The sequence below is a fragment of the Pantoea sp. USHLN298 genome (assembly GCF_037149395.1).
In the GTDB taxonomy this organism is placed as follows: Bacteria; Pseudomonadota; Gammaproteobacteria; order Enterobacterales; family Enterobacteriaceae; genus Pantoea; species Pantoea astica.
Window position 1 is genome coordinate 172,234 of the sequence record NZ_JBBCRO010000008.1, and the last position, 57,671, is coordinate 229,904.

Consider the following 57,671-nt stretch of genomic DNA (forward strand, 5'->3'; position numbering starts at 1 on the left):
CTAAGGAACGGTCCGTTAGTGGTCTGCAGCCAGCCGATAACCCAGCATCTTTTCCAGCGCCAGCCGCGACCGGATTAGCACTTCAAGGCTGATGGCCGGATCAACCGGCTGGTCAGCCCGCTGCGGCCAGCTGTCGGGCTGGCGGTACATTCGCAGAGGGATCTCCAGGCTGGCCGGGATAGCATTTTCCGCCAGCGCCTGAAGCAGCGGCGCATAATTGAGTTCACCTTCTCCCATCGGCGGGAAATGATATTCTCCATTCTGCCGCATCACATCTTTAAGGTGGCAATGCCGGGCGCCAGGCAGCATCGTCAGCGCCTCGGCGATCGGATCCTGCTGCGGACAGAGCGACACCATGTTGCCGGGATCGAGATTAAATGCCACCGCCGGATGGCTGACGGACTCCAGCAGCGCGAAGCCATCCTCCGCCAGCGCAAAGGCGTCATAGTCAGGATCGCCCCCATTCTCGATACACAAAATGCAGCCCGCCTCTTCGGCAATCGGTGCCATGCGTCGCAGGTTATCTATTAATGCCGCACGATCATCGCGTCGCGCGGTGCAGGCGTTAAGATAGCGGGCACCAATCTGCTGAGCAAAAGCCACCCGCAGACGGAATTGCTCCACCGCATCCGGGGCTGCCAGATTAATGGTGCAGCCAAGTGCATGCATCTTCAGACCATATTGCTGTTTAAGATCGTTGATGCGTGCGACATTCTCCCGGCCAAACAGGGCCGGATCGAGTTGCCCGACATAGCCCTGATTGTAAGCCAGCTCAATGTAAGCAAAACCCGCGTCGCGTACGGTACGAAAGGCAACTTCCGGCGGATGCCCATCGAACATGGCGCTGTTCACGCCCAGCTTCATTTTTTCCATCATCCTCTCCTCAGGCGCGGCCATTGACGGCAGCGCTGGTGATCCTCTGCTTAACAAAAGCTCATCTTGATTACTTATGTTCAACTTTATAGAAACAAACAGCGCGGAATGAAGTGATGACGGTCACAAAAGTCTGCATCAAGCCCACGAGGTAGCAGCGTTGCGGTCGGGATCACAGCCAAAAATATGAATTTTTTCAGCGGGATTGTCACAGATGGGTCAGCGCAGCGGCCGCATGAACAGATGAACCACTTACTTTCTTGTGATCGTAATGTTGGGGTTTTACGCGATATGCAGGTGGTGCTCAGCCGCTAGATTTCGGGATGCAGACTGCGTTCGGTAGGCAGGCTAGTCAGCCGCAGAGCGCGGGGACCAATATTGGGTTTACTCATTTCCACTTCGCGTAAAACGATCCACTGGTGGTCATTATCCATCTCCCACAGATGCAGGCGCTGGGTCGCCGGTGAAAGCGCACAGGACCAGACCAGCGTCGGCTCAGCATCGCATACCACCTGAATATCCGGAAAGAGTGATGAGCGCAGGCGGCCTGCGCCTGGCAGCAGACGCAGTGAATCCAGCCCCTGCTGGCGCTCACCTGTCAGCTTGAGAATGCTCTGGCGCAGCGTCCAGATTTGCGTCACGGCTTCGACAAAATCCTGCTGGGCATTAATCCAGGCGATCTCGCCGGAGGTTAATCCCTGCATCAGCTGCTCCTGAGTCTGGCGGCTGCGCGCCCGTACAATTTCCATATCCAGCCCGGCTCGTCCGCCCTCTTCAGCCAGCAGCACGCCGACCATATTACCGGCATAGGCAATGCTGAAATCAGGCAGATCGCTGTCAGCAAAAGCGGGTCGCCCGTTGCTGTCGGTAATCAGGCGCGGCAGCTGATTAATGCCATAAACCCGCAGCATCAGTTGCGCCAGCAGCGTCCGCGCGGCAAGAAAACGTCCACGGCGCTTATCAGCAAACTGCTGTGCCGTGTCAACGATATCCTGGGGAATGCGCATATCTTCTGCAGAAAAGTCGGGATTGCCCGTCCAGCGTACAAAATGACCAGCCATCTGTCGCTCCGTGAAAATGGTCAGATAATCATCAGCTGCATTGTAAGAATTTTCTTAGCTTAATGCACCCGGCATCACACAGATTGGGGTAAATTCGGAATAGGACGAGCCATCAGAGAGAATTTGCGGCGCTGAGTTTTCAATCGCGCCACAAGAAGCGTCGCGACGGGCATCGCGACGCTGAGCGCATCAGGCGAAACGGCACGCCTGCTCAAAACTGAGGCGCGGCAGACGCGGGTGCAGTTTTGATGCTTCACCATAGCCGAGGTTAATCAGCAGGTTAACCTGATACTGACCGTCGGGGAAAAAGGCGTCATTGACTTTGGCCGGATCAAAACCGGACATCGGGCCGGCATCCAGCCCCAGCGAGCGGGCCGCCAGAATCAGATAACCCGCCTGCAGGCTGCTGTTACGGAAAGCGGTCTCTTTCGCTGCTTCCGGGCTGCCGGTAAACCAGCTGCGGGCGTCAGCATGCGGGAACAGCGCGGGCAATTGTTCATAAAATTCGCGGTCCCAGGCGACAATCACCGTGACCGGCGCGCTCATGGTTTTTTCGAGGTTGCCGGAAGAGAGCGCCGGTTTCAGCTTCTCTTTGCCTTCCGCCGAGGTCACGAAAACAAATCGCGCGGGCGAGCAGTTTGCCGAAGTCGGGCCCAGCGCCGTTAAGGCATAGAGCTGCTCCAGCAGGGCGTTATCGACTGGCTTAGCCTGCCAGTAACTGTGGGTGCGGGCGTCGGTAAACAGCGTGTCCAGTGCGGCAGTGTCGAGCGGTGTACTCATGCAACTCTCCTGTTTCAGGCGAAAAATTTCGCCCAAGGGTATCCACGTATAGGGTTTGCGTCCGGTCCGGCGGAATGAGGCGGGGATTGTTCACCGCAATCCGTAGCCGCACGTCAGATCGGCGCTTCAACCGTTATACGGCAATGCCGGGCCGCCGCAAAATAACATATCAGCAAGAATCACCGCAGGCAGGATGCAAAAGGATGGCGGTGGCGTGATTAGCGAGAGGAAGGATCAGGCCCGACGGCGGGAGGCCGTCGGGCCGGCAAATCAGCGGTTATTTACCGATACAGAAGCTGGAGAAGATGCGGCCCAGCAGATCGTCAGAGGTGAACTCGCCGGTAATCTCGCTTAGCGCCTGCTGTGCAAGGCGAAGCTCTTCTGCCAGTAACTCACCGGCCCAGGCACCCAGCAGCTGCGCTTTGCCCTGAAGTAAGTGAGTCGCCGCTAACTCCAGCGCCTGCAGATGACGACGACGCGCCAGGAAGCCGCCTTCCATATTGCCGGCGAACCCCATGCTCTGCTTGAGATGGTCACGCAGTTGATCAACGCCCGCGCTGGTCCGGGCCGACAGCCGAATCAGTGAGTGACCATTTACTTCAGTCAGCCCGAGAGGTTCGCCAGTGACATCCGCTTTATTCCGCACCACGGTAATCGGCAGTTCAGGCGGCAGACGTGAGACAAAATCAGGCCAGATGGCGGCGGCTTCGGTGGCGTCGGTGGTGGTGCCATCGACCATAAACAGCACGCGATCGGCCTGCTCGATCTCCTGCCAGGCGCGCTCAATCCCGATACGTTCCACTTCGTCGCTGGCCTCACGCAGACCGGCGGTGTCGATGATATGCAGCGGCATGCCATCAATATGAATATGCTCGCGCAGCACGTCACGGGTGGTACCTGCGATATCCGTGACGATGGCGGCATCCCGGCCCGCCAGCGCATTCAGCAGGCTCGATTTGCCCGCGTTAGGCCGTCCCGCAATCACCACTTTCATGCCTTCGCGCAGCAGGCTGCCCTGACGCGCCTCAGCCCGCACGCCATCCAGATCGGCCATCACCGCATTCAGCTGCGCTTCGATTTTGCCGTCAGAGAGGAAATCGATCTCCTCGTCCGGGAAGTCGATGGCGGCTTCAACGTAGATGCGCAGATGAGTCAGCGCTTCCACCAGTTGATTGACGCGGGTAGAGAAGACGCCCTGCAGCGAATTGACCGCCGAACGGGCCGCCTGCTCTGAGCTGGCATCAATCAGATCGGCTATCGCCTCGGCCTGCGCCAGATCGAGCTTATCGTTGAGAAAGGCGCGCTCAGAAAACTCACCAGGCTGGGCGATGCGTACGCCGGGCAGCGCCACGATGCGCTTCAGCAACAGATCGAGGATCACCGGGCCGCCGTGGCCCTGCAGCTCCAGCACATCTTCACCGGTAAACGAGTTTGGCCCCGGAAACCACAGCGCAATGCCCTGATCCAGCACGCTGCCGTCGGCATCGGTGAACGGCAGATAGTCGGCATAGCGTGGCTTAGGCAGTTTACCCAGCAGCTGCTGCGCCACCTCGGCGGCTCGTGCGCCAGAGACGCGCAAAATGCCGACGCCGCCGCGTCCGGGCGGCGTGGCCTGGGCAACAATAGTATCGCTGTGGCTCATAAATTCTCTCTCGCTACAAAAAACAAAGGCGGTCGCTTTGACCGCCTGAGGATAGACCGTTTAGGGCGGGATCGCTCCCGCTTTACATCGCTTAGGCTTTCTTCTTGTCGCGGCTATGCAGACCGCGTTTTTCCAGGCCGCGATAAATCAGCTGCTGCTGGAGAATGGTCACCAGGTTGCTGACGATGTAGTACAGCACCAGACCTGACGGGAACCACAGGAAGAACACGGTGAAAATCACCGGCATGTAAGTCATGATCTTCTGCTGCATCGGATCGGTCACGGTGGTCGGTGACATCTTCTGAATGAAGAACATGGTGATGCCCATCAGAATCGGCAGGATGTAGTACGGGTCCTGCGCAGAGAGGTCATGGATCCACAGCACAAACGGCGCGTGACGCAGTTCTACCGAACCTGACAGCATGTAATAGAGCGCCAGGAAGATAGGCATCTGAATCACCAGCGGCAGACAGCCACCCAGCGGATTGACCTTCTCTGCTTTATACAGCGCCATCATTTCCTGGCTCTGCTTCTGCTTGTCATCACCCAGACGTTCACGCATCGCCTGAATCTTCGGCTGCAGCATACGCATCTTGGCCATCGAGGTGTACTGCGCTTTGGTCAGCGGGTACATGATGCCGCGCACGATGAAGGTGATCACGATAATGGAGAAGCCCCAGTTACCGATAAAGCTGTGGATAAATTTCAGCAGTTTGAACAGCGGCTGAGAGATAAACCACAACCAGCCGTAATCCACGGTCAGATCAAGGTGCGGCGCAATCGCTGCCATCTTGTCCTGAATTTCCGGGCCGACCCACAGAGTCGCACCGAGGTTCTGCTGTGCGCCCGCGGCAATCGTCACCGGCGCAGATTTGTAGCCAATCGCCGCCACGCCATTACCCAGGTTACTGGTATAAAGGGTGTTAGTGCCTTCGGTACGCGGAACCCATGCGGTTGCGAAGTACTGCTGCAGCATCGCCACCCAGCCGTTGCTGGTGGTGGTGCTCAGGTTCTCGTTATCGGCGATGGTGTCGAATTTGTACTTCTCATATTTCGACTCGCTGGTGGAGTACGCCGCACCACGGAAGGTATGCAGTGCAAAGTTGTTGCTGCCGGTATCACGGTGCTTAGGCAGATCAATGGTCTGCTTCAGCTGGCCAAACAGCGACACTTCCAGCGGCTGCTGGGTGGTGTTGTTGACGTGATAGTCGACGTTAACCGCATATTCGCCACGCTTGAACACGAAGGTTTTGGTGTAAACCACGCCGTTCTCAGCGGTATAAGTCATCGGCACACGCAGCTCGGACTGGCCTTCAGCCATCTCGAAGTGATCCTGCGTGGTGGTGAACAGTGGACGTGCGCCATTGTTCGGGTTGTCCGGGCCATTACGGCCGGTCAGACCACTCTGTGCCTGATAAAGGAACGATGGCGTCGTTTCAAGCAGCTGGAACGGCTGGTCGGAACCCAGTTTGTCCGGGAAAGTCAGCAGCTGTGCTTGTTCAACATCACCGCCGCGGGTGTTGATATTTAATGACAGGACATCAGTCTTAACGGTGATCGTCTGGCCCTGACCGCTGGCCGGTACACCCTGACTGGCGGCATCACCCGCTACGCTGTTTGTGTTTTGTGTGGTCTGCGTCTGCTGTGGCTGCGGAGCGTGGTCCGTCTGCCAGGCTTGCCAGATCATAAAAGACACGAACAGAAAAGCGATGAGAAAGAGATTGCGTTGCGAATCCATCGTTAATGTTCTCTGGTATCAAAGGTTTTTGGCGGCACAGGATCGTCACCACCCGGGTTCAAAGGGTGGCATTTTAATACGCGTTTTAACGTCAACCAACTGCCTTTTATCACGCCGAACCTGCGTAATGCCTCAATTCCGTATTGAGAGCAGGTCGGATGAAACCGACAGTGTGGTCCCAGTAATGGACTGATGCCGCGTTGATAGACGCGTATCAGGACGATCAGGAGCCGCGCGCCAGGCGACAGTGACGACGCCATAATTTCTCCAACGCTTCCGCCAGCATACGGTTATCCAGATCGGCAACCCCCTTCTTCGCGACCACCACGAAGTCCATCGACGGCAGTTCATGTTGACGCAGACGAAAGCTTTCGCGGGTCAATCGCTTGATCCGGTTGCGTTCGTGGGCGCGTTTCACATGTTTTTTAGCGACGGTGAGACCGATGCGGGGATGCCCCAGCGCGTTAAGGCGGCCGAGAATAGTAATTTGCGGCGTGCCAGCCCGTTGTGGCTGCTGGAAGACGAAAGTGAAATGAGTGGGAGTTAACAAGCGTAACTCCCTGGGAAATGCGAGCTTACCCATCAGGGTTAGCTTTATTACTTAGAAACGGTCAGACGAGAACGGCCTTTAGCACGACGACGTGCCAGAACCTGACGACCATTTTTTGTAGCCATACGAGCACGGAAACCGTGTGAACGGTTGCGCTTCAGTACGGACGGTTGAAAAGTGCGTTTCATGGCGGTTTCTACCTAAACTTGAAAATTTTCACTGGGTGACGCGTTTCGGGCCAATAAATCGACCGACGCCTCAATGTGTCTTTAATAAAGAGGCGGGATTGTAATAATTGTACAGTCCCGAGTCAATTTACTTCGCGTGCAGCAGTACCTGAAAACACGGATACAGCCCGCTGAGTCCGGGCATTGGGCTTAACGCGACAACGCCGGGTGACGAATTATACGGGCTCCCGGTCAAAGCGCAAGGATCGCACCGGATCTTATTGCGATCAAATTGGCGGATCGTGGGGATAAAACGAGAAGTCGCCCGAAAATCTGACGCATTCAGCCAGATTCCTGCTGGTTTTTCCTGCAACTGGCGTAAACTTCTCTGCGCGCCTTTCGCCTGTGGATAAAAAGGATCAAAACTGTGTAGAAAGGGAAGATCTCTGTCTCGCTTTGCGCTATGATCCGCCCTTCCGCTGACGATCCTCCGGTGATTGCAGGATGGAAAACCGCTGATAGCGGTCGCAGGCGCTTTCTTACGTCTGTGTCAAAAATGAACGTTTCTTAGAGTAACGCCTACTATTCTTATCGAATTTGTACGAGTGGAGTCCGCCGTGTCACTTACGCTTTGGCAACAGTGTCTTGCCCGTTTGCAGGATGAGCTTCCTGCCACCGAATTCAGCATGTGGATTCGTCCACTACAGGCTGAGTTAAACGACAATACGCTTGCCTTGTATGCTCCAAATCGCTTCGTACTCGACTGGGTTCGGGACAAATACCTCAACAGCATTAACGCATTACTGAATGAATTTTGCGGGCCAAACGTACCGTTATTGCGTTTTGAAGTGGGGACACGCCCGGTTCAGCAAACGGCCGCTGTCAGCCAGCCGGTGATGGCCAGCGTGAGCGCGCCTGCTATTCCGGTACAGAGCCACATCCGTCCGGCCCCGACGCAGATTATGCGTCCAAGCTGGGATAACGTGCCGGCGCCCGCTGATGTGACCTATCGCTCGAATGTGAATAACCGCCATAACTTCGATAACTTCGTTGAAGGTAAATCTAACCAGCTGGCGCGCGCGGCGGCACGTCAGGTGGCCGATAATCCAGGCGGCGCGTATAACCCGTTGTTCCTTTATGGCGGCACCGGTCTGGGGAAAACTCACCTGCTGCACGCGGTGGGTAACGGCATTATTGCGCGTAAACCCAATGCCAAAGTGGTTTACATGCACTCCGAGCGCTTCGTCCAGGACATGGTCAAGGCGCTGCAGAACAACGCGATCGAAGAGTTTAAGCGCTACTACCGTTCGGTCGATGCGCTGCTGATCGATGATATTCAGTTCTTCGCCAATAAAGAGCGCTCGCAGGAAGAGTTCTTCCACACCTTTAATGCCTTATTAGAAGGCAATCAGCAGATCATCCTGACCTCGGATCGTTATCCAAAAGAGATCAACGGGGTGGAAGATCGTCTGAAGTCACGTTTTGGCTGGGGGTTAACGGTGGCGATCGAGCCGCCTGAACTGGAAACGCGCGTGGCGATCCTGATGAAGAAAGCGGATGAGAATGACATTCGTCTGCCTGGCGAAGTGGCCTTCTTTATTGCTAAGCGGTTACGCTCCAACGTGCGTGAACTGGAAGGCGCACTGAATCGCGTGATCGCCAACGCCAATTTTACCGGTCGGGCGATCACCATCGACTTCGTGCGCGAAGCGCTGCGCGATCTGCTGGCGCTGCAGGAAAAGCTGGTCACCATTGATAATATTCAGAAGACCGTGGCTGAGTACTACAAAATTAAGGTCGCGGATCTGCTGTCCAAGCGCCGCTCGCGTTCCGTGGCGCGTCCGCGCCAGATGGCGATGGCGATGGCTAAGGAACTGACCAACCACAGCTTGCCAGAAATTGGCGATGCCTTTGGCGGTCGCGACCACACGACGGTGCTTCATGCCTGCCGCAAGATAGAGCAGCTGCGTGAAGAGAGCCACGATATTAAAGAAGATTTCTCTAATCTCATCAGAACATTATCTTCCTGACGCTATGAAATTTATTGTTGAACGTGAGCAGTTACTGAAGCCGCTGCAACAGGTAAGCGGCCCGCTAGGCGGTCGCCCGACGCTGCCGATCCTTGGAAACCTGCTGTTGCAGGTGACGGAAGGAACGCTGTTGCTGACCGGTACCGATTTAGAAATGGAGATGGTGGCGCGGGTTGCCCTGACGCAGGCGCATGAGCCTGGCGCAACCACCGTGCCGGCACGGAAATTCCTCGATATCTGTCGCGGATTGCCGGAAGGCGCGGAGATCACCCTGGCGCTGGAAGGCGATCGCATGTTAGTGCGTTCCGGCCGCAGCCGTTTCTCGCTGTCGACCCTGCCCGCCAGCGATTTCCCGAATCTCGACGACTGGCAGAGTGAAGTTGAATTTACCCTGCCGCAGGCGACGCTGAAACGGCTGATCGAAGCGACCCAGTTTTCCATGGCGCATCAGGATGTTCGCTACTACCTCAACGGGATGATGTTTGAAACCGAAGGGGAAGAGCTGCGCACCGTAGCCACCGACGGTCACCGTCTGGCGGTCTGCTCAATGCCGATCGGCCAGGCGCTGCCGAGTCATTCGGTGATTGTGCCGCGTAAAGGGGTGATTGAGCTGCTGCGTCTGCTGGATGGCGGCGATAATCCGCTGCAGGTCCAGATTGGCGGCAGCAATATCCGGGCGCACGTCGGTGACTTTATCTTCACATCGAAGCTGGTTGATGGTCGTTTCCCCGATTATCGCCGCGTATTGCCGAAGAATCCCGATAAAGCGCTGGAAGCGGGCTGCGATCTGTTGAAGCAGGCCTTTGCCCGCGCGGCGATCCTGTCGAATGAAAAATTCCGCGGCGTTCGCCTCTATATCACCGAAAATCAGCTGAAAATCACCGCCAATAACCCTGAACAGGAAGAAGCGGAAGAGATGCTGGACGTCAGCTACAACGGCACCGAACTGGAGATTGGCTTCAACGTCAGTTACGTGCTGGATGTACTGAACGCACTGAAGTGCGAAAACGTTCGTCTGCTGCTGACCGACTCGGTATCGAGCGTGCAGATTGAGGATGTGGCGAGTCCGGCGGCGGCCTATGTCGTGATGCCCATGCGCTTGTAGAATATATCGGCCTGGCTTACTTGCCATTCTGATTCCGGGCAGTGCTCGTCCCTGGTCACATACTTCAGTATGCTCCCAGGGCCTGCGCGCTGGCCGGAACCAGACTGGCTGCGACGCCGACGGCCTGGTGACTGGGATACCGGGCAAACTGGCTTCGACGTTAACGCCCTGGATCGGCAGGTCAAATCCCAGGCCCAAAACTTTATTGCCCTTCACGCTGGACTGATTCATGGCTTTAACCCGCCTCCTAATCAAAGATTTTCGTAATATCGAACAGGCTGACCTGGCATTAGCGCCCGGCTTCAATTTTCTGGTCGGCGCCAATGGCAGCGGTAAAACCAGCGTATTAGAGGCGATTTACACCCTGGGCCACGGCCGGGCGTTTCGCAGCCTGCAGGCGGGCCGCGTGATCCGTCATGATGAGGCAGCGTTTGTGCTGCATGGCCGGCTGGAAGGTAAAGAGCGGGAAATCGCTGTCGGACTGACCAAAAACCGCGCCGGTGACAGCAAAGTACGTATCGACGGCAGCGATGGCCACAAAGTAGCCGAACTGGCGCAGCTGTTGCCGATGCAGTTAATCACTCCCGAAGGGTTTACTTTGCTCAACGGTGGCCCCAAATACCGTAGAGCCTATGTCGACTGGGGCTGTTTCCATAATACGCCCGGTTTTTTCAACGCCTGGAGCAACCTGCGCCGCCTGTTAAAACAGCGTAACGCCGCGCTGCGCCAGGTGTCACGCTACAGTCAGATCCGTCCCTGGGATCAGGAGCTGGTGCCGCTGGCAGAACAGATCAGCCTGTGGCGCGCCGAATACAGTGCGGCGATTTCGGCGGAGATTACCGCCACCTGCAGCCAGTTCCTGCCTGAATTTGATCTGCGCTTTTCGTTTCAGCGCGGCTGGGATAAAGAGAGCGATTACGGCGAGTTGCTGGAACGTAACTTTGAGCGCGATCGCGCCCTGACCTATACCGCCAGCGGTCCTCATAAAGCCGATTTTCGTATTCGGGCTGAAGGGACGCCGGTGGAAGATTTACTCTCACGCGGGCAGTTAAAACTGCTGATGTGTGCATTGCGTCTGGCACAGGGCGAGTTCCTGACAAGCCAGAGCGGACGCCGCTGTGTTTACCTGATTGATGACTTTGCCTCGGAACTGGATGACAGCCGTCGACGCCTGCTGGCGGAGCGGTTAAAAGCGACCCAGGCACAGGTGTTTGTCAGCGCAATTTCTGCCGAGCATGTAATCGACATGACCGATGAAAAGGGCAAGATGTTCCGCGTGGAACAGGGTAAAATAGCGGTTCAACCTGAAGATTAAAATGAGCGAGAAACGTTGATGTCGAATTCTTATGACTCCTCAAGTATCAAAGTCCTGAAGGGGCTTGATGCGGTACGCAAACGCCCGGGCATGTATATCGGCGATACCGATGACGGTACCGGTCTGCATCACATGGTATTCGAGGTCGTGGATAACGCAATCGACGAAGCGCTCGCTGGTCACTGTAGTGACATCGTGGTTACCATTCATGCGGATAACTCCGTTTCGGTGCAGGATGATGGACGCGGCATTCCAACCGGTATTCACGAAGAAGAGGGCATTTCCGCCGCTGAAGTGATCATGACCGTGCTGCATGCCGGCGGTAAGTTCGACGATAACTCCTATAAAGTCTCCGGCGGTCTGCATGGCGTCGGTGTCTCGGTGGTGAACGCCCTGTCACAGAAGCTGGAGCTGACCATTCGTCGCGAAGGCAAAGTACACCAGCAGGTCTACGTCCATGGCGTGCCGCAGGCACCGCTGTCGGTGACCGGCGAGACCGATTTGACCGGTACCCGTGTGCGCTTCTGGCCAAGCCACGAAACCTTTACCAACGTGCGCGATTTTGAGTATGACATTCTGGCGAAACGCCTGCGTGAACTCTCATTCCTCAACTCAGGCGTGTCGATTCGTCTGGAAGATAAGCGTGATGGCAAGTCTGACCATTTCCATTATGAAGGCGGCATCCGGGCGTTTGTTGAGTACCTCAACAAAAACAAAACCCCGATTCACCCAACCGTGTTCTATTTCTCTACCGAGAAAGATGGCATCGGTGTGGAGGTGGCGCTGCAGTGGAACGACGGCTTCCAGGAAAACATCTACTGCTTTACCAACAACATTCCACAGCGCGACGGCGGTACCCACCTTGCCGGTTTCCGTGCTGCGATGACCCGTACCCTGAATGCCTACATGGATAAAGAGGGTTACAGCAAGAAAGCCAAAGTCAGCGCCACCGGTGATGATGCGCGTGAAGGCCTGATCGCCGTGGTTTCGGTAAAAGTACCGGACCCCAAATTCTCTTCACAGACCAAAGATAAACTGGTCTCGTCTGAGGTGAAATCGGCGGTTGAGCAGCAGATGAACGAACTGCTGGCGGAGTATCTGCTGGAAAACCCGTCAGACGCCAAAATCGTGGTCGGCAAAATCATCGACGCTGCCCGTGCGCGTGAAGCCGCGCGTCGTGCGCGTGAAATGACCCGTCGTAAAGGCGCGCTGGACCTGGCGGGTCTGCCAGGCAAACTGGCGGATTGCCAGGAGCGCGACCCGGCGCTGTCAGAAATTTACCTGGTGGAGGGTGACTCCGCTGGCGGCTCGGCTAAACAGGGCCGTAATCGTAAGAACCAGGCGATTCTGCCGCTGAAAGGTAAGATCCTCAACGTTGAGAAAGCGCGCTTCGACAAAATGCTCGCCTCGCAGGAAGTGGCTACGCTGATCACCGCGCTCGGTTGCGGCATTGGTCGCGACGAGTACAACCCGGACAAGCTGCGCTATCACAGCATCATCATCATGACCGATGCCGATGTCGATGGTTCGCACATCCGTACGCTGCTGCTGACCTTCTTCTATCGTCAGATGCCGGAAATTATTGAGCGCGGCCACGTTTATATCGCGCAGCCGCCGCTGTATAAAGTGAAGAAAGGCAAGCAGGAGCAGTACATCAAAGATGATGACGCGATGGATCAATACCAGATCGCTATCGCGCTTGATGGTGCCACGCTGCACACCAATGCCAGCGCCCCGGCGCTGGCCGGTGAGCCGCTGGAGACGCTGGTCTCTGACTTCAACAGCACCCAGAAGATGATCAAGCGTATGGAACGCCGTTATCCGCTGGCCCTGCTGCGCGCGCTGATTTATCACGATACGCTGAGCGATCTGAGCAATGAAGCGGAAGTAACCGGCTGGCTGAACAGTCTGGTGAGCTACCTCACCGAGCGCGAAGCGCACGGCAGCACCTACCTGGCGCAGGTGCGTGAAAACCGCGAGCTGAACCTGTTCGAACCGGTGCTGCGCGTCCGTACCCACGGTGTGGATACCGACTATCCGCTGGAAGCCGATTTCATTCAGGGTCCTGAGTACCGCAAAATCTGCGGCCTCGGCGGCAAGCTGCGTGGACTGCTGGAAGAGGATGCTTACATTGAACGTGGTGAGCGTCGTCAACCGGTGGCCAGCTTCGAGCAGGCGATTGAGTGGCTGGTTAAAGAGTCACGTCGTGGCCTCTCAGTACAGCGCTACAAAGGTCTGGGCGAGATGAACCCGGAGCAGCTGTGGGAAACCACCATGGACCCGGATAGCCGTCGTATGCTGCGAGTGACCATTAAAGATGCGATTGGCGCTGACCAGCTGTTTACTACCCTGATGGGCGATGCGGTTGAACCGCGCCGCGCCTTCATCGAAGAGAATGCGCTGAAAGCCGCCAACATCGATATCTAATCGGCTGCTGACGTAACAGGCCATCACGCGAGTGATGGCCTTTTTTTTTGCGCAGCCGTCTGAAAACCACGGCGATTGCCCCATGTTGCCTGCAGGCTGCGATCGCGATCACTTTTTAGCCTGCGTCCCTCTCTTACTCTTGTCTCTCTTTGCGCCTCTGTGGCGCACTATTCTGTTCTGACAGGGAGTTAAACCATGATTATTTGCGATCGTCGCGATTGGGCCAGAGAACGTCACGCCTTTCATCCGGTGGTTGACCAGGCGATAAGCTGGATTGCTGAGACCGATTTCAGCCAGCTCGAAACCGGCAAATATGCCATTCTGCCGGACGATAAAATGTTCTGTCTGGTGCAGGAGATGATGACCGAGCCGGCCAGTGCGCGTAAGGCTGAGTCCCATTTTAGCTACATCGATATCCAGTATCTGCTTGAAGGCACTGAAAATATCGGCGTGGCCCGGGCGCATCCGGATCAGCAGGTGACCGAAGATTTTGCCCAGCAGCGCGACGTGGTTTTTTATCAGCAGACGCTGAACGAATCGATGATCACCCTGACGCCCGGTATGTTTGCGCTGTTTTTCCCGCACGACGTGCATCGGCCCTGCTGCGCGCCCGCCGAACCAGCCCGCATCCGAAAAGCCGTGATTAAAATCCACCGCGATCTCTTTACCGGCTAAGCTCCGGGTGTCAGTCATTTGTCATCGCTTGCCACTAAACTGGTCAATGTGAGCTGAATCGCGCTAGCATTGAGTAAAACCCAGACGCAACGAGGACCCTATGGCTATTAAATTGATCGCTATCGACATGGATGGCACCCTGCTTAATCCGCAACACGAAATCACGCCGGGCGTGAAATCCGCCCTGGATCGCGCCCGCCAGCAAGGGGTTTCGATTGTACTGACCACCGGCCGGCCGTTTGTCGGTATCCAGCGCTATCTGATGGAGCTGGATATGCAGACGCCGGGGCAGTATGCGATCAGTAACAACGGTGCGCTGGTCCATCAGGCCGAAGACGGTGAATGCGTGGCGGAAGTGACGCTGACCTTTGACGACTATCTCTACATTGAGCAGCTGGCGCGTGAGCTGGGCGTGCATTTCCAGGCCTTCGACAAATCTCACCTCTATACGCCGAACAAAGACATCAGTGAATACACCATCCACGAAGCGAGCCTGACCGGGATTCCGGTGCGCTACCGCGCCGTTGACGAGATGGATCGCGCCACCCGTTTTCCCAAACTGATGATGATCGATCGCCCTGCTCTGCTGGACGCGGCGATTGCCCGTCTGCCTGAACAGGCGCGCCAGACCTACACCATCCTGAAGAGTGCGCCTTACTACCTCGAAATTCTTGATCGCCGGGTTAACAAGGGCCAGGGCGTAAAAATGCTGGCGGAGAAACTTGGGCTGAAGCAGGAAGAAGTGATGGCGATTGGCGATCAGGAAAACGATCTGGCGATGATTGAGTATGCCGGCACCGGAGTAGCGATGGGTAATGCCATTGATTCGGTTAAGAAAATCGCCCAGTTCGTGACCAAAACCAATATGGAAGATGGCGTCGCACACGCGATTGAAGAGCTGGTACTGTAAATCGTCCGTTTTGTTGCTGACAGGCTACAGCGCAACAGATTGTCTGTTTTGTGATCAGGATTGTAGTACAACCTTGATAGGTGGTACTACAATTTTTGCTCAGGCATGGGCCGGGCAAAGGAACACAGACAGTGGAAAAGCAGGATGTCAGCAAAACCGATCGGATTCTTTTAACGCTGGGCGAAGAGATTGTCTCCGGCCAGTTTGCGGCAGGCCAGCCTTTGCCCGCCGAGGCGGACCTGTGCGAACGGTTCGCTACCTCCCGTAATATCATCCGCGAAGTCTATCGCTCCCTGACCGCGAAACGCCTGATTGAAATTAAGCGTTACCGCGGCGCCTTTGTCACTCCGCATCAGCAGTGGAACTTCCTCGACAGCGACGTGCTGCAATGGTCGTTAAAGCACAATCACGACCCGAAGCTCATCGCCGCGATGAACGATGTGCGGGTGCTGGTCGAGCCACAGCTGGCGCGCTGGTCAGCCGAACGCGCGACCTCACAGGATTTAGCCGGTATCGAGCAGGCGCTCAACGATATGATCGCCTGGCACGACGATCGTGATGCCTTTAACGAGGCCGATATGCGCTACCACGAGGCGCTGCTGGCCTCTGTGCACAATCCCATTCTGCAACAGCTCAGCATCGCGCTGGTTCAGCTACAGAAAGCAGTGTTTGCCCGCACCTACCGCGCCGATCGCGACAACATGCCGCAAACCCTGCGTGAACATCAGAACCTGTTCGATGCCATTCGTCATCAGGATGCTGACGCCGCAGAAGCGGCGGCACGCGCCATGATCGCCAGTTCAACCCAACGCCTGAAGGAGATCGTGTGAGTCACTATATCGCGCTCGACTGGGGCTCGACCAACCTGCGCGCCTGGTATTACCGCGACGGTGAGTGCCTGGAGAGCCGACAATCTGAATCAGGCGTGACGCGCTTAAACGGCCGCAGCCACCAGCAGGTATTTGACGAAATCACTCAGCACTGGCCGGTGGATGCGGTGCCGGTAGTGATGGCGGGCATGGTGGGCAGCAACGCCGGCTGGCTGCCCGCGCCTTATCTTTCCTGCCCACAGGCGCTGGACACCCTCGCGGCGCAGCTGACCGTGGCCGGTGAAAAGCGCTGGATCGTGCCGGGATTAAGCGTCAGCCGCCGCGATAATCACAACGTGATGCGCGGTGAAGAGACCCAGCTGCTGGGGGCGCAAACGCTGGCACCGGCGGAACTGATCGTGATGCCCGGCACCCATTCCAAATGGGTGCAATGTGAAGGACGTTACGTCACCGATTTCCGCACTCTGATGACCGGCGAACTGCATCATCTGCTGCTGAACCACGCCCTGATCGGCGCCGGTTTACCGCCACAGCAGCCGGATGCGGCGGCCTTTCAGCGCGGGCTGGAAACCGGCATCAACGATCTGTCCCTGCTGGCGCGACTGTTTGAAGTGCGGGCGCAGCATCTGCTGGGCGCGCTGGCCCCCGAGTCGGTCAGCGATTTTCTCTCCGGTTTACTGATCGGCCATGAAGTCGCCAGCCAGCAGGTGTCCCCGACGCTGAGCGGTCCGGTGACGCTGATTGCCAGCGAGTCGCTGGCCCGGCGTTATCAGGCGGCGTTTGCCCTGCTGGATATCCCGCTGCAATGGCTGGAGGGCGATCGCGCCTTCCAGCATGGAATAAGGAGAATTATCGATGACCTTACCCTTTAACCTGCCGCTGATTGCCATTCTGCGCGGCATCAGGCCGGACGAAGCCGAAGCACACATCAGCGCCCTGATTGAGGCGGGTTTTGACGCGATTGAAGTGCCGCTCAACTCACCCGACTGGCAACAGACCCTGCCGCAGATGGTGCGTCAATTTGGCGATCGGGCGCTGATCGGTGCCGGAACGGTGCTGAATGTCGCTCAGGTCAATGCCGTCGCGGCGGCGGGCGGCCGCCTGATTGTGACGCCGAATACCGATGCAGAGGTGATCGCCGGGGCGGTCAGACAGCAGATCTGGACGGCGATCGGCTGTGCCACCGCCAGTGAGGCATTCACCGCGCTGAACGCCGGTGCGCAGGCACTGAAAATTTTCCCGGCCTCGGCCTTTGGTCCGGCCTATATCAGGGCGATCAAAGCCGTGTTGCCGCCGGAAGTCCCGCTGTTCGCCGTCGGCGGAGTAACGCCTGAAAACCTGGCGGACTATCTGGCGGTCGGCTGCGTCGGTGCCGGACTGGGCAGCGATTTGTACCGCGCCGGTCAGCCGCTGTCGCGCACTGTAGAAAAAGCCCAGGCTTTTGTTGCTGCTTATAAGGACGCCGTACGATGAAAATTACTAAACTCACCACTTATCGCCTGCCGCCGCGCTGGATGTTCCTGAAGATTGAAACCGATGAGGGCGTATGCGGCTGGGGCGAGCCGGTGATTGAAGGCCGGGCGCGCAGCGTCGAAGCGGCGGTACAGGAACTGGGTGATTATCTGATCGGCCAGGACCCGGCGCGCATTAACGACTTGTGGCAGGTGATGTACCGGGGCGGTTTCTATCGCGGCGGCCCGATCCTGATGAGCGCCATCGCCGGTATCGATCAGGCGTTATGGGATATCAAAGGCAAAACGCTGGGCGTGCCGGTCTGGCAGCTGCTCGGCGGGCAGGTACGTGACCGGATGAAGGCCTACAGCTGGGTGGGCGGCGATCGTCCCGCTGAGGTGATTGCCGGTATTGAAACGCTGCGCGCCATCGGCATCGACACCTTCAAGCTCAACGGCTGCGCCGAGATGAGCCTGATCGATAACAGCCGTGCGGTGGATGAGGCGGTTAATACCGTGGCGCAAATCCGCGAAGTGTTCGGTAACCAGATTGAGTTTGGTCTCGATTTTCATGGCCGGGTCAGTGCGCCGATGGCGAAAATATTGATCAAAGAGCTGGAGCCTTATCGTCCGCTGTTTATTGAAGAGCCGGTGCTGGCCGAACAGGCAGAATACTATCCCCGTCTTGCCGCGCAAACCCACCTTCCGATTGCCGCTGGCGAACGCATGTACTCCCGCTTCGAGTTTAAGCGGGTGCTGGCAGCGGGCGGACTGGCCATCGTGCAGCCCGATCTTTCCCATGCTGGCGGCATCACGGAATGCGTAAAAATTGCGGCGATGGCGGAAGCGTATGACGTCGGGCTGGCGCCTCACTGCCCGCTCGGTCCGCTGGCGCTGGCCGCCTGTCTGCAGGTTGATTTCGTATCGCATAACGCCGTATTCCAGGAACAGAGCATGGGCATTCACTATAATCAGGGCGCAGAACTGCTTGATTACGTAGTGAATAAAGCGGATTTCGCCATGCACACGGGCAGCTTTGCCCCACTGATGAAGCCGGGTCTCGGAGTCGAGATCGATGAAGCGCTGGTGATCGAACGCAGCCGCGACGCACCTGACTGGCGCAACCCGGTGTGGCGGCACGCCGATGGCGCCGTTGCCGAATGGTAACCTTCGCCGCTTTACCGTAGTCGCCACCCGCTTCACCCCATAATAAGAAACACTCGCCAGGTCCCGCGTGATGCGGGATCCGGGTCCGCTATACCCTACGTGAGGATCTCCCGATGAGTGAACATCTGCATCTGAGTACCGTGAAAAAAATGAACCGGCGCATCATGCCGTTTATCATGCTGCTCTATCTGATTGCCTATATCGACCGTGCCAATATTTCCGTCGCCGCGCTCCAGATGAATGCCGATCTGGCGATGACCGCCGAGATGTACGGCATCGCCGCCGGTATTTTTTACGTCACCTACATCATCTTCGAAGTGCCGAGTAACGTGCTGCTGACGCGGGTGGGCGCACGGCGCTGGATCGCCCGCATCATGGTGAGCTGGGGCATCATCGCCGCCGGCATGAGCCTGGTCCAGACGCCCACCCAGCTTTATGTGATGCGCTTTCTGCTCGGAGCGGCAGAAGCGGGCTTTACGCCCGGCATTATCTTCTATCTCTCCTGCTGGTATCCGCGCAGCGATCGCGCACGCGCCATGTCGATGTTCTATATCGGTGCGGCGCTGGCGTCGGTGATTGGCCTGCCGCTCTCCGGCAGCCTGCTGAACATGCACGGGATGTTAGGCGTGGAGGGCTGGCGCTGGCTGTTCCTGCTGGAAGGCATTCCCGCTTTCTTCCTTGGGATTGTGACCTGGTTTTATCTCGACGATTCACCGGCCAAAGCACGCTGGCTCTCCGGCGAGCAGCGTAGCTGGCTGCAACAGACCATTGAACGTGACGAGAAACATTCTGCGATTCACCACCATAACTGGCGGGTGGCGCTGAAAAGTGGCCGCGTCTGGGCGCTCAGCCTGCTGTGGCTGTTGCAGGCGTTTGGCACCATCGGCGTCACGCTGTTCCTGCCGCTGATCGTCAAGGGCGTGGCGGAGGAGCGCAGTAACCTGATGGTCAGCCTGCTGTCGGCGGTACCGTTCCTGTTTGCCTGTCTGTTTATGTATTTTAACGGCCGGCATTCCGACAAAACCGGCGAACGCGCGCGCCATCTGGGATTGCCGCTGATTGCCGCGGGCCTGCTTTTGCTGGGCGCGATGGCGGTCTCGCAGCAGTGGCTGGCCTATGGCCTGCTGGTACTGATGGTGGGCCTTAACTGGGCAATCACGCCGGTCTTCTGGGCGGTCACCACCGAAACCATCTCCGGCGTCGCCGGGGCCGCCTCTATCGCCCTGATCAATGCCGTGGCGAACATCGCCGGCCTCGGTTTTCCGCCGATCATGGGCCGCATTAAAGATGCCACCCACAGTTACCATGATGGTTTGCTGATTGTGGCGGGCGCGCTGGTACTGGGTGGCCTGCTGGGTCTGCTGCTGGGACGAAAAAAAACCGTCGAGGGTGAGGAACGGGTAATCAGTGAGGTGAAATCGAAGCTGCATCTTTAGCCCGTTTGGCGTAGCGTGTGGGGCAACATTTTTATCAGGTTGCCCCCATGCGCGAAAAACAGATCACCTTTGCTGCCCGCCAGCATCAGCTTACCAATATCAATGTCTGGACCGCCGACAGCCAGTGGCTGGCGTTTGATCTCCGTCCGTCCGGCGCGTCGTTTACCAGCCAGACCATTGAGCGGGTCAATGTCATGACCGGTGAGGTGGAGGTGCTCTATCAGGCGCAGCACGGTGCGCATGTCGGTGTGGTCACCGTCAGCCCCGATCTGCCGCCGCGCTATGTCTGCATTCACGGGCCGGAACATCCCGACGCCACCTGGCACTATGACTTTCACCATCGGCGTGGGGTGATCGTTCAGAACGGCGAGGCGGTCAACCTGGATGCCTGCGATATCACGCCCCCTTTCACGCCCGGCGCACTGCGCGGCGGATCGCACGTCCATGTCTTCAGTCCGGATGGATCGCGCCTCAGCTTTACCTACAACGATCATGTGATGCATGAATGGGATAGCCATCAGGATTTGCGTAACGTCGGCATTGCTGTGCCGCTGGGCGCGGTCAGGCCGGTGAAGCAGCATCCGCGCGAATATGACGGCAGCTATTTTTGCCTGCTGGTCAGCTCGACCCATCCGCAGCCTCTTCCCGGCAGCGACCAGATTAATCGCGCTTATGAAGAGTGCTGGGTTGGCGATCGCGGTTATCAGAAACCCGACGGCAGCTGGCAGCGCTGGGCCATTGCCTTTATTGGTGACACGCTGAACGCGCAGGGAGAAAAGCGGCCGGAGGTGTTTATTGTCGATCTGCCGGCGGCGCTGGAGGATTACGCCCGGGCGGGCGACGCGCCGCTGGAGGGCAGTGAGCGGCAGCTTCCTGCACCGCCGGCTGGCGTGCAGCAGCGTCGTCTGACGGTCAGCAACGGGTTGGCGCTGCAACCGCGCCACTGGCTGCGCGCCGCGCCGGACGGCAGCCAGATCGCTTTTCTGATGGCGGACCGGCAGCAGGTGATCCAGCTGTGGAGCGTGTCGCCCAACGGCGGCGAACCGCGCCAGATCACCCGGCTGAGCCACAGCATTCAGTCGGCGTTTAGCTGGCACCCCAGCGGTGAGGCGATCGCTTTTGTCTGCGATAACAGCGTGATGCGATGTAAGATCGCCGATGGACAGTGCCAGCGGCTGACCGACAGAACGGAAGCGGCTCCGTCGGGCGACGCAGTGGTCTGGTCACCCGATGGACGTCAGATTGCTTATATGCGAGAGGTAAACGGCTGGCGGCAGCTGTTTACGGTTGCGGCGACGGTGGCTGCATAGTCGGCAGCGGCTGGGCCTGTGCCAGATGTTCCTGGGTATGCGCCAGCTTCTCGCTTTTCAATACCCGTTCACGCGGAGAATCGATCGATCTGTCACTGTCGTTGCGATAGTAGTCCCACGGCAGCAGCAAGGTATCCAGCACAGCGGAGAAAGGCAGATCGATCAGCGCCAGCGGTTTCAGTGCCCAGCTGGTGTCGTCATCCACCAGCAGGTCGGCGCTGGCGCGCGTGCCAGGATAGTAGCCCTGACTGGCACCGGTATGTGACATGACGCTGGAGCAGCCGCTTGCCGCAACGGCGCAGCAGACGACACCCGCCAGCGGTAAAGTTTTCATCAAATTCATTATTATCATCCCTTCAGCCCCGGCAGAAGCCTGACTGAGTTGGCTTGCCAGACAACGTCATCGCTCTGGGGCAATGTCCGTTCTGGTCCGGCAAAGGTAGTCCTGAGTGTATGTCATTTCCTCAATTTGGCGAAAAAAATTGCGTTTTTCCCCCTTGAAATCTGACGTCCGGCACCCATTTTTAGATTACGGACGCACTCACCGTTGCCGCAAGGGACAGTGAGGTGCCGTATACAGCCTGTCCCGTAGTGGAAGGTTGCCAAAACTTGCTGAAACTCAGGAGTCTTAATATGCGTAATTTTGATCTCTCTCCACTTTATCGTTCTGCCATCGGCTTTGACCGCCTGTTTAACCTGCTCGAAGCGAACCAAAACCAGAGCAACGGCGGCTATCCTCCGTACAACGTCGAGTTGGTCGATGAAAACCACTATCGCATCACCATCGCGGTAGCCGGTTTCTCTCAGAGCGAACTGGAGATCACCGCCCACGATAACGTGCTGATCGTGCGGGGCGCCCATCCGGAAGAGCAGACCGAGCGTAAATACCTGTATCAGGGTATCGCCGAACGTAATTTCGAGCGTAAATTCCAGCTGGCCGACCATATCGTGGTACGTGATGCCCGCCTGGAAAACGGTCTGTTAAGCATCGATCTTGAACGCCTGGTCCCGGAAGAAGCGAAACCACGCCGTATTGAGATTCTGAAATAATTGATGAAAAGAATAAACGCCGCGTCAGCGGCGTTTTTTTTGCCTTCAGGATTGGGTTCGCATCGCTAAACGCTGGCCCACTACCCCGCCAAATACGTTCACCAGCAGTCCGAAGATAATCACCGTCGCACCCAGCATCTGCTGTCCCGACAGGTGCTCATCCAGCACCAGCACGGCGGTTACGATCCCCACCACCGGCACCAGCAGCGACAGCGGCGCGACGCGCCAGGTTTCATAGCGGCTGAGTAAATTTCCCCAGATCGCATAGCCCATAATGGTGGCGACAAACGCCAGATAGAATAGCGCCAGCACCGTCTGTAGTCCGATATGCAGCAGGCTGTTGAGGATAGCGCCCTGGCCGTCGAACAGCAGCGAGCAGGCAAAGAAAGGGACGATCGGCACCAGCGCGCTCCACACCACCAGCGACATGATCGGCACCTGGCGGTTGCGCATAATGATCTTGTTGGTGATGTTGCCCAGCCCCCACGACAGCGCCGCCGCCAGCGTCAGCATCATCGTCGTCAGGGTAATGCCAGCGGTGGTCTGGCCCGCCATACCGGCTGTGGCCAGCATAAACATCCCCAGCGTGGCGATAATAATCCCGGCGATGTGATTCCAGCGCAGCTTCTCCGCCAGCAGCAACGCGCCCAGCAGCAGCGTAAAGAACGCCTGCGCCTGCAGCACCAGCGATGCCAGGCCGGCGGGCATTCCCAGCTTAATCGCCAGAAACAGAAACGCGAACTGACCAAAACTGATGGTCATGCCGTAGACCACCAGCCAGCGCAGCGGAATAGGCGGACGGCGCACAAAGAAGATGGCGGGAAACGCCACCAGACTGAAGCGCAGCCCGGCCAGCAAAAAAGGCGGCATCCCCTGTAGTCCCAGCTTAATCACCACAAAATTGACGCCCCACGCCACCACCACGCACAGCGCTAACAGCATATCTTTTACCGACATCAGTTACTCCTTGTGCCGCCTCAGGCGGTGACCGCCACCGGCGTCGCGATATCCACACAGCAGTCGTCACCAACAATGCGAAAATAGTCCTCTACTGCCAGCGCAATCGACTTCTCCAGCGCGCCCGCGTTAAACCACAAGGTCCCGACCTGTTGCAGCCGCGTATCGACCCGCAGCGCCAGCCGGTCATCAAAACTAAACGGCGGCACCGCGCCCATGACGCAGTCGGTCAGCGCCTGCGCCGTCTCCGGCGCGGCGAAGGCGGACTTCTTGCCACCGATAGCGCGCGCCGCGCTTTTAAAATTGATCCGGCAGTCGCCCGGCACAATGGCCAGCAGGTAACGCGCTTCCGCGCCTTCCGGCATGCTGACCTCCAGCACCATCGCTTTGGCCGCCTGATTGAGCGCGTTACCGCGCATCTGACTGATCAGATCGGTCTGACCCACCGCCTCATGCTCCACCACGCGGTAGTTCGCCTGATGCTGATCCAGCAGCGCGATAATTTTTTCAAACGTCGTCATTTCCCTCTCCTTCTCTGGCGCAACCTGAATTAACTCCAGGCGATAGCGTGCTTCATTTTTTTATCGGTCAGGCCGAAAAAGAAGCCCATAGTGATGCGGGTATCGCCTTCAACCCGGTCGATTTCGTGATAAAAGGCGGGGTTAAACAGGTAGATATCGCCGCTGCGTGGCGAGAACTCACAGGTTTCACTGCCCGCGATCACGCCGCTGCGGTAGCCCAGTTCACCAGGCGTTTTGAACTGCTCATCCTCCGGCGACCATTTTTTGTTGTAGATGCGCAGCGCGCCGCCCGCGTTGCACTCCTGCAGGCAGACCACGCAGCTGAGCTGATGCAGGATCTGCGTCACCACCAGACCGCTGCTGGCGGCATCGCGCACGATGTTGTCGTTATGCAGCGGATTCGCCACGCCGTTGGCATGAAAGCGCACGATTGAACCGGCATAGTCACCGCGGCCCGGCTCGTGCGCGGTGCGCAGGCTCTCCAGCCGCAGCGCATGTTGCACCCAGTGGTAGATCTGTTCGCGCAGAACGCTCAGTGACGGCGGCAGCGACGGCTGAATATCGCGCAGTTCCGTAAAATAGTTGTCCGGCGCGGCCGTGTGTTTTGCCAGATAAGGACCCAGCGTCGTCAGCGCGCCGTTGGGATAGTGAGAGACTCGAATCTTCTCCCGGCAGCGCTGGAGATCCGCCACCACCGACTCGCGGACGTCCGGCGTGAGGAAGTTACGCAGCACCAGCAATGGCACCCGTGCCGTCACGATGTCATCCAGCCAGGTCGACTCCACAAACATGTTGGGATTAATCACGCGGAACTGATTGAAAATAGCCATGTTTCTCACTCCCTAAACGGTATTTCATAGAGTTCATGATTGTTCATGCGCCGCCAGTTGCCAGCGCTGCCTGGTATTGCCACCGGTTCAGACGCGATCAGCGTACAATCGTCCTGTTGCCGAAAATGCATCGTGAAATAGTCGGGATACGGCGTATCGTCGGGATGCCACTGCCACGCCCAGGCCTTGTCGCGGGTAACCACAATGGCATTGCCGGCGCTGCCGCCCGGCTCAACCTGCGCCATTTTTGCCCGCAGGTAGTCGCGGGTGAAATCGGCCGGGGTGATCTGATCCACCAGATAGCGCAGATACTCTTCCGAATCGAAGCGTGATTCCGTCAGGCCAAGCTGGCGATAAACCGTCGGCAGGTAGCCGTTGTGCATCATGTACCAGCAATGTTCCGCGCTGTTGCGCCACAGCGGATGAGAAAATTCCAGCCCCTGATTTTTACTCAGCGTCGCGTGGCGCACATGTACCGCCAGAAAGCGGCTGCGCAGCCGATCGACATCAATGCCCGGCAGCGCGTCGGCGAATGCGCCGGTGCCGTGTAGCGTGCGGATCTCGCCCTTCTCCAGCCACAGACAGCCCCAGCCGTTAGGATGTTGTTTAATCGGGCCATCATGAGTGGCGCTCTCGCCGCAGCTCATGGCACGCGCCGCTTCCAGAATCGCCGCGCTATCGAACCGGCCATGCGCCAGAATCATTCTGCACATACAATATTTCTCCCTGCCGCCGCGGGCTGCGCGGCGATCACCTGATGAAAGGCCGCCAGAATCGGCTCACGCGCTGCCGCCGTCAGGCAAAAGGTCGCCAGAATGCCCGCGTGACGGGTCAGATCGGCGTACAGTGACGATCGCGGTGACACCTGCAGCGTCGGCAGCCTGAGGGTCGGCATCAGCTGGCCCTGCTGGTGCTGCTCAATCCAGCGCTCAGCCGCCTGCAACTGCGCCGGCTGCCGCAACCGCAGCTGACCCACCGCCCGCGGCGCGGTGAAGGCAAAGGCCGGTAACACCGCGCCCGCCTCCAGGCCAAAGGTCACCTCTGCCCAGTCGATGCCGGTTGCCTCCTGCACCAGCGTCGCCACGCCCATACCGGAAAGGCGGAAGCCCATCTCCAGAAAGTGCGGAATACCGTTCACCAGAATGAAATCGATATGAAAAGCGCCCTGACGATAGCCAAAGGTTTCACAGCAAAAGGCCATCAGGCTGGTGAACGACGGCGGCAGCGTGGCGGCGGCCAGCGCCACATGCCCCGACTCACAGAAGCTGACGCAGCCGTCGGCGTCACGATGCTGCTCAATCACCTTATGACAGCAGGTCAGCGCCTGCGGATGTCCCTGATGCACCACGCCCTGTAGTGAAAACTCATCGCCCGCTAATCCGCTTTCCACAATAAAACCGCTGAAGCCGCGTCCGCCGTAGTTCATGGTCTGAACCAGCTTGTTCACTACGCTGCACAGCTGCTCAGCCCGCTCAATCAGCCAGATCCCCAGGCCGCCGCCGCCATCCACCGGTTTCACCACACAGGGATAGATCAGCGCCTCTTTCGCATCCAGAATGCTGAGCGGCGAGGCGAAAAAGCGAAACTCCGGCTGCGGAAAGGCGGGCCAGGCTTTTTTCAGCGCCATACGCTGTGCATATTTATCCAGCGGGATAAACGCGGCGGGCGCATCGGGTCCGGCCAGCATTTCCCGGACCCGTCCGGCACTGGCGTTGTAGGCTTCAAAGCCAGCCAGCACCACCTGCGGATGCGACAGCAAACCGGCGTGCAGATAGGCCTGCATCACCTCCCACGGATTTTCCGGCCGATCGAGGCGAACGATCAGATCAAACGGCAGCGTCAGACTCAGCGACTGGTAATCGACAAAGTCACCCATCTCCGCCAGCACGGTAAAATATCCCTCGCGCTTCGCCACCGCACAGTAGGGATTCTGTCCGTCACGGGTCGCGCCAATCTGCAGAAAAATCTTTTTCATCGCCTCGCCTTACCGGACTATCGCCCGGAAATGATTTCGGTCACGGTATCGTTCAGCACACCGTTGTTCACCTGAATCACTGCTTTGTGGGGATCAAAACGCAGTACGCGCGACAGCGGATCGGCGCTTTTGCCGTCCAGCAGCGAACTGACCGGCAGGCTCTGCCAGCAGTGCCGCATCTGCGCCAGCGTCATGCCGGAAAGCCGGGTTAACTGCTGCGCCAGCGCGCTATCGTCGCTGCGGTTCTCCAGCAGATCGCGGATTGCCGCCTCGTCCAGCGTCAGTTGCTGCTGGCTCAGCCAGTGGCCGAGCTGTTGTCCCTGAGCGAGAAACGGCGAGTAAATCATGCAGACCAGCTGCTCTTCACTGAGATCGAACGCCTCGACGGCGAAAGCCGCCGCCCGCTGGCGCTGGCGCTGGATCGCGGCATCATCCTGATAACGCGCCGCCATTTCATCGATTAGCGACGGTGGAAAATCTTTCTGCACCATTAAGCCAAGGGCAAAGCGCACATATTCACGGATGCCTTCGGCGTAATTGCGCTGCAACAGGGTTTCCGCCCGCAGCCCGCGCAGGTGGGCCATCAGGGTCGGGTTACCGCAGTCTGATTCGGAGAAGCTGAACATCAGCTCATCAAAACGGAAGCGCATAAATTCACTGAGCAGCGCCCAGTGCGCGCCCGCTTCATAGGCGGTGTCCTGATAGATATTGAAAAACAGCGGATCGCGCGCCAGCTGATGGGTGATGCGATGCGCCGGTGTCAGTTGATCGGCACCATAGATTCGGCTGCCATAGCGTTCGGCGACGCCATCCAGCGTCTGCAGGAAACCACTGAAACCGCGGCTTTTGTCGGCCACCGGCGCATCAAACAGCCGTGACAGATGCCGCGCCCAGGCCACATAGGCCGCCTGTTCCTGGGGTGAATCGCCAGTGATGATCACATCCACACCCCCGTCGTAATCCGCCGCCAGGCCAAAGGAGTTCACCATGCTGAGGTTGCAGGCGTTACAGAATGTGGAGCGCCCATCCGCGCGAAACCGGTGGCCGTTCATCAGCACATCGCTGCGATTCTGCTGCCGCACGGCATCCGGCATCGGCAGATGCCGGGCAAACGGGCGAATCTGTAAGCCATCCACCACCAGACACTCCGCCAGCGGATCGTCATGCATCGCCAGCGATTGATAAACCCGGTTGATGTTCTCCATCACGCTGTCATTCATCGCCGCATGGCGGTTGGTGCTGACGCGCAGGCGAAAGGTAGTCCCGCGCTGTTGCCAGAGAATGCCCTGGATATAACGAACATAGGCCACCATGTAGCTGCTGTCTTTTCCTCCGCCATAGGCGAGCAGGACACGATTATTTTCAAGCTGCTGCCGATCGGGTAACGCCGCCAGCAGACGAGCAGAACAGCGCTGAGCAGAGTCGATGATGGCGGGCGAAAGGTATGCTTCAATCTCCTTCATCATGGTGGTCAGATTATTCATTTTTCACTTTTTCCTTACGCGAATAGAATCACTCAATGGCCTGAACGTCTGGGATCACAGCGGTCGGCCTGGGCGGATGACGATCACGCTCAGCACACCTCTCAGACGCACGCCAGTCCTGGCGAGAGGTCCGTTTAGCGTCATGAATAATTAAGAGATGCAGCCTAAAGTACTTTGAATGTACTCTGTTGAATATGCACAGATCAGCGCGATATGGGGTGGAACAGATGGCCGAAGTTGTCGGGGAACAGGAGAGTCAGAGCAGCCGTTACCGCCAGATAGCAGAACAGATCAAGCAAGCTATTCATGCCGGTACGCTGGCACCCGACAGCCGTCTGCCGTCGGTGCGGACGCTGGCAACGCAGTATAACGTCAGCCTCACCACCGCCCTGAAAACATTACGTACGCTGGAGGATGAGCGCTACGCCGTGGCCCGGCCTAAATCGGGCTTTTTTGTCGCACCACAGCGCCATCGGCCGCCTCAGTTGCCCGCCGTCAGTGAACAGCCGCGCGCCATCGCCCCGCTTGATGAACAGACTGAACTGCATCTGGCGATGCTCGGTTCCGACTGCCGGGTACGGCTCGATCTGGCCAATGGCGACAGCGCGCTCTATCCGGTGAAGAAGCTCGGCTTACTGATGCGTCAGATGGGCTACAGCAAACCTGCGCTGCTCGGTAACACCGTCAAAGGCACCGGCTATGCGCCGCTAAAAGTGGAGATTGCCCGGCGGGCGGTCGATTACGGCTGCAATATCAGCACTGACGATATCCTGATCACCAACGGCTGCATTGAAGCGATCTCGCTGTCGCTGCGCGCCACCACCCAGCCTGGCGACGTGGTGGCGGTCGAATCGCCCTGCTATTTCGTGCTGTTGCAGATGCTGCATAACCTCAATCTGCGGGTGATCGAAGTCGAAGCCGGGCCGGAAGGCTATGTGAATGTCGCGAAGCTCACCGGACTGTTTCAGCGCAAAGCGGTGCGGGTATTTCTGACCCTGTGCAACATCAATAATCCGCTGGGCAAAAGCATCCCAAACGAGCAGAAAGCCTATATCGCGCGGCAGGCGGATGAAAACGATGTGGTGATCATTGAGGATGATATCTTTGGCGATACCGCTTTTGGCGAACGTCGCCCTTTCCCGATGCGCGCCTTCAGTCCAAACGCCATTCTGTGTAGCGGCTTCTCCAAAACCGTGGCGCCCGGCATCCGCATCGGCTGGGTACACAGCGTTAACTACATGCGCAAAATCGCCTCGCTGAAATATACCTCAACCATGGGCACCTCGGTGCTGTCGCAGGCGGCGGTGGCCGAGCTGCTGCGCAGCGGCGGCTACGACGCACATCTGCGTAAACTGCGGCGTGAGCTGGCGCAGCAAATCAGCGCCATGCGTCAGTCGGTGCTGCGGGAATTTCCGGCGGGAACCCGGGTTTCTGAACCGGAAGGCGGCTATGTGTTATGGGTAGAGATGCCGCCACAGGCGCTGAACGTGCGCGCGCTGTTTCTGAAAGCGCGCAATGCGGGCATCGGCATTGCGCCGGGCCATATTTTTGCCACCGATCAGCGCTACGATCACTGTTTCCGGCTCAACGCCGGTTTTGGCTGGAATGCGGAAGTGGAGCAGGCGATACAACAGCTGGCGCAGTGGTGCCAGCTGTCGTTAACCGGGCCGCAGGATTAGGCGTCGCGCCAGGCGATTTCAACCTCTTCGGCCAGAATCTGCACCGCCCGTTCGATGTTCTCCGCATCCGGCACGTAGTTCATGCGCATACATTGATGGGTGTGCGGCCATTCATGTTCCAGGCCCGGAAAGAAGAAGTGGCCCGGCACCATCAATACGCCGCGCGCTTTGAGCCGCTGGTAGAGCATTTCGGTGCTGATCGGCAGATCGCGGAACCAGAGCCAGAGGAAAATCGCCCCTTCCGGTTTGTGGATCAGGCAGCGCTCTTCCGACAGATAGCGGCGCAGGATAGCGATCGTCTGCTGCACCTTCTGCTGATAAAACGGCTTAATCACCTCTTCCGACAGGCGCAACAGATCGCCCCGGCGGATCATTTCACCGGCAATCGCCGGTCCGATGCTGCCAGGTGCCAGGCTGATGATGCCGTTCATATTGCTCAGCGCGCCGATGGTTTTCTCATCGGCGATGATAATGCCGCAGCGCGCGCCAGGCAGGCCGAGCTTCGACAGGCTCATGCAGAGAATAATGTTGGGATTCCACAGCGGGCGAACCTCACTGAAGATGATGCCGGGAAACGGCACGCCATAAGCGTTATCGATCAGCAGCGGGACGTCATGCTGTTGTGCCAGCGCATCGAGCTGCATCAGCTCATCGTCAGTGATCACGTTGCCGGTCGGATTGGTCGGACGCGACACGCAGATCAGTCCGATATCGTCATTCATCGGCAGATGATCGAAATCGACGTGATATTTAAACTGGCCAGCCGGCAGCAGTTCAATGTTCGGTTTGGCCGACACGAACATCCCCACTTCCAGCCCGGCATCGGCATAGCCGAGATATTCCGGTGCCAGCGGGAACAGCACGCGCTTTTTGCTGCCGTCAGCCCGACGACCAGCGAACAGGTTAAACAGATAGAAGAAGGCGCTCTGGCTGCCGTTGGTCAGCGCAATGTTCTGCGCACTGATGGGCCAGCCCAGCCGATCGCGCAGCAGCTCTGCCAGCGACTCCAGCAGCGTCGCTTTGCCACGCGGGCCATCGTAATTGCAGAGCGCCTCGCTGAGCTTGCCTTCCTCGTGCATCTGCTGCAGCAGTTGCTGAAAGTAGTCGTTCATGGCCGGGATTTGCGCCGGATTGCCGCCACCCAGCATGATGGTGCCGGGCGTGCGCAAGCCCGCGCCCATATCTTCCATCAGACGTGAGATGCCGGAATGTTGGGTAAATTTGTCGCCGAACTGAGAAAAGGACATAGCGGTTAAAAATTTGTGATAGCGAATCGGGGGTCCACCATAACGCCCGCCATCGGCGGGCGCAATGGAAAGGCGCAGGGATTACTTCAGCGCCTGCGGGTTAACACAGTTTTTATCGACCTGACCGCTGAGCGCAGCGATCAGATTATCCACCGCATCCAGCATCATGCCGTAGCGGGTTTCATGCGTGGCGGAACCGATGTGCGGCAGCGTCACCACGTTAGGCAGCGACAGCAGCGGCGAATCAGTGGGCAGCGGCTCTTTCTCGAACACGTCCAGCCCGGCGGCGTGCAGTTTTCCCGCCTGCAGGGCCGCGATCAGTGCGTTTTCATCCACCACCGGTCCGCGTCCGGCGTTGATCAGCACCGCTTCCGGCTTCATCAGGGCGATTTGCTCTGCCCCGATCAGGTGGTGAGTCTGTTCCGTCAGCGGCAGGCTGATGCAGACAAAATCACTCTGTTTCAGCAGCGTCTCCAGCTCACAGCGTTCAGCGCCGAACCGCGACTGCGCCTCCTGATGTTCCCGCCGTGCGTTGTAGAGGATCTTCATGCCAAAACCAAAGTGGGCGCGCTGCGCCAGCGCCATCCCGATGCGACCCATGCCGAGGATACCCAGCGTTTTATGGTGTACATCGATGCCAAAGCGCTCCGGACCGATACTCTTCTGCCAGTTGCCCGCTTTCACCCAGGCATCCAGTTCCGGTACCCGACGTGCGGTGCTCAGCACCAGCGCCATGATGGTATCGGCAACGGTTTCGGTCAGCACGGTCGGCGTATGCATCAGCACGACGTGGCGCTGGTTCAGCGCGTCGACGTCAAAATTGTCATAGCCAACAGAGACGCTGGAGCAGGCGCGCAGTTTTGGCATTTTCGCCAGCAGCTCGCCATTCACTTTTCCTCCTGAGCCCAGCAGACCTTCCGCCTGGGCCAGCGCCTCAGCGTGCTGCTGCTGGCTGGCGGGTGACAGGTCACTGATTTCAGTAATCTCAGCGTGCGCCGCCAGGCGGGCGCGCAGATCATCAGGCAGTTTTTTATACAGAATCACAGCGGGTTTCATTCAGTGGCTCCCGGTCATTAAAACAGTGACGGGCGGCGCTCGGGCCGCCCGGAAGATGAGGGCTAACGTCTGGGCTTACGCTTTCAGGCGTGTTTCGCGCCGTGCAGCGGTGGCGTCGTCTTGTTCTGCGCCGGTTTAACAATCAGTGTCAGCCACACCGACACCAGCAGCGCCGATCCCATAAAGATGTAGGACGCCGACGGGCTGCCGGTGGCACCATTAAGATAGCCGACAATCCACGAACCGATAAACGAGCCGAGCGCACCCATGCTGTTGATCAGCGCCATCGCCCCGCCGGAGACATTGCGCGGCAGCATCTCAGGAATGATGGCGAAGAACGGGCCGTAAGGGGCATACATCGCCGCACCGGCAATCACTAACAGAGTATAAGAGAGCCAGAAGTTGCCCGATCCCAGCAGATAAGAGCCGAGGAACGCCAGCGCGCCGATCAGCAGCAGTGGCCAGACAAACAGCTTACGGTTTTGCGTCTTATCAGAGGCCCACGACACCACCACCATCGCAATGGTCGCGGCCAGATAAGGCACCGCTGACAGCCAGCCCGCTTCGACCATCCCCATCTGGGTGCCGTTACGCAGAATTGACGGCAGCCACAGCACGAAACCGTAAACGCCAATGCTCCAGGCAAAATATTGCAGGCAAAGAATGATCACGTTGCGGTTACGGAACGCTTCGCTGTAGTTACGCACCGCTTTGATGTTGTCCTGCTCTTTCTGCAGTTCCGCCTGCAGTGCAGCTTTCTCGGCATCGCTCATCCAGCGCGCCTGCGCCGGTTTGTCCTGCACCATAAACCACCAGGCGATGGCCCAGACAACGGCCGGAATCCCTTCGAAAATAAACATTTCACGCCAGCCGAAGGATTCGATCAGGTAGCCTGACACCACGGACATCCACAGCACCGTCACCGGGTTACCGAGGATCAGGAAGGTATTGGCGCGGGACCGTTCAGATTTGGTGAACCAGTTACTGATGTAGATCAGCATCGCCGGCATCACCGCCGCCTCAACCACCCCGAGGATAAAGCGGATCGCCGCCAGCATCGGAATGTTGCTGACCACACCGGTCAGCGAGGCACAGCCGCCCCACAGGATCAGGCACCAGAAAATCAGTTTTTTAACGCTGCGGCGTTCGGCATAAATCGCCCCGGGGATCTGGAAGAAGAAGTAGCCGAGGAAGAACAGCGCGCCCAGCAGAGAGGACATGCCTTTAGTAATGCCGAGATCGTCGTTAATTCCCGCCGCCGAGGCAAAGCTGAAATTGGCGCGGTCGAGATAGGCCAGGCTGTAGGTGATAAACACGATGGGCATGATGAACCACCAGCGTTTTGGCGCGATTGTCTGCGTTTTCATCGAGAACTCCTGTGTCAATATGTGAGGCGCGGGCTACGCGTCGCCAAGTTGCTGACGCGTCGGCAGACCTTCGCTGTCGCCAATCACCTGAATCGCCATCGAACCAATTTTGTTACCGCGCTGAATCGCCTGCGGCAGGCTCAGGCCTTCCAGCAGCGCACTGATCACCCCAACGGCAAACCCGTCGCCAGCGCCCACGGTGTCGACCACGTTATCGACTTTAACCGCGGCAACCTGACCTTTTTCGCCTTCAGCGGTTTTATACCAGGCACCGTCACAGCCGGTTTTAATCACCACTGCTTTCACCCCTCTATCGAGGTAGAAATCGGCAATGGCTTCCGGCTGACGATAACCGGTCAGAATCAGCCCCTCTTTTTCGCCCGGCAGCACCCAGTCGGCGTACTCCGCCAGCAGATTAAGCTGCTTACGCATCTCCTCTTCGCTGCGCCACAGCACCGGCCGCAGATTGGGGTCGAAGGAGATCGTTTTCCCGCGCGCGCGCATCTCTTTGGCCGTATGTTTCAGCAGTGCCAGCGAACTGTCGGAGATCGCCGCCGCAACACCGCTAAGATGCAGATGGCGGGCTGAGCCAAAATAGTCCGCGTCGAAATCCTCAACCGACAGATGGCTGGCCGCCGAGCCCTTACGGAAATACTCCACCAGCGGATCGGAGCCGTCATCGACTTTGGATTTAAGCTGGAAGCCGGTCGGATAGCGGTTATCGACCGTCACCTGGCGGTGATCGATACTCTCTTTCTCCAGTTGCTGACAGATAAAACGGCCAAAGGCATCATCGCCAACGCGACTGACCCAGCCCACTTTCAGACCAAGACGCGCCAAGCCGGTCGCCACATTCAGTTCGGCACCCGCTGCGCGTTTAATAAAAGTTTCTGCCGCTGCCAGATCGCCGGTTTCACGGGCGATAAACATCGCCATCGCTTCTCCGATGGTGACAACATCAAGCGGACCGTTGTGATGCGTAGTGTAATGCGTCGTCATCTTCACTCCTCAAACGTTGCGCAGCAGCGACACATAGTGGCGGGTGACCGCTATCAGATCGTCGCCTTCCAGCGGAAATTCAATGCCGCGCGGTGCCGTGGCGGGCAGCTGTTGCAGCAGCGCACGCCACGCATCACCGGCCTCATCAAGCGCAATCGCCCGGTAGCTGTCATGGTGTGGGATCGCCGCTTTCACATGCACATAACTGACCTGCGACGCCAGCCGTTGCGCGGCCTGCATCGCATCTTCGCCGGTCCAGCACCAGTTGCCCATATCAAACGTCATGCCGATCGGCAGCGCCGCCGCGCGGACCGCCGCAAAAAACTGCTCGCTGGGATCGAGCCTGCCGTGCTCCGTCTGATCATTTTCCACCGTCAGCGGCAGCGGCTGGTCTGCCAGCAGCGAGTGCAGCGACGCCGGAATCGTACCGTTGAAAGGGCCCAGCGCCAGTTTCAGACGTTGTGCGTTTAACTGGCGTGCTTCTTCAAAGTAGTGAGTTATGCGCGGATTTACGTCACCGCCGTCACAAAACAGCGTATCCGGCACCGAATAACTGGCGTGCAGCTGATGCTGCGCCACTGCGGCGGCCAGCGCCGGCAGATCGGCCAGCGTGGCGTCATCGAACAGTTCACGACGGATTTCGACACCGTCAGCGCCTGCCTGCTGGATAATCGGCAGCAGTGCGGTCTGACCGCCGAGTGCGGCAATCTGCGGATGGCCGTAAGCGGCAGTCACCACGATAATGTCAGGCTTCATGTTGTGCTCCATCGGGGCTTTTAGCTTAAGTTCTGTAAAAACCCTAGATGGAACCGGTTCCAAAGCAAAGCAGCAAAGGATGAAATTATGATCGTGCTCACGAAGCGAGCACGCAGTTGACGCGTAAAAGTCTGAAAATCAGATTAGCGGAGCGGCTGGCTGGAACCGCGAACGATCAGTTCACCCGAGAAGACCTGCTCGCTGACCGGCAGATCGCTGCCTTCAATGCGGGCGATGACTCTTTCCAGCGCGCTGTAGCCAATCTGCCAGGTGGGCTGTTTCAGCGTGGTTATGCCGACGCCTGCCAGCGCGGCCCACTCCAGCTCGTCGAAGCCGAGCAGACCGATGTCGCGGCCCCAGTGCAGATTGATGCGCTGCAGCGATCGCGCAACCTGCAAAGTCAGCGCACCGTTCGCCACCATTACCGCGCTGCGTTTGCCCGCATGGCGCTGGTGAAAGTCACGCAGCGCCTGATCCAGCGCGGCAGGCTGATGCAGCGCCAGCTCGGCGTTTTCATGCTGCACCTGCGGATGGGTCGCCAGCACCTGGCGGAAAGCCTGCAAACGTTCACGACGCGTATTGACGCTGCCCAGCGGCTCGCTGAGAAACAGCAGCGCCTCGTAGCCGTTATCGACCAGATGGCGCGTTGCTGTCTCCGCCGCTTCGGCATTATTCAGGCCCACTACGTCGCAGGGAAAATCGGGGATTTTGCGGTCAATCAGCACCATCGGCAGCAGGGATTGTTGCAGATGACTCAGCACCTCTTCACGCATCCCCACCGCGTTAACCACAATGCCTTCCACCTGATAGCTACTCAGCAGCTGCAGATAGTGCTGTTCCAGGTCCACTTCATTGTTGGTGTTACACATCAGCAGGGTGAAACCCTGTTCGCGGCAGGCCGCTTCAATACCGCTCATCACATCGACCGAATAGGGATTGGTAATGTCGGCGATGATCAGCCCAATCAGTCGGGTACGGCCACGCTTCAGGCCGCGCGCCATCTGGCTTGGACGATAGCTGAGGTCAGCAATGGCCTGCTCAATCCGGGCTTTGAGATCGGCTGACAGCAGATGCAGCTCGCCATTCAGATAGCGTGAAACGCTGGTTTTTCCGGTTCGTGCCGCGTGAGCAACATCGCTGATGGTGGCGCGAGGCGGCCTGATTTTCATGAAATATCCTGCAAAAGTAGAAACCAGGCAGAGACTAGCACAGCAACGTCCAGTCGCAAAAAAGCACGCCCGCTAGGCTGGCAATTGCAGCCAGGGCTGCCACAGCATCTGTAATTGCGACGGCGGCGTGCCATCCAGCAGCTGTAATACCATCTCCGCCAGCTGCTCGCCCACCTGTTGCTGCGCCGCCTGCCGAATGGTGATCAGCGGGTAATCGAGAATCGCATCCTGCGGTAGCCCGTCCCAGCCAATCAGCATTATGGCATCGTCGCCCTCTGCCCGTCCGGCCTGCTGCAGTGCGACCACGGCACCTTCCGCCAGCGGGCCGCAATCGGTAATGATGGCGTCGGGCGGATTCTGCTGTGCCAGCCAGGCACGGGTCTGCTGGTAGCCGGCACGCCGCGTCGCGGGTACCGCAGCCTGCGCATAAGGCGCGGTGGTACCGAGCGCATCCAGATAGCCCTGACGACGATCGCGTACCCCGGTGCGGGTTTCATTGCTGCCGAGCCAGGCAATCTGCCCTTTTTCCTGTGACAGACAATAAGCAACTGCCAGTTGCGAACCGGCCGCATGGTCAACATCGAACCAGGCATAGTGTGGCGGCAGATCGCTGCGCCCCAGCGCCAGAAAGCGAAAGTCAGTCTGCAGCAGCGTGGAGAGCCGCCTGTCCTGCGGGGTGATATGGGTAACAACGATGGCATCCACGGCGCGACTGCGCAGCAGACGGGTCAGGAAGGGCTGGCTCTGCGGCTTATCCGCCAGCAGCAGCAGATCGATTTCATGATGGGCAAGGCGTTGATCCAGCGCCAGCAACATCTCACTGAAGTGACCGTCGCTCAGCGGCGATGTCCCGATGGGATAGAGCAAACCAACCGCATTGGCGCGGCCGGTTTTCAGACGACGGGCGGCCGCGTTAGCCCGGTAGCCACGACGTTGCGCCTCTTCTTCAATCCGTTTACGGGTCGCCTGCGCGACATCCTGATACCCATTGAGCGCGCGACTGACCGTGGTGACAGAAAGCCCTAATGCCGCAGCAATCGCTTTAAGTGACATAAGACACGACCCGCTGATCAATTTTTGATCAGACTACCATAAAGCCTGAAGTGGCTCTATGGATAGAAACCTTACTGGAACCTTTAACGTGCATCTTTACAGAAAAGGTCAGTCGTGTGAATGCGCCCCCGTTCGGGGGCGACAGCCATCAGCCGAGCGGGCTGAGGGTAATTTCTACACGACGGTTTTGCGCTTTTCCGGCCTCGGTACTGTTGCTGGCGACCGGATTATCAGGGCCTGCGCCCTGAGTACGCAGACGATTGCTGGCAACACCCTGGACGATCAGGGCGCTGGCGACGCTCTCGGCACGCTGCTGTGACAGACGCATATTCAGGGCGCGCGTTCCGGTGCTGTCGGTATAACCCACCACGTTTACCGCGGTTTTCGGATACTCTTTCAGTACCATTGAAACGCCGGTCAGGGTATTCGCGCCCGCCGGTTTCAGGTTGCTGCTGTTGGAGTCAAACGTCACGTTGTTCGGCATATTAAGAACGATGTTATCGCCTTCACGGGTCACGCTGACGCCAGTACCGCGCATCTTGTCGCGCAGCTTCGCTTCCTGCACGTCCATGTAATAGCCGACACCGCCACCCAGTGCTGCGCCGCCTGCGGCACCAATCAGCGCACCTTTGCCGCGATCTTTCTTCGAGGAGGAGAGTACGCCAACGCCAGCACCCACTAAGGCACCCAGACCGGCGCCCACGCCTGACTTACCCGCCTGCGATTCGCCGGTGTAAGGGTTGGTGGTACAGCCGGACAGGGCCAGGCTTCCGCTTAATAACAAGGTGACCGCGATTAATTTCTTCTGCATTTTTGTTCCCTTACGTTCGACACACAGGGGAAAAGCTCTCCCCATAATCGGCACGATTATGCCGCGTAACCGTCAGGAAAGGATAAGGGAAAGTCTTAAATTGCCCGCCGCGGCGCTTAAAGATTGTCAGGATGGCAAAAACAATCGGTCTGGTGATCGTTTATCAGCCCGCACGCCTGCATAAAGGAATAACAAATTGTCGGGCCGATGAATTTAAAACCACGCAGTTTAAGCGCCTTAGAGAGCGCAATGGCGTGCGCTGAGGTGGTGGGCGCCAGTTTGTAGTCAGGATAATGGTGGACAATTTGCGCGTTATCGACAAATTGCCAGACGAAGCGGGCAAAATCCTCGCCTTTCGCTTCCATCGCCAGAAAAGCCCGGGCGTTGGCGATAATGGCGGCAATTTTGCCGGGATGACGAATAATACCGCTGTTCTGCAGCAGCGCCGCAACGTCCTGCTCGTCCATTAACGCGATCGCCTGCGGGTCAAAATGGTGAAACGCCGCACGGTAATTCTGCCGCTTTTTTAATACCGTGATCCAGGATAACCCCGCCTGCTGCCCTTCAAGGCAGAGCATCTCAAACAGCGCGCGCTTGTCGGTTTGCGCCACGCCCCATTCGGTATCGTGGTAGGTCAGATAGAGGGGATCCTGGGTTACCCAGCCGCATCGTTGCATTTTCGGATTCCTTATCGCAGAAAAATTTTATCGGGCCGCTTGATCTTAGAAACAATCGGTTAATAGTTAAACAACTGACAACAATATGATGATCGGTACTCTCACGACGAGTAAACAGGCTCACAAACCGGTGGTTAATCCAGACGCCCGGGAATAACTTCAGCCTCCGACTGGAGAGGGTATGGTGCAGAAAAGTGGGTGGAGAGGCCAGCGCTATCGGATACGCGCCTGGTGTGGTGCAGGACTTTTATTTTTGACGCAACCGACCTTTGCCTGGGGCGGCGACTTTGCTGCGCCCGCAATAACCGTAGCTCAACCCGATTACGACACTATTCTGGCAGAGAAAATCTCCCGCACGTCGCTCGACTTCAGCGATGAGAATCGCGCCCTGTTCGAGGCCGCGCTCAATTCACCGGCCAGCCTGCCGGTAGAACTGCACAGTGAAACCGGCACCGTTGGCAGTACGCCGCTGGGAAAACGCTATCGGGCCGGAGTGGAACTGCCGGTCGGCGAATCCCTTACCACCGGTCCGGTGGCGCAATATGCGGTCGATCCGCAGCAGATGGGCTGTCTGCAATGCGACTACAGCGATCAGCAGAGCCGTGAGCAGGTTGCCAGCGTCGGCTGGCGTGTCGATCTGCAGCAGGGATGGATTACGCCGTGGGCTCAGCTCAGCTACAGCCGTCCCCTGAACGAGTCGTCACAAAACGATCGGCGTGAGACGGCAATCGGTCCCCATCAGGAGAGCGGAATTGATCTGAGCGTGGGGGCACAGCTGCCGCTCAACCGTAATCTGGCCGCTTTCGCCTCGTTTTCACAAAACAGCGCGCTGAATAGTGATGAGCCGTTGCTGTATAGCCTCGGCCTCAGCGCCAGCTTCTAGGCGGGGCATAAAAAGAGAAAGGACGTCAGTCGTTTAAAATATAATGAGTCCGCTAATCATTATACTGGTAACACTATGCGCAACGATTTGACAATTATTGGCCGTGAAATCACGGTCTTCGTACTGGCAGCACTCTTTCTCGCCCTGATGATTTTGCCCATCTATATCGATGTGGCCTGGATGAACGATGCGCTGCACGAAACCTCTTTTACTGAAACCACCCAGGAAATTATGCTGGCGGTGATTGCCGCCCTGTTCTTTATCACTGCCCATCGCCGTCCGGCACAGCGCGGCGCGCTGACCTTAGTGGCGGGCTTCTACAGCTGTATGCTGATCCGCGAACTCGACTTTGTGTTTGATGCTATCCAGCACGGCAGCTGGATCTGGTTCGCGCTGGCGGTGACGGCCGGTTGTCTGGCCGTCGCGCTGCGGACGCCGAAAAAAACCCTGCACGCGCTGGCCAGGCTGCTGCAACACCGCAGCTGGCCGGTGATGGCCTCCGGCTTTCTGGTGGTGCTGGTCTTCTCCCGCCTGTTTGGCATTCATGCGCTGTGGCAGCATCTGATGCTGGGGGATTACAACCGCGTGGTGAAAAACATGGCGGAAGAGGGTACCGAGCTGCTGGGTTACGGCCTCTGCTGGCTGGCATCAGTACGTTATTTATGGCAAACGCGCCCGGCGGCTGTCACCGTCAGTGCGACCCAGCCCGCCGCTGCCCGTCATACCTCTTCTCCGGTAACCTCTTACTGATAATGCTCGCGCTTTTTGAGCGATCCGCACCATTAAAAAAGGTACAATAAACACTTCTGCGTCGGCGGCTGTGCCCCGGCGCAAGGTGTTTGTTAACCTCAGGTCTTTTCATGTCAGTCAAAATCTTAACTTCAACGCTCATTGGCCTGGATGCCTTCCGCCAGGACCCGCTGACTGCACTGCAGCAGGCGGAGAACGGTACGCTGGCGGTGTTAGAGGATTACGCGCCGGTGATGTACGCCATCACCCCGACGCGCCTGGCACAGCTGCTGGCGCTGGAAGCCGCTGCCCGACAGCCGAATGATGTGGCGCTGGATGACAGCCTGTATGACGATGCGCCTGCGGCCATCTCTGCGCCGGTCGGTAAGTTCGCCATGTATGCTGGCTGGCAGCCCGACGCCGACTTTACCCGCCAGGCCGCCATCTGGGGCGTGGCGCTGAGCGAACCGGTAACCGCCACCGAGCTGGCGGCCTTTGTCGCCTACTGGCAGGCAGAAGGCCGGTTGTTTCACCATGTGCAGTGGCAACAAAAACTGGCGCGCAGCATTCAGATGAACCGCGCCGCCAACGGCGGGCAACCGAAGCGTGATATCACGCAGTTGCCTGACCCTGACCGTACCATTCCCGATGGTTTCCGAGGTGAGTGATGAAAACGCCGAACGATCTCTTTAGCCGTCTGAAAAGAATGATGCCTGCCGGCACCCGACCGAAATTTGCTAATGGCGAAGAGCTGCTGGCGTGGAATCAGGAACAGGGCCGCCTGCGCTCTGAAGCGATTGTGCGTGAAAACCGCGCCATGAAAATGCAGCGCATTATGGGCCGCTCCGGCATCCGTGAACTGCATATGAACTGCTCGTTTGATAACTACCGGGTGGAAAATGAGGGCCAGCGCAAAGCGCTGGATCTGGCGCGGCAGTATGCCGCCGAATTTGATGGCAGCATCGCCAGCTTTGTTTTTTCAGGCCGTCCCGGTACCGGCAAAAACCATCTGGCGGCGGCGATTGGTAACGATCTGATCCTGCGCGGTAAGAGCGTGCTGATCGTCACGGTCGCCGATCTGATGTCGAGCATGAAAGGCACCTTCAGCGGCAGCAGCGGCATTACCGAAGAGCGTCTGATTCAGGACCTCAGCAGCGTTGATCTGCTGGTAATTGATGAGATTGGCATGCAGAGCGAATCCCGCTACGAGAAAGTCATCATCAATCAGATTGTGGATCGCCGATCCTCCTCCAAGCGTCCGACCGGCATGCTTTCTAACCTCGACCATGCCGGTATGAACGCGCTGCTCGGTGAGCGGGTGATGGACCGGATGCGGCTGGGTAACAGTCTCTGGGTGCGCTTCGACTGGGAAAGTTATCGCAGTCGGGTACGCGGCGACGAATATTAATTCCCTACCCGTCCCGCCGGGCTGTCCACACGGCTGAGCCGCGTCTCCGCACTCAGCCGGCGTAACGCCGCCGGACCGATTTATCATCAGTCGCCCTGCTGTTGACCTGCCTGCGCCGCGTTGCGCGCCAGGCGGCAAACCGGGTGGAGTCCGCCATGAACCTGCTTGATTACGCTGTAATTGCGCTCTACGCGCTGATGATTGTGCTGATCACGCTGTGGGCGATGCGCAGAGTCGGCAATACCCGTGACTTCTTTACCGCCGGTGGCCGCATGCCCTGGTGGCTCTCTGGCATTTCCCACCATATGTCTGGCTACAGCGCCGCCGTCTTTGTGGCTTATGGCGCGGTGGCGTACAACATGGGCATTACCATCTGGTTCTGGTGGGCGCTGCCGATCTCGCTGGCGGTGTTGATCGGTTCTTCGCTGTTTGCCCCGCGCTGGGCCCGGCTGCGGGGTTATATGCAGATTGAATCTCCCACCGAGTATCTGCTGACCCGCTATAACCTGCCGACCCAGATGGTGCTGGCCTGCAGCGGCGTGCTGTTAAAAACGGTGGATGTCGGGGCGAAATGGGCCGCCATTGCGGTGATTATCAACGTCTTTACCGGCCTTGAACTGCCGGCTGGCATTGCCATTGCCGGCGGGCTGAGTCTGTTTTACAGCATCATCGGCGGCCTGTGGGCCGATGCCTGCAACGATTTTGGTCAGTTTCTGGTGCAGTTTGTCGCCGCGCTGGTGATGCTGGTGGCGGTTGGGCTGCAGCTCGGCGGCGCTGGCGCACTGTTGACGATCTGGGATCGGCTGCCGGCCAGCCATCTGCAAATCGTGCAGGGCCCTTACACCACCGGCTTTATCTTCTCCTGGCTGCTGATCCACACCCTGAGTTACAACGGCGGCACCTGGAATCTGGCGCAGCGGTTTATCGCCGCACCGGACGGACGCGAAGCGCGCAAGGCGGCGCTGCTGTCGGCGGCGCTCTATCTGATCTGGCCACTGATCCTGTTCTGGCCGATGTGGGCCGCACCGCTGCTGTTTCCCGACCTGGCCGACCCGTCGCGTGCCTGGTCGATGATGGCGATGCAGTTACTGCCCAACGGTCTGATCGGACTGATGCTGGTGGCGATGTTTACCCATACGCTTTCCATGACCTCTTCTGACGCTAACGCCATTACGGCGGTAGTCACCCGCGATATTCTGCCTGCCGTCTGGCCGCGTGCTTTCCCGCGCGGCCAGAGTTCACTGCGGGTGGCGCGCTGCATTACCTTCCTGTTTATTATCACTACGCTGCTGATCGCCCTGAATGCCAGCCGGTTCGGCGGCGTACTGTCGCTGCTGATTATCTGGTTTGGCGGGCTGGTCGGCCCGATTTCAATTCCGATGCTGCTGGGCCTGCTGCCCGCTTTCCGTCGCTCTGGCAGCACCGCGGCGCTGGTCAGCTGGGCGACAGGCGTTGGCACCTTCTTCTGCGTACGCTTTGTAATCGACGACGCCAGTCTGGCGACCCAGGTAGCGGCGCCGGTGTTTTCCTCGTTGCTGTTGTTTACCCTGATGGGCTGGCTGCGTCGCTCGCCGGTCAGCCCGCAGGTTGATGCGCTACTGGAGGCGCTTAATCAGGATCGCCCCCTGCCGGCTGCCGCCCAGGAGCAACAGAAAATCCTGCGTTAAGCCTTTCTCGCCCGGCCAGCCAGCGGGATCTCACCTCGTTGTGTGAAACAGCGCGCAAAAGTGTGGGATGACGAACCGGCACAGGCTGATACACTGAATTATTCCTCCTCTGTTGGGTGAATCCGCCATGAAAGCAAACGGCAAAGGTCCCGCCTTACTGCGACTTAATAACCAGAAACGGGTGATGACCCAGTTGCGGAGACTGCGCGTCACTTCGCGCCAGGATCTGGCCCAGGCCTTATCGCTCAGCAAAAATACGGTCTCACTGATCATTGATGATTTGCTGGAGCAGGAGCTGATCGAAGAGCTGGGGCCGGTCAGCGTGGCTGCGGCCGGACGGCCCAAAATTGAAATTAGCCTGCGGCCAGAGAAGCTGAAAAGCGCAGGCGTGATGGTGGAACGCAATGTGATCCACTGGCGGGTCTGTGACTACTTTTCCCAGGTGCTGGCGGAACAGACGCTGCGTACCGATACCGAAAACCCGACCCGTCTGCTGGCCGAACTGGCGATGCTGTGCCGGGAACTGGCCGAAGGCTATCCCGATTTACTGGGTATCGGCCTGGGTTTTCCCGGCATTGTCGATCCCCGGCGCGGCTGGATGCATCTCTCTTCGCACCTCAACTGGCAGGATGTGGATCTGCTGACTGCGCTGCGTAAGCACGTCCGGTTACCGATCCGTATCATGAATAATGTGAAAGCGGCGGCACTGCTGGCGGTGCAGCAACGAGGTCTGTCAGTCGAGAGCGGTCATTTTTATCTGCGTATCTCTGAGGGGATTGGCGGGGCACTGGTGCAGCACGGCGAAGTCTTTACCGGACACAGCTGGACCGCCGGTGAAGCGGGCCATCTGACGGTGCAGCCTGATGGCCCGCGCTGTAGCTGCGGCCGCCGCGGCTGCCTTGAGGCGTTGATCAGCCAGCCGGCAGTAAAACAGCAGCTGGCGCAGCGCCAGCCTGGCCTGAGCTGGCAGAACCGCGACAGTGCGCCGCGGATAGTGGATGAGGTGATGGCGCAGGCGGGCAGCTATCTGGGCCTGGCGCTCAGCCAGATTATGCTGCTGCTCAATCCGGCGACCATCATGATTGATTGTCCGTGGAATGCCAGCCCGGCCTTTTGCAAGGCGGTACGCGATAACACCCAGGCCAGCGCCCTGGCCTTTACCGCCGCGCACACCCAGCTGCTGTTTCTTGATAACCGCATCGATCCGGCCAACGGGCTGGCGCTGGCGGTGATTGAGCAGACCGAGCAGCGGGTCGGTTAAGCCGGATGATCAGGCAGCGTGAGCTGCCTTTTTTTATGATCGGACGTCACTAACCGGCACGCTGATCGCCTTATCCGCTTCGCGCGGGTCGATATTAAACTTCTCCAGTACGCGCGCATGGATTTTCTCCAGCGGGAGTCCGGCCGTTTCTGGCAGATAGCGAAAAGTGAAGAAGTACATACCCAGTGAAAACAGCGCAAACAGCAACAGAGGGAAACCGCCGTGGAACATTTCGAGCAGGAAAGCGTTGCTGTTGAGGATTGGGAACGTGGTACTGATAACAAAGTTTGCCATCGACATGGCGCAGATGGAGATGCCGACGCAGATTGATCGAATTTCGGTGGGAAACAGCTCGCCAAGTACGGTCCAGACGATCTGTCCCCAGGTCATGCCAAAGAACACCATGTAGGCAAACAAGCCCACTACCGCCAGCAGCCCCGGCAGTCGGTAATAGAACGCGATAAAGGTATAGGCGAGGAAAATGGCGGAGGTAATTGCACCCAGCAGCAACAGCTTACGCCGCCCGACCTTATCGATCAGCGCCATCCCCATCAGCACGCCGACAAACTGGCAGACCGACAGCCAGAACGTCTGCAGCAGCGCCGAATCAGTGCTGCCAGAGACATTTTTCAGCAGCGTCGGGCCGAAATACTGAATCACATTGATGCCGCTGATCTGGTTGCCCACCGCCAGACCAATACCGATGATCAACAACGGCAGCGTGGTTTTATTCAGACGGAAGCGGGATTGATGACGGCTGGCGGCTTCATCAGAAAACGACTGTTTAATCTCATCGAATACGCTCGCTGCGTGTGCCGGGTTAGAAATTTTACTCAGGGTATCCAGCGCCTCTTTGTCTTTGCCTTTCAGTACGTTCCAGCGTGGCGACTCCGGGATAAAGGCAATGAAAAAGATGAACAGCGCGCACGGCACCAGCGCGGTAGCCAGAATGTAACGCCAGCCGATATCAACCATCGCCTCGGGCAGCATCGATTTATTGATGAAATAGTTAGTCAGCAGCACCACCGATTGTCCACCGACGCAGCAGACGGCGTAGAGCGCGCTGGTGCGACCGCGAAACTTCGACGGAGACAGTTCTGCCAGATAGATTGGCGAGATCACCGAGGCCAGGCCAATCGCTAATCCGCCAAGGATACGGAACGCGACAAAGGTGAAAAAGTTGTGGGCGATAGCGGTGCCGACCACCGAGGCGGTGAACAGCAACGCGGTAATGGCGAGTGATTTTTTGCGGCCAAATTTATCACTGAGCTTCGGGGCAATAAAACAGCCCACCAGGCTGCCCAGCAGGATGTTTGACACGGCCCAGCCGGTTTCAGCCGGGGTGAGTTGAAAATAGTCACTGAGCGGTTCGATGGCACCAGAGATAATCGATGAGTCGTAGCCCATCAGCAGACCGCCAAAGGCGGCGACGGTGCAACAGAGCATGACATATTTCATGTTGTAGCGTTTTTGCCGGGTTTCCATTTTTCAGGCTCCTGTTCTCTACTGCCTGAACCGGATCGGTTCAGAAAGAGGAGGTATGATTGTCCGTGGTTTAAGTGTTTCAGCGCTTGGGTACTGGTGAAATATATTTTCTAAATAAGAGAATTTGGATTAATTCTTTCGGAAGTGTGAGCCGCGTTGGAATTTTTTTGCGCGCGATGAGGAAAAACCATCATTAAATCTATTAATAATCAATGTCATAAAACATAACTGCGCTATTCACCTCACTATACGCATGATTGCAGCGGCGACGGTGGGTGCCGATAAGAAAGTGAAAAAGAGCAAGTCTGGTGAAAAAGCGCGCGAAATGAGACCGGAGAAGGCTGTTGCCATCCGGCTGATTTTTAAGGGTATGCGGGTCGGTGCAGAGAGCGGTTTGCGGCCGCCGGGCGGGCGGCGTCTCAGAATCAATGTCCCTGCCCGGCTGATGAAATATAATTTTCAGTCATGATACTTTCAGAACGAAAAACCGTTCTGGCTATTGGCGGTCTGTTTAAAAAAAGAGCTGCTCCTACAAAAATGTCCTAAAGCCTTACCGCGCTCAGAAAGGTGAGGATGAGAGGTAAACCGGAACGGAATAGATTGCTCCGCCTGCCCGATAATCCGCAGGACTATGAAATGCATAAACGGTTCCTTTCACCGCCAAAAAGACCGCGTTATTGCTGATCTTCTTCAGGGCCTCTTTATCCGTGGTGATGATGAAAGGTGCATTATCATCATCGTTCAGACTTGCCATAAACGCGTTGTCATCTTTGGAGGCATCATACAAATAGAAGCGATACGAGAAGCCGGTAGTGGCACCGGCACTGGCTTGTGTGATGTAAAGATTCGCCAGATTGTTTACCTTCTCTTTCCTGACCAACTCTTGCTTAAGCGGTGAGAAGTGCCACATCCGGTAAGCGCCGAAAACGGCCGCGACCAGCAGCATCAGGAGAAGGTATCGCTTCTTAAAAGCCCGCACGTTTTGCATAATCAATGCCCGCCCTAATCCAATACTGATCATCAGGATCATCACCGTAAGGCGCTGAGCCTGGCCAGTTCCCCCAGGCTGGGTCAGCTGTTCCTGCCCTGCTTTGTGCCCATCCTGCGCCTCTGAGTAACACCTCATCGGTAATCCCGGCAGCATGACCAACAGCACCGTAATGAAAGTTACCGAAGTTTTCGAATTGCGGGCCGCGCTGTTTGTAATCCCATGGGCCATGTCCTCTCACCTGCTGATAAAACCATACATAGGTCAGCGCTGAGGGTCCGCGATGAAATCGCGCCATCATCATGTTATTGACAATGCTGACTCCAGAAGGTGTAAAAGAGGCGACATCATAGGGAGGATGAGGTGATGCAGCTAAAGTTGGGTATCTCACGCCTGCACTCTCTCGTTCCAGCTATCAGTAAACATGATGTTGCCGTCGCAGTGCTTCCAGGTGATTTTTTCGTAGCGAAGTTCTACACACTCAAGGTGGTTATGTTTTTCTTTGGTCGGATCTTTCGTGTCATGCATCACAGGAGAGATGCCGACAATCCTCACACCTTCAAGCAGCATGTTGAAGTATTCCCTTTCCTGTCCAGCGTCATCAATGCGATACCATTTAAACTCTGCTGACCTGAGGGTTTGTCCCGTGGCAACGGCTTTATAGAGCCAGGGGCTGGACCTATCAAACTCTTTTTGAATAATCACAGCGGAATGCCTGCGAGTCCCGGTAATCTTTCCGGTCATTCCATCTGTCGGGATGCTCAGGTTATGGGAAAAACCGTTGATCTCAATGCTGCCATCGCGGTCCTGAACATCCACCGATCCTTGAATGTGAGTGCCGCCGTCGTCTTTGAGCCATAAGTAGGCAGGAATAGCCATGTTCCTTCATCCTTGTGTTGTGATTAAATCCCTACAAAAAGTGTATGTAATTGCCATTGCTGAGTAAATAACCAAATTGAACGGCACGCTATTATGAAATAAGGTTGCCCGGGAGGGCGACGGGGCAGGTAAACCCCCATTGAGCCGGTTCATAAAACACGCTTTTCCAGGGCTATCTCCTGATTCCCAGCCTCTTCCTATCGATTACCCTGATCAGGCCTGCCGCGCTGTTACAACACATTTTCACCATAAAGCTGGCGATATTCTTTCGGCGTAGTGTCATAGCCTTTCCTGAATACCGAATAGAAATACTGCAGCGACGGATAGCCGCACATCTGTGAGATTTCGTTGATATTGAGTGACGACGACGCCAGCAGTTCACGGGCTTTTTCCAGCTTCTCGCGGTGGATCATCGCATGGATAGTGTCGCCGGTTTCATCGCGAAAGCGTTTTTCCAGATTGGATCGGGACATACCGATAGCATCCAGCACCTGCTCGACTTTGATGCCCTTGCAGGCGTTAAAGCGAATGTAATGCATCGCCTGGATAACCGCGGGATCGCGCAGTGAGCGGAAGTCAGTAGAGCGGCGGGCAATGACTTTCACCGGTGGCACCAGGATGCGCTGAAGCGGCAGTGACTGCTTATCCAGCAGGCGATGCAGCAGTTTGGCGGCCTGATAGCCCATCTGCCGCGATCCCTGCGCCACCGATGAGAGCGCAACGCGCGACAGATAGCGCGTCAGCTCTTCGTTATCAATACCGATCACCGCCAGCTTTTCCGGCACCGGAATTTTCAGATGCTCACAGGCCTGCAGCAGATGGCGCGCCCGTGAATCGGTGACGGCGATAATGCCGGTTTGCGGTGGCAGCGTCTGCAGCCAGTCGGCGAGCCGGTTCTGGGCGTGTTGCCAGTTTTCCGGTGCGGTCTCCATGCCCTGATAGACCACGCCCTGATAGCGCTCACGCATCACCAGCTGACGAAACGCCTGTTCCCGCTCCTGCGCCCAGCGCTTACCGCCTGAGGCGGGCAATCCGTAGAAAGCAAAGCGGTTGATGCCTTTCTCTTTGAGATGCATAAAGGCCCGCTCCACCAGCGCCGCATTATCCGTGGCGATGTAATGCACCGGCGGATAATCCTCCTGGCGGTGATAAGAGCCACCGACGCCAACGATCGGCACCGGCACATTCGACAACAGGGTTTCAATGGAGCGATCGTCATAATCGGCGATCACGCCGTCACCCAGCCACTCGCGAATGTTGTCGATACGGCAGCGAAAATCTTCCTCGATGAAAATGTCCCAGTCGGTTTGCGACGCCTGTAGATATTCCCCGACGCCTTCGACAACCTGGCGGTCATAGACCTTGTTGGCGTTGAACAGCAAGGTAATGCGGTAACGTTTATCATGCATAGTGGCGCGTTCCCTTAGATTCTCAGCGCATTGCATAGCACGGCTGACAGCGGGCATAAAAAGGGTTTGCGCCACAATGTGATCGTCCGCGCGATTACACCCGACGCCGCGTGGCGGTATCCATCCACACCGCCAGCAGCAGAATGGCGCCCTTGACGATGTACTGCCAGAAGGTCGGCACATCCATCATACTCATGCCGTTATCCAGCGAGGCCATGATAAAGGCGCCCATCACCGCGCCCGCCACTGAGCCAACGCCGCCAGCCAGGCTGGTGCCGCCAATCACACAGGCGGCGATGGCGTCGAGCTCGGCAATGTTGCCCGCCGAAGGCGAACCGGCACCCAGTCGCGAACTAAGGATCAGCCCGGCAATCGCCACCATCACGCCGTTAATCGCAAACACCGCCAGTTTGGTGCGCGCCACGTTAATCCCTGACAGCCGCGCCGCATCAATATTGCCGCCAATAGCATAAATGCGACGGCCAAACGCGGTACGCGTCGCCATAAACATCCCGGCCAGCAGCAGCAAAGCAAGCAGTAACACCGGAGTCGGTACGCCGCGATAATCGTTCAGCAGCCAGATCGCGCCCAGCACCAGAATGGCGGTGATCGCCTGACGCGCGACGGTGCCGCTGGCGGCGCTCTGTGTCAGCCCGAGTTGCTGACGGCGCAGACGCAAACGCCATTGCCACAGCATAAACAGCGCCAGTCCGGCAAAACCAAACCCAAACCCGACGCCGCCCGGCAGATAACTCTGCCCAATCTGCGACATGCCCGGCGTGATGGGCGCTACCGTGGTGCCGTCGGTAATGCCGACCAGGATGCCGCGAAAAGCCAGCATGCCGGCCAGCGTGACGATAAATGACGGCACTTTGCGGTAGGCGACCCACCAGCCGTTCCAGGTGCCGAGCAACAGCCCCATGACCAGCGTCACCACAATGGTCAGCGGCAGCGGCCAGCCCAGCCAGACGTCAAAAATTGCCGCAGCACCGCCCAGCAGCCCCATCATAGAGCCGACCGACAGATCGATCTCCGCTGAGATAATCACAAATACCATTCCCACCGCCAGGATGCCGGTAATGGCGGTCTGGCGCAGCAGGTTAGAAACGTTACGCGGGCTGAGCCAGGCACCGTCGGTAGTCCAGGTGAAGAACAGCGCCAGCAGCACAATCGCCCCCAGCATCACCAGCACCTGTAGGTTGGGCAGGGAGAATTTGCCGGGCGACGGCTTACCCGGCGTGCCGGACAGGCTGCTTTGGGTACTTTCACTTTTAAGCATAATGTTCACTCCGCAGGGCGGCTTCCATCACCTGCTCCTGAGTCAGGTTATCGTTGATCAAATCAGCTTTGATTTGTCCTTCATGCATCACCAGCACCCGATCGCTCAGGCCCAGCACTTCAGGCAGCTCGGACGAAATCACAATCACCGCAATGCCCTGCTGCACCAGCGCATTAATCAGCAGGTAGATCTCCTGACGCGCGCCCACATCAATGCCGCGCGTCGGTTCATCCAGAATCAGGATTTGCGGATTCAGCAGCAGGCATTTCGCCAGAATCGCCTTCTGCTGATTACCGCCACTGAGCCGGCCAATCGGCAATTCGGATGAGGAGGTCTTCACCCGTAAGCGGGTGATCGCCGCGTTGATCGCCTGCTGCTCCTGCGCTTCATCCAGCGTGGAGAGCCGATGGCTGAACTGGTCCAGCGCCGCGAGGGTAATATTTTTCCCCACCGCCATCAGCGGCACGATGCCATCCTTTTTACGATCTTCGGGCACCATGGCGATGCCGTGCGCGATGGCGGCACGGCAATCGGTGATGTTGACCTGTTTGCCATTAATCCAGATATCGCCCTGCCAGCGTCCCGGCCAGACGCCAAACAGACACTGCACGGTTTCGGTCCGGCCCGCACCGACCAGCCCGGCGATACCGAGAATTTCGCCGCGCTTCAGGCTGAACGAGACGTTGCTGACGCGGCGGATATGGCGGTTAACCGGATGCCAGGCCGTCAGGTTCTCCACCTTCAATACCGTGTCGCCAATCTGATGCGGCGCATGAGGATAGAGCGCGGTCAGTTCACGTCCCACCATCATGGTGATGATGTCATCTTCGCTCAGGCCCGCCGCCGGACGGGTAGCGATATGCTGGCCGTCACGAATCACGCAGATGGTGTCGGAGATCGCTTTGACTTCGTTCAGCTTGTGGGAGATGTAGATGCAGGCGATGCCGTGTTCACGCAGGTTACGGATGATGCCGAGCAGCACCTCCGTTTCCTGTTCGGTCAGTGAAGAGGTCGGTTCATCCAGAATCAGTAACCGCACCTGTTTGTTCAGCGCACGGGCGATCTCCACCAGCTGCTGCTGCCCCAGGCCCAAATCCCCTACCCGAGCGGCGGGCGAGACGTTCAGCCCGACCCGCGCCAGCAGCTGCTGGCAGCGTAGCGTCATGGTTTCATCGTCCACCAGGCCGAAGCGGCCCAGCTCGGCACCGAGGAAAATGTTCTCCATCACCGTCAGCTGCCGCACCAGCGCCAGCTCCTGATGAATGATCACAATGCCTTTGCGTTCGGTATCCCGAATGGTCTGCGCCTGAATTTCGTCACCGGAGAAGTGAATCTGGCCGCCAAAATCGCCGTGCGGGTAGAGTCCGCACAGGATTTTCATCAGGGTCGATTTACCCGAGCCATTTTCGCCACACAGTGACATCACTTCACCCGCATCCAGCCGCAGGCTGACATCGTTCAGCGCTTTCACCGCGCCGAAGCGCTTAGTGATGTTGTTCATTTCCAGCAGCATCGACTGTTCTCCCTCACGCCAGGCGCGGTCAGAGTTCGCTCTGTTTGTGGAAACCGTCTTTCACCACGGTGCTTTCGATATTGTCTTTGTTGACCTGAATTGGCGTCAGCAGCCGCGACGGCACCTCTTTAAGTCCGTTGTTCAGCTTGCTGTTGCTGGCCGGCGTTTTGCCATTGCCCAGTTCGACCGCAATTTTTGCCGCCTCGGTGGCGAGTTCAGTGATCGGCTTATAGACCGTCATGGTTTGGGTACCGGCTTTAATCCGTTTGATGGCGGCCAGATCGGCATCCTGACCGGAAATGGCGACTTTGCCCGCCAGCCCCTGCGCGCTCAGCGCCTGAATCGCACCGCCTGCTGTGGCATCATTCGAAGCCACCACCGCATCGATATGGTTACCGTTGGCGGTCAACGCATTTTCCATAATTTTCAGTGCGTTTTCCGGCAGCCAGGCATCGACCCACTGATCGCCGACAACTTTAATGCTGCCGTCATCAATAAAAGGTTTTAAAACTTTCATCTGGCCGGCGCGGAACAGGCGGGCGTTATTATCGACCGGTGAACCGCCCATTAAAAAGTAGTTACCCTTAGGCACCTGTTTCACAATGCTTTCGGCCTGCATTTCACCCACTTTTTCATTATCAAAAGAGAGATAAAAATCGATGTCGGCGTTATTTATCATGCGGTCGTAAGCCAGAACTTTAATCCCTTCCCGTTTGGCTTCTGCCACGACATTACTCAGTACCTGGCCGTTGTAGGGAATAATCACCAGCACATCGACGCCGCGGTTAATCATATTTTCAATCTGCGACATCTGCGTCTCTTCATTGCCGTTTGCCGACTGAACGAACACCTGCGCGCCCAGCGATTCCGCCTGTTTGACGAAAATATCGCGGTCTTTTTGCCAGCGTTCCAGACGTAAATCATCAATTGCCATGCCGATCTTCACTTCTTTGGCCACGCTGGTCTGGCTAAACAGAGCCAGCGCAGCGCAGGCAGCTAACAGCGCATGTTTTATCTTCATTGTGTTCATCCTGTAGGTTGAGGCTATTGTCGTTGGCCCATGAACCAGGCGGATGAATTGTTGCCCTGATTTTCCCGCCACATCAATTACTGATTTTTATCCGGCTATTACGTTTTTTGGTTTATTTCTTTTTTTATGAGCGCGATCGATATTTCATCTTTTTCGGAGTAACCAATATCGCTGGCCCGGCGGCGTGAAAAAGTGGGTTATTTTGCGAGCCAGCCCACAAATAATAATTATCTGACCGTCAGTGTGAAATATCGTAATTGAGACGCGCCGACAGCCATTATCAAATATCGCTTCAATAGACCATTCGGGTCCTGATGCTAAGGAGCAAACCATGCACGCTTATTTCGATCAGATCGATCGCGTCCGTTATGAAGGCACCAAATCCACTCAGCCTCTCGCCTTTCGTCATTACAATCCTGACGAGGTGATCCTCGGCAAGACCATGGCCGAACATCTGCGCTTTGCGGCCTGTTACTGGCACACCTTCTGCTGGAACGGTGCGGATATGTTTGGCGTCGGCGCGTTTGATCGTCCATGGCAAAAGAACGGGGATGCGCTGCAGCTGGCGAAGCAAAAAGCGGACGTCGCCTTTGAGTTCTTTCACAAGCTGAACGTGCCCTATTACTGCTTCCATGACGTTGATGTCTCGCCGGAAGGCGATTCGCTGCGCAGCTATCAGGATAACTTTGCCGTGATGACCGATAAGCTGCTGGAGAAGCAGCAGGAGACCGGCGTGAAGCTGCTGTGGGGCACGGCGAACTGCTTTACCCATCCGCGCTACGGTGCCGGGGCCGCCACCAATCCCGATCCGGACGTTTTCGCCTGGGCCGCAACTCAGGTGTGCAGCGCGATGCAGGCTACCCAAACCCTCGGCGGTGAAAACTATGTGCTGTGGGGCGGTCGCGAAGGGTATGAAACCCTGCTGAATACCGATCTGCGTCAGGAGCGTGAGCAGATTGGCCGTTTTATGCAGATGGTGGTTGAGCACAAACACAAGATTGGCTTCCAGGGCTCACTGCTGATTGAACCTAAGCCACAGGAGCCGACTAAACATCAGTACGACTACGACGTGGCTACCGTGTATGGCTTCCTCAAACAGTTCGGGCTGGAGAAAGAGATCAAGGTCAACGTCGAGGCGAACCATGCCACGCTAGCGGGTCACTCTTTCCATCACGAAATTGCGACCGCCATTGCGCTGGGCATTTTCGGCTCGGTCGATGCCAACCGCGGTGACGCGCAGTGTGGCTGGGATACCGATCAGTTCCCGGTCAGCGTGGAGGAGAATGCGCTGGTGATGTATGAGATCCTCAAGGCAGGCGGTTTCACCACCGGCGGCTTAAACTTTGATGCCAAAGTGCGGCGTCAGAGCACCGACAAATACGATCTGTTCTACGGTCATATCGGCGCGATGGATACCATGGCGCTGGCGCTGAAGGTCGCGGCCCGGATGATCGGCGATGGCGAGCTGGATAAGCGCGTGGCGCAGCGATACAGCGGCTGGAATGGTGAGTTCGGCCAGCAAATTTTAAAAGGTGAGTTTTCCCTCGCCTCGCTGGCGGCGCATGCTCAGCAACAGCAGCTCAATCCACAGCATCAGAGCGGACGCCAGGAGCAGCTGGAAAACCTGGTGAATCACTATCTGTTTGATTTCTAAAAATTCAGGAGCAGAGCATGTTTATCGGGATCGATTTAGGCACCTCCGGCGTCAAAGTGGTGCTGGTGGATGCTGCCGGTCAGGTGATGGCGACAGAAACAGCGCCGCTGCAGGTTTCACGTCCACAGCCACTGTGGAGCGAGCAGGATCCCGAAAGCTGGTGGCAGGCGCTGGATCACGCCATGCAGGCGCTCAGCGGGCAGCACGATCTGCACGCCGTCGAGGCGATCGGGCTGAGTGGCCAGATGCATGGCGCAACCCTGCTGGACAGCGCCGGTCGCGTTCTGCGTCCGGCAATACTGTGGAATGATGGGCGCAGCGAGGCGCAGTGTCGTGAGCTGGAGCGGAAGGTGCCGGACGCCCGGGCGATCACCGGTAACCTGATGATGCCCGGTTTTACGGCGCCCAAGCTGCTGTGGGTGCAGCAGCATGAACCGGCCATCTTTAGTCAGATTGCCCACGTGCTGTTGCCGAAAGATTACCTGCGCTGGCGGATGAGCGGCGACTTCGCCACCGATCTGTCAGACGCGGCCGGCACGCTGTGGCTGGATGTGGCGCAGCGTGACTGGAGTGATGAGATGCTGCGAGCCTGTGACCTCAGCCGCGCGCAGATGCCGCAACTCTATGAAGGTAGTGCGTTGACCGGCACGCTGGATGCTGACCTGGCGGCGCGCTGGAAGATGAATCCGGTGCCGCTGGCGGCGGGCGGTGGCGACAACGCGGCGGGCGCGGTTGGCGTCGGCATGACCGAGCCGGGTCAGGGCATGCTGTCGCTGGGCACCTCTGGCGTCTACTTTGTGGTGAGTGAAGGCTATCTGAGTAATCCAGAGCGGGCGGTTCACAGTTTCTGTCATGCCTTACCGCAGCGCTGGCATCTGATGTCAGTGATGCTCAGCGCGGCCTCCTGCCTCGACTGGGCGGCTGCGCTGACCGGCTGCAATGATGTGCCCACGCTGCTGGATGAGGCGGCACGGGCGAGAGAGGATGTGCCGCCACTGTGGTTTTTGCCCTATCTCTCGGGTGAGCGCACGCCGCATAACAACCCCAACGCCCGAGGCGCTTTCTTTGGCTTTACCCACCAGCATGGTCGGTCGGAACTGGCGCGGGCGGTGCTGGAAGGTGTCGGTTTCGCGCTGGCGCAGGGCATCGACGTGCTGCACGACTGCGGCGTACAGCCGAAAAGCATTATGCTGATCGGTGGTGGCGCGCGCAGTGCAATGTGGCGTCAGATGCTGGCGGATATCAGCGGCCAGACGCTCGATTACTGTCACGGTGGGGAAGTCGGTCCGGCGCTCGGTGCGGCCAGGCTGGCCCAGCTGGCGCTGGACCCACAGGCGGTCGCGCCCGCGCTTCACCTGGTGCAGCGCCACCAGCCAGACGTCGCGCGCACTGCGCACTATCAGCCGCTGCGGCAGACGTTTGCCGCGCTCTATCAGCAGTTACTGCCGCTGATGAACTAAACAGGCATGGACGTTCTCGCCAGAAACCGGCTTTACCCTGGCGAGGCGTCCTGTTTGAAGGCGGGTGTAAAACAGCAACGCCGGGCGGATATTTCGCTTTGGTTACCTTATTTACCAGGAAAGCAGATAAATAGATTTAACGCTTCATCATTCTTAATAAACTTATTTAATCAACCTTGCTCGACTGAGTATTCCGCTTTAATAAAGACAACTACCTTTAATAAAAATAAATTGACTTAATTCTGAATGTCTGTGCAGCCTGAAAGAGAATAAAATGGATATTTTACTATGCCGCCTCACTACGAATTAGCGATTAATGCTAATAAACTGAATGATATTTTGTTTCTTATTTACTTATTTTCTTATTGCGCTATAAATAAGCCACCCCAATTCAGGGGCTCACGTAAATAAGGACATAACAATGAAAGAATTAAACAGCAATGAAATCCAGTCAGTCAGCGGTGCCGGTCTGCAACAGTTTCTGGCTGGCCTGAACAACGCCCTCAGCAACGTCAACACCGCGCTGACGGAGACCACCTCAGCACTGGAAAGCTCCACCAGCAAGGGCGAAACCATTGGTCTGACCCATAAGCAATTTGGCCTGAACATCGCATCAGGTCATATGACCAGCCTGTATAACTTTTTATCTTCATTCAGCAAAAGCGCATAATTTATTTTAACTGCCGCGTGAGCTGAAAAATTAATTAATAAGGTTGTTATAGGCTGACTATAACAACCTGATTTGCTATTTGTCCGCTCCGGTTAATATCTTTCTAAATCCCCACTTCTTTATTAATCCCTTGCACCGTCACCAGACCTTTCCCTCTCCTGACACCCTAAATAACGTCACATTGAACAAACGTTAGCGGCGTAATAATAAATCCGTTTTCACTGCATCTCTGCACGCAAAGGATGGTGCCTGCAACAG

At 57.5% G+C, this 57,671-nt stretch carries 55 protein-coding genes; 23 read left to right on the top strand and 32 right to left on the bottom strand.

What is annotated here, in order from left to right:
- Positions 1–15: 15 nt before the first annotated feature.
- From WFK59_RS19970 to rpmH, 8 genes are all read right to left on the bottom strand, one after another.
- Complete coding sequence (locus tag WFK59_RS19970) at positions 16–873, bottom strand: sugar phosphate isomerase/epimerase family protein (protein WP_336757001.1); 858 nt, start codon at positions 871–873, stop codon at positions 16–18.
- A 311-nt stretch (positions 874–1,184) separates the two neighbouring features.
- Positions 1,185–1,934 (bottom strand): 4'-phosphopantetheinyl transferase family protein, encoded by a 750-nt coding sequence (locus WFK59_RS19975; protein ID WP_233985733.1) that lies wholly within the window; start codon positions 1,932–1,934, stop codon positions 1,185–1,187.
- Positions 1,935–2,123: 189 nt separating this feature from the next.
- Positions 2,124–2,714 (bottom strand): malonic semialdehyde reductase, encoded by a 591-nt coding sequence (locus WFK59_RS19980; protein WP_233985735.1) that lies wholly within the window; start codon positions 2,712–2,714, stop codon positions 2,124–2,126.
- A gap of 277 nt (positions 2,715–2,991) precedes the next feature.
- Positions 2,992–4,356, bottom strand: a complete 1,365-nt coding sequence (gene mnmE / locus WFK59_RS19985) for a tRNA uridine-5-carboxymethylaminomethyl(34) synthesis GTPase MnmE (RefSeq protein ID WP_233985736.1) — start codon at positions 4,354–4,356, stop codon at positions 2,992–2,994.
- Positions 4,357–4,447: 91 nt separating this feature from the next.
- Positions 4,448–6,094: a membrane protein insertase YidC gene (gene yidC, locus WFK59_RS19990; protein ID WP_094119857.1), complete on the bottom strand. Its 1,647-nt coding sequence runs from the start codon at positions 6,092–6,094 to the stop codon at positions 4,448–4,450.
- Between the two features lie 2 nt (positions 6,095–6,096).
- Positions 6,097–6,354 (bottom strand): membrane protein insertion efficiency factor YidD, encoded by a 258-nt coding sequence (gene yidD, locus WFK59_RS19995; protein WP_072051038.1) that lies wholly within the window; start codon positions 6,352–6,354, stop codon positions 6,097–6,099.
- A complete protein-coding gene (gene rnpA / locus WFK59_RS20000; RefSeq protein ID WP_008926396.1) occupies positions 6,318–6,677 on the bottom strand; it encodes a ribonuclease P protein component in 360 nt (119 codons plus the stop codon). The genes yidD and rnpA overlap by 37 nt, the downstream gene beginning before the upstream one ends.
- Positions 6,678–6,691: 14 nt before the next feature.
- Positions 6,692–6,832, bottom strand: coding sequence for a 50S ribosomal protein L34 (gene rpmH / locus WFK59_RS20005; RefSeq protein ID WP_003849659.1), 141 nt, complete (start codon positions 6,830–6,832; stop codon positions 6,692–6,694).
- Positions 6,833–7,428: 596 nt separating this feature from the next.
- Here rpmH and dnaA point away from each other — a divergent pair.
- The 12 genes from dnaA to WFK59_RS20065 all read left to right on the top strand — a co-directional run bounded on the left by dnaA (position 7,429) and on the right by WFK59_RS20065 (position 21,467).
- Positions 7,429–8,841, top strand: coding sequence for a chromosomal replication initiator protein DnaA (gene dnaA / locus WFK59_RS20010; protein ID WP_031375181.1), 1,413 nt, complete (start codon positions 7,429–7,431; stop codon positions 8,839–8,841).
- Positions 8,842–8,845: 4 nt separating this feature from the next.
- A complete protein-coding gene (dnaN, locus tag WFK59_RS20015) occupies positions 8,846–9,946 on the top strand; it encodes a DNA polymerase III subunit beta (RefSeq protein WP_233985737.1) in 1,101 nt (366 codons plus the stop codon).
- Between the two features lie 229 nt (positions 9,947–10,175).
- The gene (gene recF / locus WFK59_RS20020) at positions 10,176–11,261 is read left to right on the top strand and encodes a DNA replication/repair protein RecF (RefSeq protein ID WP_233985738.1); all 1,086 of its coding nucleotides are present in this window, start codon (positions 10,176–10,178) and stop codon (positions 11,259–11,261) included.
- Positions 11,262–11,279: 18 nt separating this feature from the next.
- The gene (gene gyrB / locus WFK59_RS20025) at positions 11,280–13,688 is read left to right on the top strand and encodes a DNA topoisomerase (ATP-hydrolyzing) subunit B (RefSeq protein ID WP_233985739.1); all 2,409 of its coding nucleotides are present in this window, start codon (positions 11,280–11,282) and stop codon (positions 13,686–13,688) included.
- Positions 13,689–13,883: 195 nt separating this feature from the next.
- Positions 13,884–14,363 carry a YhcH/YjgK/YiaL family protein gene (locus WFK59_RS20030; RefSeq protein WP_336757005.1) on the top strand — a complete coding sequence of 160 codons (480 nt, stop codon included), beginning with the start codon at positions 13,884–13,886 and terminating at the stop codon, positions 14,361–14,363.
- A 100-nt stretch (positions 14,364–14,463) separates the two neighbouring features.
- On the top strand, positions 14,464–15,273 hold the full coding sequence (gene yidA, locus WFK59_RS20035; RefSeq protein WP_094119852.1) for a sugar-phosphatase: 810 nt from the start codon (positions 14,464–14,466) through the stop codon (positions 15,271–15,273).
- 131 nt (positions 15,274–15,404) lie between these two features.
- Positions 15,405–16,103, top strand: coding sequence for a FadR/GntR family transcriptional regulator (locus WFK59_RS20040; protein WP_233985742.1), 699 nt, complete (start codon positions 15,405–15,407; stop codon positions 16,101–16,103).
- Positions 16,100–16,975, top strand: coding sequence for a 2-dehydro-3-deoxygalactonokinase (locus tag WFK59_RS20045; RefSeq protein ID WP_336757008.1), 876 nt, complete (start codon positions 16,100–16,102; stop codon positions 16,973–16,975). The genes WFK59_RS20040 and WFK59_RS20045 overlap by 4 nt, the downstream gene beginning before the upstream one ends.
- Complete coding sequence (locus tag WFK59_RS20050) at positions 16,959–17,576, top strand: 2-dehydro-3-deoxy-6-phosphogalactonate aldolase (protein WP_233985744.1); 618 nt, start codon at positions 16,959–16,961, stop codon at positions 17,574–17,576. Before WFK59_RS20045 ends, WFK59_RS20050 begins: the two co-directional genes overlap by 17 nt.
- Entirely contained in the window at positions 17,573–18,721 is a 1,149-nt protein-coding gene (gene dgoD / locus WFK59_RS20055; protein WP_336757009.1) for a galactonate dehydratase, read from the top strand. The genes WFK59_RS20050 and dgoD overlap by 4 nt, the downstream gene beginning before the upstream one ends.
- Positions 18,722–18,834: 113 nt before the next feature.
- Entirely contained in the window at positions 18,835–20,157 is a 1,323-nt protein-coding gene (locus tag WFK59_RS20060; protein ID WP_336757010.1) for an MFS transporter, read from the top strand.
- Positions 20,158–20,204: 47 nt separating this feature from the next.
- Complete coding sequence (locus tag WFK59_RS20065) at positions 20,205–21,467, top strand: DUF3748 domain-containing protein (protein WP_336757011.1); 1,263 nt, start codon at positions 20,205–20,207, stop codon at positions 21,465–21,467.
- Here WFK59_RS20065 and WFK59_RS20070 read toward each other — a convergent pair.
- Positions 21,439–21,810: a YceK/YidQ family lipoprotein gene (locus WFK59_RS20070; RefSeq protein ID WP_233985748.1), complete on the bottom strand. Its 372-nt coding sequence runs from the start codon at positions 21,808–21,810 to the stop codon at positions 21,439–21,441. The two genes, WFK59_RS20065 and WFK59_RS20070, sit on opposite strands and share 29 nt — an antisense overlap.
- A 290-nt stretch (positions 21,811–22,100) precedes the next feature.
- On the opposite strand from WFK59_RS20070, the gene ibpA reads away from it, so the two are divergent.
- Positions 22,101–22,517 (top strand): small heat shock chaperone IbpA, encoded by a 417-nt coding sequence (ibpA, locus tag WFK59_RS20075; protein ID WP_046289498.1) that lies wholly within the window; start codon positions 22,101–22,103, stop codon positions 22,515–22,517.
- Positions 22,518–22,562: 45 nt separating this feature from the next.
- On the opposite strand, the gene WFK59_RS20080 is transcribed toward ibpA, so the two are convergent.
- From WFK59_RS20080 to WFK59_RS20105, 6 genes are read right to left on the bottom strand one after another with little or no spacing between them, the layout of a single operon-like run.
- Entirely contained in the window at positions 22,563–23,474 is a 912-nt protein-coding gene (locus WFK59_RS20080) for an EamA family transporter (protein ID WP_336757013.1), read from the bottom strand.
- A gap of 20 nt (positions 23,475–23,494) precedes the next feature.
- Complete coding sequence (locus WFK59_RS20085; RefSeq protein ID WP_233985750.1) at positions 23,495–23,995, bottom strand: YbaK/EbsC family protein; 501 nt, start codon at positions 23,993–23,995, stop codon at positions 23,495–23,497.
- Between the two features lie 29 nt (positions 23,996–24,024).
- Positions 24,025–24,825 carry a 2OG-Fe(II)-dependent halogenase WelO5 family protein gene (locus WFK59_RS20090; RefSeq protein ID WP_336757017.1) on the bottom strand — a complete coding sequence of 267 codons (801 nt, stop codon included), beginning with the start codon at positions 24,823–24,825 and terminating at the stop codon, positions 24,025–24,027.
- A gap of 5 nt (positions 24,826–24,830) precedes the next feature.
- On the bottom strand, positions 24,831–25,538 hold the full coding sequence (locus WFK59_RS20095) for a class II glutamine amidotransferase (protein WP_233985752.1): 708 nt from the start codon (positions 25,536–25,538) through the stop codon (positions 24,831–24,833).
- Positions 25,526–26,800 carry an ATP-grasp domain-containing protein gene (locus WFK59_RS20100; protein WP_336757019.1) on the bottom strand — a complete coding sequence of 425 codons (1,275 nt, stop codon included), beginning with the start codon at positions 26,798–26,800 and terminating at the stop codon, positions 25,526–25,528. Before WFK59_RS20100 ends, WFK59_RS20095 begins: the two co-directional genes overlap by 13 nt.
- A 17-nt stretch (positions 26,801–26,817) precedes the next feature.
- Positions 26,818–28,284 (bottom strand): hypothetical protein, encoded by a 1,467-nt coding sequence (locus tag WFK59_RS20105; protein WP_336757020.1) that lies wholly within the window; start codon positions 28,282–28,284, stop codon positions 26,818–26,820.
- Positions 28,285–28,511: 227 nt separating this feature from the next.
- On the opposite strand from WFK59_RS20105, the gene WFK59_RS20110 reads away from it, so the two are divergent.
- Complete coding sequence (locus WFK59_RS20110; protein WP_233985755.1) at positions 28,512–29,963, top strand: aminotransferase-like domain-containing protein; 1,452 nt, start codon at positions 28,512–28,514, stop codon at positions 29,961–29,963.
- On the opposite strand, the gene WFK59_RS20115 is transcribed toward WFK59_RS20110, so the two are convergent.
- The 9 genes from WFK59_RS20115 to WFK59_RS20155 all read right to left on the bottom strand — a co-directional run bounded on the left by WFK59_RS20115 (position 29,960) and on the right by WFK59_RS20155 (position 39,098).
- Positions 29,960–31,210, bottom strand: a complete 1,251-nt coding sequence (locus WFK59_RS20115; RefSeq protein ID WP_336757021.1) for a valine--pyruvate transaminase — start codon at positions 31,208–31,210, stop codon at positions 29,960–29,962. The two genes, WFK59_RS20110 and WFK59_RS20115, sit on opposite strands and share 4 nt — an antisense overlap.
- 81 nt (positions 31,211–31,291) lie before the next feature.
- The gene (gene ghrB, locus WFK59_RS20120) at positions 31,292–32,266 is read right to left on the bottom strand and encodes a glyoxylate/hydroxypyruvate reductase GhrB (protein ID WP_233985757.1); all 975 of its coding nucleotides are present in this window, start codon (positions 32,264–32,266) and stop codon (positions 31,292–31,294) included.
- Positions 32,267–32,349: 83 nt separating this feature from the next.
- The gene (locus tag WFK59_RS20125; protein ID WP_233985758.1) at positions 32,350–33,633 is read right to left on the bottom strand and encodes an MFS transporter; all 1,284 of its coding nucleotides are present in this window, start codon (positions 33,631–33,633) and stop codon (positions 32,350–32,352) included.
- A gap of 33 nt (positions 33,634–33,666) precedes the next feature.
- Positions 33,667–34,632 carry a sugar kinase gene (locus WFK59_RS20130; protein WP_336757024.1) on the bottom strand — a complete coding sequence of 322 codons (966 nt, stop codon included), beginning with the start codon at positions 34,630–34,632 and terminating at the stop codon, positions 33,667–33,669.
- 9 nt (positions 34,633–34,641) lie between these two features.
- Positions 34,642–35,388, bottom strand: a complete 747-nt coding sequence (locus WFK59_RS20135) for a sugar phosphate isomerase/epimerase family protein (RefSeq protein WP_336757025.1) — start codon at positions 35,386–35,388, stop codon at positions 34,642–34,644.
- A 143-nt stretch (positions 35,389–35,531) separates the two neighbouring features.
- Complete coding sequence (locus WFK59_RS20140; protein ID WP_233985761.1) at positions 35,532–36,557, bottom strand: LacI family DNA-binding transcriptional regulator; 1,026 nt, start codon at positions 36,555–36,557, stop codon at positions 35,532–35,534.
- A gap of 72 nt (positions 36,558–36,629) precedes the next feature.
- Positions 36,630–37,610 carry a LacI family DNA-binding transcriptional regulator gene (locus WFK59_RS20145; protein WP_233985762.1) on the bottom strand — a complete coding sequence of 327 codons (981 nt, stop codon included), beginning with the start codon at positions 37,608–37,610 and terminating at the stop codon, positions 36,630–36,632.
- Between the two features lie 148 nt (positions 37,611–37,758).
- On the bottom strand, positions 37,759–38,421 hold the full coding sequence (locus tag WFK59_RS20150; RefSeq protein WP_233985763.1) for an OmpA family lipoprotein: 663 nt from the start codon (positions 38,419–38,421) through the stop codon (positions 37,759–37,761).
- Between the two features lie 116 nt (positions 38,422–38,537).
- Positions 38,538–39,098, bottom strand: a complete 561-nt coding sequence (locus WFK59_RS20155) for a DNA-3-methyladenine glycosylase I (RefSeq protein ID WP_233985764.1) — start codon at positions 39,096–39,098, stop codon at positions 38,538–38,540.
- A 253-nt stretch (positions 39,099–39,351) separates the two neighbouring features.
- On the opposite strand from WFK59_RS20155, the gene WFK59_RS20160 reads away from it, so the two are divergent.
- The 6 genes from WFK59_RS20160 (at position 39,352) to WFK59_RS20185 (ending at position 45,046) form a co-directional block, all read left to right on the top strand.
- Positions 39,352–39,981, top strand: coding sequence for an autotransporter (locus WFK59_RS20160; RefSeq protein WP_336757026.1), 630 nt, complete (start codon positions 39,352–39,354; stop codon positions 39,979–39,981).
- Between the two features lie 75 nt (positions 39,982–40,056).
- Entirely contained in the window at positions 40,057–40,731 is a 675-nt protein-coding gene (locus WFK59_RS20165) for a hypothetical protein (protein ID WP_336757028.1), read from the top strand.
- Between the two features lie 110 nt (positions 40,732–40,841).
- Complete coding sequence (gene dnaT / locus WFK59_RS20170) at positions 40,842–41,378, top strand: primosomal protein DnaT (RefSeq protein ID WP_233985767.1); 537 nt, start codon at positions 40,842–40,844, stop codon at positions 41,376–41,378.
- A complete protein-coding gene (gene dnaC / locus WFK59_RS20175) occupies positions 41,378–42,118 on the top strand; it encodes a DNA replication protein DnaC (protein ID WP_233985768.1) in 741 nt (246 codons plus the stop codon). Before dnaT ends, dnaC begins: the two co-directional genes overlap by 1 nt.
- Positions 42,119–42,273: 155 nt before the next feature.
- On the top strand, positions 42,274–43,785 hold the full coding sequence (locus tag WFK59_RS20180) for a sodium:solute symporter family protein (protein WP_233985769.1): 1,512 nt from the start codon (positions 42,274–42,276) through the stop codon (positions 43,783–43,785).
- Positions 43,786–43,912: 127 nt separating this feature from the next.
- Positions 43,913–45,046: an ROK family protein gene (locus WFK59_RS20185; protein WP_336757029.1), complete on the top strand. Its 1,134-nt coding sequence runs from the start codon at positions 43,913–43,915 to the stop codon at positions 45,044–45,046.
- A 33-nt stretch (positions 45,047–45,079) separates the two neighbouring features.
- Here the strand turns inward: WFK59_RS20185 and WFK59_RS20190 are convergent, their stop codons facing one another.
- The 8 genes from WFK59_RS20190 to xylF form a co-directional block, all read right to left on the bottom strand.
- A complete protein-coding gene (locus WFK59_RS20190) occupies positions 45,080–46,531 on the bottom strand; it encodes a sugar porter family MFS transporter (RefSeq protein ID WP_336757031.1) in 1,452 nt (483 codons plus the stop codon).
- Between the two features lie 559 nt (positions 46,532–47,090).
- Entirely contained in the window at positions 47,091–47,552 is a 462-nt protein-coding gene (locus WFK59_RS20195) for a hypothetical protein (RefSeq protein ID WP_233985773.1), read from the bottom strand.
- Positions 47,497–47,823, bottom strand: coding sequence for a polymorphic toxin type 44 domain-containing protein (locus WFK59_RS20200; protein WP_336757063.1), 327 nt, complete (start codon positions 47,821–47,823; stop codon positions 47,497–47,499). Before WFK59_RS20200 ends, WFK59_RS20195 begins: the two co-directional genes overlap by 56 nt.
- Before the next feature lie 83 nt (positions 47,824–47,906).
- Positions 47,907–48,398 carry an Hcp family type VI secretion system effector gene (locus WFK59_RS20205; RefSeq protein ID WP_336757032.1) on the bottom strand — a complete coding sequence of 164 codons (492 nt, stop codon included), beginning with the start codon at positions 48,396–48,398 and terminating at the stop codon, positions 47,907–47,909.
- A gap of 230 nt (positions 48,399–48,628) precedes the next feature.
- The gene (xylR, locus tag WFK59_RS20210) at positions 48,629–49,807 is read right to left on the bottom strand and encodes a D-xylose utilization transcriptional activator XylR (protein WP_233985775.1); all 1,179 of its coding nucleotides are present in this window, start codon (positions 49,805–49,807) and stop codon (positions 48,629–48,631) included.
- A gap of 94 nt (positions 49,808–49,901) precedes the next feature.
- Positions 49,902–51,086: a xylose ABC transporter permease XylH gene (gene xylH / locus WFK59_RS20215; RefSeq protein ID WP_233985776.1), complete on the bottom strand. Its 1,185-nt coding sequence runs from the start codon at positions 51,084–51,086 to the stop codon at positions 49,902–49,904.
- Positions 51,079–52,599 (bottom strand): xylose ABC transporter ATP-binding protein, encoded by a 1,521-nt coding sequence (locus tag WFK59_RS20220; protein WP_336757034.1) that lies wholly within the window; start codon positions 52,597–52,599, stop codon positions 51,079–51,081. Before WFK59_RS20220 ends, xylH begins: the two co-directional genes overlap by 8 nt.
- 28 nt (positions 52,600–52,627) lie before the next feature.
- Positions 52,628–53,620, bottom strand: coding sequence for a D-xylose ABC transporter substrate-binding protein (xylF, locus tag WFK59_RS20225; RefSeq protein WP_336757035.1), 993 nt, complete (start codon positions 53,618–53,620; stop codon positions 52,628–52,630).
- Positions 53,621–53,960: 340 nt separating this feature from the next.
- Between xylF and xylA the strand changes: the two genes are divergently transcribed.
- From xylA to WFK59_RS20240, 3 genes are all read left to right on the top strand, one after another.
- Entirely contained in the window at positions 53,961–55,283 is a 1,323-nt protein-coding gene (xylA, locus tag WFK59_RS20230) for a xylose isomerase (protein WP_233985779.1), read from the top strand.
- Between the two features lie 17 nt (positions 55,284–55,300).
- Positions 55,301–56,743 (top strand): xylulokinase, encoded by a 1,443-nt coding sequence (gene xylB / locus WFK59_RS20235; RefSeq protein WP_336757036.1) that lies wholly within the window; start codon positions 55,301–55,303, stop codon positions 56,741–56,743.
- A 421-nt stretch (positions 56,744–57,164) separates the two neighbouring features.
- Entirely contained in the window at positions 57,165–57,413 is a 249-nt protein-coding gene (locus WFK59_RS20240) for a hypothetical protein (RefSeq protein ID WP_233985781.1), read from the top strand.
- Positions 57,414–57,671: the final 258 nt, after the last annotated feature.

Coding starts and splice junctions, on each gene's coding strand:
- WFK59_RS19970 (WP_336757001.1), bottom strand. CDS start 873: ATGGAAAAAATGAAGCTGGGCGTGAACAGCGCCATGTTCGATGGGCAT.
- WFK59_RS19975 (WP_233985733.1), bottom strand. CDS start 1,934: ATGGCTGGTCATTTTGTACGCTGGACGGGCAATCCCGACTTTTCTGCA.
- WFK59_RS19980 (WP_233985735.1), bottom strand. CDS start 2,714: ATGAGTACACCGCTCGACACTGCCGCACTGGACACGCTGTTTACCGAC.
- mnmE (WP_233985736.1), bottom strand. CDS start 4,356: ATGAGCCACAGCGATACTATTGTTGCCCAGGCCACGCCGCCCGGACGC.
- yidC (WP_094119857.1), bottom strand. CDS start 6,094: ATGGATTCGCAACGCAATCTCTTTCTCATCGCTTTTCTGTTCGTGTCT.
- yidD (WP_072051038.1), bottom strand. CDS start 6,354: ATGGCGTCGTCACTGTCGCCTGGCGCGCGGCTCCTGATCGTCCTGATA.
- rnpA (WP_008926396.1), bottom strand. CDS start 6,677: ATGGGTAAGCTCGCATTTCCCAGGGAGTTACGCTTGTTAACTCCCACT.
- rpmH (WP_003849659.1), bottom strand. CDS start 6,832: ATGAAACGCACTTTTCAACCGTCCGTACTGAAGCGCAACCGTTCACAC.
- dnaN (WP_233985737.1), top strand. CDS start 8,846: ATGAAATTTATTGTTGAACGTGAGCAGTTACTGAAGCCGCTGCAACAG.
- recF (WP_233985738.1), top strand. CDS start 10,176: ATGGCTTTAACCCGCCTCCTAATCAAAGATTTTCGTAATATCGAACAG.
- gyrB (WP_233985739.1), top strand. CDS start 11,280: ATGTCGAATTCTTATGACTCCTCAAGTATCAAAGTCCTGAAGGGGCTT.
- WFK59_RS20030 (WP_336757005.1), top strand. CDS start 13,884: ATGATTATTTGCGATCGTCGCGATTGGGCCAGAGAACGTCACGCCTTT.
- yidA (WP_094119852.1), top strand. CDS start 14,464: ATGGCTATTAAATTGATCGCTATCGACATGGATGGCACCCTGCTTAAT.
- WFK59_RS20050 (WP_233985744.1), top strand. CDS start 16,959: ATGACCTTACCCTTTAACCTGCCGCTGATTGCCATTCTGCGCGGCATC.
- dgoD (WP_336757009.1), top strand. CDS start 17,573: ATGAAAATTACTAAACTCACCACTTATCGCCTGCCGCCGCGCTGGATG.
- WFK59_RS20060 (WP_336757010.1), top strand. CDS start 18,835: ATGAGTGAACATCTGCATCTGAGTACCGTGAAAAAAATGAACCGGCGC.
- WFK59_RS20065 (WP_336757011.1), top strand. CDS start 20,205: ATGCGCGAAAAACAGATCACCTTTGCTGCCCGCCAGCATCAGCTTACC.
- WFK59_RS20070 (WP_233985748.1), bottom strand. CDS start 21,810: ATGAATTTGATGAAAACTTTACCGCTGGCGGGTGTCGTCTGCTGCGCC.
- ibpA (WP_046289498.1), top strand. CDS start 22,101: ATGCGTAATTTTGATCTCTCTCCACTTTATCGTTCTGCCATCGGCTTT.
- WFK59_RS20080 (WP_336757013.1), bottom strand. CDS start 23,474: ATGTCGGTAAAAGATATGCTGTTAGCGCTGTGCGTGGTGGTGGCGTGG.
- WFK59_RS20085 (WP_233985750.1), bottom strand. CDS start 23,995: ATGACGACGTTTGAAAAAATTATCGCGCTGCTGGATCAGCATCAGGCG.
- WFK59_RS20090 (WP_336757017.1), bottom strand. CDS start 24,825: ATGGCTATTTTCAATCAGTTCCGCGTGATTAATCCCAACATGTTTGTG.
- WFK59_RS20095 (WP_233985752.1), bottom strand. CDS start 25,538: ATGTGCAGAATGATTCTGGCGCATGGCCGGTTCGATAGCGCGGCGATT.
- WFK59_RS20100 (WP_336757019.1), bottom strand. CDS start 26,800: ATGAAAAAGATTTTTCTGCAGATTGGCGCGACCCGTGACGGACAGAAT.
- WFK59_RS20105 (WP_336757020.1), bottom strand. CDS start 28,284: ATGAATAATCTGACCACCATGATGAAGGAGATTGAAGCATACCTTTCG.
- WFK59_RS20110 (WP_233985755.1), top strand. CDS start 28,512: ATGGCCGAAGTTGTCGGGGAACAGGAGAGTCAGAGCAGCCGTTACCGC.
- WFK59_RS20115 (WP_336757021.1), bottom strand. CDS start 31,210: ATGTCCTTTTCTCAGTTCGGCGACAAATTTACCCAACATTCCGGCATC.
- ghrB (WP_233985757.1), bottom strand. CDS start 32,266: ATGAAACCCGCTGTGATTCTGTATAAAAAACTGCCTGATGATCTGCGC.
- WFK59_RS20125 (WP_233985758.1), bottom strand. CDS start 33,633: ATGAAAACGCAGACAATCGCGCCAAAACGCTGGTGGTTCATCATGCCC.
- WFK59_RS20130 (WP_336757024.1), bottom strand. CDS start 34,632: ATGACGACGCATTACACTACGCATCACAACGGTCCGCTTGATGTTGTC.
- WFK59_RS20135 (WP_336757025.1), bottom strand. CDS start 35,388: ATGAAGCCTGACATTATCGTGGTGACTGCCGCTTACGGCCATCCGCAG.
- WFK59_RS20140 (WP_233985761.1), bottom strand. CDS start 36,557: ATGAAAATCAGGCCGCCTCGCGCCACCATCAGCGATGTTGCTCACGCG.
- WFK59_RS20145 (WP_233985762.1), bottom strand. CDS start 37,610: ATGTCACTTAAAGCGATTGCTGCGGCATTAGGGCTTTCTGTCACCACG.
- WFK59_RS20150 (WP_233985763.1), bottom strand. CDS start 38,421: ATGCAGAAGAAATTAATCGCGGTCACCTTGTTATTAAGCGGAAGCCTG.
- WFK59_RS20155 (WP_233985764.1), bottom strand. CDS start 39,098: ATGCAACGATGCGGCTGGGTAACCCAGGATCCCCTCTATCTGACCTAC.
- WFK59_RS20165 (WP_336757028.1), top strand. CDS start 40,057: ATGCGCAACGATTTGACAATTATTGGCCGTGAAATCACGGTCTTCGTA.
- dnaT (WP_233985767.1), top strand. CDS start 40,842: ATGTCAGTCAAAATCTTAACTTCAACGCTCATTGGCCTGGATGCCTTC.
- dnaC (WP_233985768.1), top strand. CDS start 41,378: ATGAAAACGCCGAACGATCTCTTTAGCCGTCTGAAAAGAATGATGCCT.
- WFK59_RS20180 (WP_233985769.1), top strand. CDS start 42,274: ATGAACCTGCTTGATTACGCTGTAATTGCGCTCTACGCGCTGATGATT.
- WFK59_RS20185 (WP_336757029.1), top strand. CDS start 43,913: ATGAAAGCAAACGGCAAAGGTCCCGCCTTACTGCGACTTAATAACCAG.
- WFK59_RS20190 (WP_336757031.1), bottom strand. CDS start 46,531: ATGGAAACCCGGCAAAAACGCTACAACATGAAATATGTCATGCTCTGT.
- WFK59_RS20195 (WP_233985773.1), bottom strand. CDS start 47,552: ATGATCAGTATTGGATTAGGGCGGGCATTGATTATGCAAAACGTGCGG.
- WFK59_RS20200 (WP_336757063.1), bottom strand. CDS start 47,823: ATGATGATGGCGCGATTTCATCGCGGACCCTCAGCGCTGACCTATGTA.
- WFK59_RS20205 (WP_336757032.1), bottom strand. CDS start 48,398: ATGGCTATTCCTGCCTACTTATGGCTCAAAGACGACGGCGGCACTCAC.
- xylR (WP_233985775.1), bottom strand. CDS start 49,807: ATGCATGATAAACGTTACCGCATTACCTTGCTGTTCAACGCCAACAAG.
- xylH (WP_233985776.1), bottom strand. CDS start 51,086: ATGCTTAAAAGTGAAAGTACCCAAAGCAGCCTGTCCGGCACGCCGGGT.
- WFK59_RS20220 (WP_336757034.1), bottom strand. CDS start 52,599: ATGCTGCTGGAAATGAACAACATCACTAAGCGCTTCGGCGCGGTGAAA.
- xylF (WP_336757035.1), bottom strand. CDS start 53,620: ATGAAGATAAAACATGCGCTGTTAGCTGCCTGCGCTGCGCTGGCTCTG.
- xylA (WP_233985779.1), top strand. CDS start 53,961: ATGCACGCTTATTTCGATCAGATCGATCGCGTCCGTTATGAAGGCACC.
- xylB (WP_336757036.1), top strand. CDS start 55,301: ATGTTTATCGGGATCGATTTAGGCACCTCCGGCGTCAAAGTGGTGCTG.
- WFK59_RS20240 (WP_233985781.1), top strand. CDS start 57,165: ATGAAAGAATTAAACAGCAATGAAATCCAGTCAGTCAGCGGTGCCGGT.